Source organism: Streptomyces sp. NPDC002785, from assembly GCF_040295565.1.
In the GTDB taxonomy this organism is placed as follows: Bacteria; Actinomycetota; Actinomycetes; order Streptomycetales; family Streptomycetaceae; genus Streptomyces.
This window is the reverse complement of record NZ_JBEOVN010000048.1, coordinates 1-40877: the sequence shown is the minus strand read 5'-3', so window position 1 is coordinate 40877 and position 40877 is coordinate 1. Positions and strand designations below refer to the sequence as shown.

Annotated in this window: 39 protein-coding genes, 2 pseudogenes and 1 riboswitch; of the genes and pseudogenes, 19 read left to right on the top strand and 22 right to left on the bottom strand. The window is 69.1% G+C overall.

Annotated features, from left to right (window positions below; genetic code table 11):
- Nucleotides 1-113: 113 nt before the first annotated feature.
- From ABTZ94_RS14670 to ABTZ94_RS14660, 3 genes and pseudogenes are all read right to left on the bottom strand, one after another.
- Entirely contained in the window at nucleotides 114-251 is a 138-nt protein-coding gene (locus ABTZ94_RS14670; protein ID WP_351201019.1) for a hypothetical protein, read from the bottom strand.
- 23 nt (nucleotides 252-274) lie between these two features.
- Nucleotides 275-454 (bottom strand): annotated as a pseudogene (locus ABTZ94_RS14665) (ABC transporter permease); the annotation flags it as partial.
- 106 nt (nucleotides 455-560) lie between these two features.
- A complete protein-coding gene (locus tag ABTZ94_RS14660) occupies nucleotides 561-980 on the bottom strand; it encodes a Fur family transcriptional regulator (protein WP_351201017.1) in 420 nt (139 codons plus the stop codon).
- Between the two features lie 165 nt (nucleotides 981-1145).
- On the opposite strand from ABTZ94_RS14660, the gene ABTZ94_RS14655 reads away from it, so the two are divergent.
- Complete coding sequence (locus ABTZ94_RS14655; protein ID WP_351201027.1) at nucleotides 1146-2594, top strand: catalase; 1449 nt, start codon at nucleotides 1146-1148, stop codon at nucleotides 2592-2594.
- A gap of 73 nt (nucleotides 2595-2667) precedes the next feature.
- Here the strand turns inward: ABTZ94_RS14655 and ABTZ94_RS14650 are convergent, their stop codons facing one another.
- Entirely contained in the window at nucleotides 2668-3072 is a 405-nt protein-coding gene (locus tag ABTZ94_RS14650) for a CBS domain-containing protein (RefSeq protein ID WP_351201015.1), read from the bottom strand.
- A gap of 166 nt (nucleotides 3073-3238) precedes the next feature.
- Nucleotides 3239-4039 (bottom strand): histidinol-phosphatase, encoded by an 801-nt coding sequence (hisN, locus tag ABTZ94_RS14645; protein ID WP_351201013.1) that lies wholly within the window; start codon nucleotides 4037-4039, stop codon nucleotides 3239-3241.
- 121 nt (nucleotides 4040-4160) lie between these two features.
- On the opposite strand from hisN, the gene ABTZ94_RS14640 reads away from it, so the two are divergent.
- Nucleotides 4161-4772 (top strand): TetR/AcrR family transcriptional regulator, encoded by a 612-nt coding sequence (locus tag ABTZ94_RS14640; RefSeq protein WP_351201011.1) that lies wholly within the window; start codon nucleotides 4161-4163, stop codon nucleotides 4770-4772.
- Nucleotides 4773-4983: 211 nt separating this feature from the next.
- On the opposite strand, the gene ABTZ94_RS14635 is transcribed toward ABTZ94_RS14640, so the two are convergent.
- The 4 genes from ABTZ94_RS14635 to ABTZ94_RS14620 form a co-directional block, all read right to left on the bottom strand.
- On the bottom strand, nucleotides 4984-5307 hold the full coding sequence (locus tag ABTZ94_RS14635) for a DMT family transporter (protein ID WP_351201009.1): 324 nt from the start codon (nucleotides 5305-5307) through the stop codon (nucleotides 4984-4986).
- A 90-nt stretch (nucleotides 5308-5397) separates the two neighbouring features.
- Nucleotides 5398-6414, bottom strand: a complete 1017-nt coding sequence (gene rsgA, locus ABTZ94_RS14630) for a ribosome small subunit-dependent GTPase A (RefSeq protein ID WP_351201007.1) — start codon at nucleotides 6412-6414, stop codon at nucleotides 5398-5400.
- A 3-nt stretch (nucleotides 6415-6417) separates the two neighbouring features.
- Nucleotides 6418-7734: a 3-phosphoshikimate 1-carboxyvinyltransferase gene (gene aroA, locus ABTZ94_RS14625; protein ID WP_351201005.1), complete on the bottom strand. Its 1317-nt coding sequence runs from the start codon at nucleotides 7732-7734 to the stop codon at nucleotides 6418-6420.
- A 341-nt stretch (nucleotides 7735-8075) separates the two neighbouring features.
- Nucleotides 8076-8789 (bottom strand): M50 family metallopeptidase, encoded by a 714-nt coding sequence (locus ABTZ94_RS14620; protein WP_351201003.1) that lies wholly within the window; start codon nucleotides 8787-8789, stop codon nucleotides 8076-8078.
- 65 nt (nucleotides 8790-8854) lie between these two features.
- Between ABTZ94_RS14620 and ABTZ94_RS14615 the strand changes: the two genes are divergently transcribed.
- From ABTZ94_RS14615 to ABTZ94_RS14575, 9 genes are all read left to right on the top strand, one after another.
- Nucleotides 8855-9670 (top strand): SOS response-associated peptidase, encoded by an 816-nt coding sequence (locus ABTZ94_RS14615; protein ID WP_351201001.1) that lies wholly within the window; start codon nucleotides 8855-8857, stop codon nucleotides 9668-9670.
- A gap of 20 nt (nucleotides 9671-9690) precedes the next feature.
- Nucleotides 9691-10389: an alpha/beta hydrolase family protein gene (locus ABTZ94_RS14610; protein ID WP_351200999.1), complete on the top strand. Its 699-nt coding sequence runs from the start codon at nucleotides 9691-9693 to the stop codon at nucleotides 10387-10389.
- A 331-nt stretch (nucleotides 10390-10720) separates the two neighbouring features.
- On the top strand, nucleotides 10721-11377 hold the full coding sequence (locus ABTZ94_RS14605) for a sigma-70 family RNA polymerase sigma factor (protein ID WP_189273941.1): 657 nt from the start codon (nucleotides 10721-10723) through the stop codon (nucleotides 11375-11377).
- On the top strand, nucleotides 11374-11694 hold the full coding sequence (gene rsrA, locus ABTZ94_RS14600) for a mycothiol system anti-sigma-R factor (protein ID WP_351200997.1): 321 nt from the start codon (nucleotides 11374-11376) through the stop codon (nucleotides 11692-11694). Before ABTZ94_RS14605 ends, rsrA begins: the two co-directional genes overlap by 4 nt.
- 162 nt (nucleotides 11695-11856) lie before the next feature.
- The gene (locus tag ABTZ94_RS14595; protein ID WP_351200995.1) at nucleotides 11857-13305 is read left to right on the top strand and encodes an HD-GYP domain-containing protein; all 1449 of its coding nucleotides are present in this window, start codon (nucleotides 11857-11859) and stop codon (nucleotides 13303-13305) included.
- On the top strand, nucleotides 13302-14594 hold the full coding sequence (locus tag ABTZ94_RS14590) for an HD-GYP domain-containing protein (RefSeq protein ID WP_351200993.1): 1293 nt from the start codon (nucleotides 13302-13304) through the stop codon (nucleotides 14592-14594). Before ABTZ94_RS14595 ends, ABTZ94_RS14590 begins: the two co-directional genes overlap by 4 nt.
- A 91-nt stretch (nucleotides 14595-14685) precedes the next feature.
- On the top strand, nucleotides 14686-15678 hold the full coding sequence (locus ABTZ94_RS14585) for a tetratricopeptide repeat protein (protein WP_351200991.1): 993 nt from the start codon (nucleotides 14686-14688) through the stop codon (nucleotides 15676-15678).
- Between the two features lie 104 nt (nucleotides 15679-15782).
- On the top strand, nucleotides 15783-16421 hold the full coding sequence (gene def / locus ABTZ94_RS14580) for a peptide deformylase (RefSeq protein WP_351200989.1): 639 nt from the start codon (nucleotides 15783-15785) through the stop codon (nucleotides 16419-16421).
- A 169-nt stretch (nucleotides 16422-16590) separates the two neighbouring features.
- Nucleotides 16591-17328 (top strand): D-Ala-D-Ala carboxypeptidase family metallohydrolase, encoded by a 738-nt coding sequence (locus tag ABTZ94_RS14575; RefSeq protein ID WP_351200987.1) that lies wholly within the window; start codon nucleotides 16591-16593, stop codon nucleotides 17326-17328.
- Between the two features lie 142 nt (nucleotides 17329-17470).
- On the opposite strand, the gene ABTZ94_RS14570 is transcribed toward ABTZ94_RS14575, so the two are convergent.
- The 5 genes from ABTZ94_RS14570 to ABTZ94_RS14550 all read right to left on the bottom strand — a co-directional run bounded on the left by ABTZ94_RS14570 (nucleotide 17471) and on the right by ABTZ94_RS14550 (nucleotide 24271).
- Nucleotides 17471-18508: a ribonucleotide-diphosphate reductase subunit beta gene (locus ABTZ94_RS14570; RefSeq protein WP_351200985.1), complete on the bottom strand. Its 1038-nt coding sequence runs from the start codon at nucleotides 18506-18508 to the stop codon at nucleotides 17471-17473.
- Complete coding sequence (locus ABTZ94_RS14565; RefSeq protein WP_351200983.1) at nucleotides 18508-20919, bottom strand: ribonucleoside-diphosphate reductase subunit alpha; 2412 nt, start codon at nucleotides 20917-20919, stop codon at nucleotides 18508-18510. The genes ABTZ94_RS14570 and ABTZ94_RS14565 overlap by 1 nt, the downstream gene beginning before the upstream one ends.
- 138 nt (nucleotides 20920-21057) lie before the next feature.
- A riboswitch (cobalamin riboswitch) is annotated at nucleotides 21058-21185 on the bottom strand.
- Between the two features lie 165 nt (nucleotides 21186-21350).
- Complete coding sequence (gene mctP, locus ABTZ94_RS14560) at nucleotides 21351-22988, bottom strand: monocarboxylate uptake permease MctP (protein WP_351200981.1); 1638 nt, start codon at nucleotides 22986-22988, stop codon at nucleotides 21351-21353.
- The gene (locus tag ABTZ94_RS14555; protein WP_351200979.1) at nucleotides 22985-23239 is read right to left on the bottom strand and encodes a DUF3311 domain-containing protein; all 255 of its coding nucleotides are present in this window, start codon (nucleotides 23237-23239) and stop codon (nucleotides 22985-22987) included. The genes mctP and ABTZ94_RS14555 overlap by 4 nt, the downstream gene beginning before the upstream one ends.
- A gap of 267 nt (nucleotides 23240-23506) precedes the next feature.
- The gene (locus ABTZ94_RS14550; protein WP_351201025.1) at nucleotides 23507-24271 is read right to left on the bottom strand and encodes a GntR family transcriptional regulator; all 765 of its coding nucleotides are present in this window, start codon (nucleotides 24269-24271) and stop codon (nucleotides 23507-23509) included.
- A 279-nt stretch (nucleotides 24272-24550) separates the two neighbouring features.
- On the opposite strand from ABTZ94_RS14550, the gene ABTZ94_RS14545 reads away from it, so the two are divergent.
- The 4 genes from ABTZ94_RS14545 (at nucleotide 24551) to ABTZ94_RS14530 (ending at nucleotide 29365) form a co-directional block, all read left to right on the top strand.
- Nucleotides 24551-25852 carry a sugar ABC transporter substrate-binding protein gene (locus ABTZ94_RS14545; protein WP_351200977.1) on the top strand — a complete coding sequence of 434 codons (1302 nt, stop codon included), beginning with the start codon at nucleotides 24551-24553 and terminating at the stop codon, nucleotides 25850-25852.
- A 133-nt stretch (nucleotides 25853-25985) separates the two neighbouring features.
- The gene (locus ABTZ94_RS14540; RefSeq protein WP_351200975.1) at nucleotides 25986-26981 is read left to right on the top strand and encodes a carbohydrate ABC transporter permease; all 996 of its coding nucleotides are present in this window, start codon (nucleotides 25986-25988) and stop codon (nucleotides 26979-26981) included.
- Nucleotides 26978-27835, top strand: a complete 858-nt coding sequence (locus ABTZ94_RS14535) for a carbohydrate ABC transporter permease (protein ID WP_351200973.1) — start codon at nucleotides 26978-26980, stop codon at nucleotides 27833-27835. Before ABTZ94_RS14540 ends, ABTZ94_RS14535 begins: the two co-directional genes overlap by 4 nt.
- 9 nt (nucleotides 27836-27844) lie before the next feature.
- Entirely contained in the window at nucleotides 27845-29365 is a 1521-nt protein-coding gene (locus ABTZ94_RS14530) for a glycoside hydrolase family 3 protein (protein ID WP_351200971.1), read from the top strand.
- A 301-nt stretch (nucleotides 29366-29666) separates the two neighbouring features.
- Here the strand turns inward: ABTZ94_RS14530 and nagB are convergent, their stop codons facing one another.
- Nucleotides 29667-30452, bottom strand: a complete 786-nt coding sequence (gene nagB / locus ABTZ94_RS14525) for a glucosamine-6-phosphate deaminase (RefSeq protein WP_351200969.1) — start codon at nucleotides 30450-30452, stop codon at nucleotides 29667-29669.
- 196 nt (nucleotides 30453-30648) lie between these two features.
- On the opposite strand from nagB, the gene ABTZ94_RS14520 reads away from it, so the two are divergent.
- Together ABTZ94_RS14520 and ABTZ94_RS14515 are read left to right on the top strand one after the other, a co-directional pair.
- Nucleotides 30649-31719 carry an SIS domain-containing protein gene (locus ABTZ94_RS14520; protein ID WP_351200967.1) on the top strand — a complete coding sequence of 357 codons (1071 nt, stop codon included), beginning with the start codon at nucleotides 30649-30651 and terminating at the stop codon, nucleotides 31717-31719.
- Nucleotides 31720-32095: 376 nt separating this feature from the next.
- Nucleotides 32096-33562 (top strand): histidine kinase N-terminal domain-containing protein, encoded by a 1467-nt coding sequence (locus ABTZ94_RS14515; RefSeq protein WP_351201023.1) that lies wholly within the window; start codon nucleotides 32096-32098, stop codon nucleotides 33560-33562.
- A gap of 174 nt (nucleotides 33563-33736) precedes the next feature.
- On the opposite strand, the gene ABTZ94_RS14510 is transcribed toward ABTZ94_RS14515, so the two are convergent.
- Together ABTZ94_RS14510 and ABTZ94_RS14505 are read right to left on the bottom strand one after the other, a co-directional pair.
- Nucleotides 33737-33994 (bottom strand): WhiB family transcriptional regulator, encoded by a 258-nt coding sequence (locus ABTZ94_RS14510; protein ID WP_003953983.1) that lies wholly within the window; start codon nucleotides 33992-33994, stop codon nucleotides 33737-33739.
- Nucleotides 33995-34312: 318 nt separating this feature from the next.
- Entirely contained in the window at nucleotides 34313-35281 is a 969-nt protein-coding gene (locus tag ABTZ94_RS14505) for a diacylglycerol/lipid kinase family protein (protein ID WP_351200964.1), read from the bottom strand.
- A gap of 240 nt (nucleotides 35282-35521) precedes the next feature.
- Between ABTZ94_RS14505 and ABTZ94_RS14500 the strand changes: the two genes are divergently transcribed.
- A complete protein-coding gene (locus tag ABTZ94_RS14500; RefSeq protein ID WP_351201021.1) occupies nucleotides 35522-35899 on the top strand; it encodes a hypothetical protein in 378 nt (125 codons plus the stop codon).
- Nucleotides 35900-36057: 158 nt separating this feature from the next.
- Here ABTZ94_RS14500 and ABTZ94_RS14495 read toward each other — a convergent pair whose 3' ends face one another.
- The 3 genes from ABTZ94_RS14495 to ABTZ94_RS14485 form a co-directional block, all read right to left on the bottom strand.
- Nucleotides 36058-37011, bottom strand: a complete 954-nt coding sequence (locus tag ABTZ94_RS14495) for an RNA polymerase sigma factor SigF (RefSeq protein WP_502967244.1) — start codon at nucleotides 37009-37011, stop codon at nucleotides 36058-36060.
- The gene (locus ABTZ94_RS14490) at nucleotides 37008-37421 is read right to left on the bottom strand and encodes an ATP-binding protein (protein WP_351200961.1); all 414 of its coding nucleotides are present in this window, start codon (nucleotides 37419-37421) and stop codon (nucleotides 37008-37010) included. Before ABTZ94_RS14490 ends, ABTZ94_RS14495 begins: the two co-directional genes overlap by 4 nt.
- A 286-nt stretch (nucleotides 37422-37707) precedes the next feature.
- Nucleotides 37708-37968, bottom strand: coding sequence for a UBP-type zinc finger domain-containing protein (locus tag ABTZ94_RS14485; RefSeq protein ID WP_351200959.1), 261 nt, complete (start codon nucleotides 37966-37968; stop codon nucleotides 37708-37710).
- Between the two features lie 35 nt (nucleotides 37969-38003).
- Between ABTZ94_RS14485 and ABTZ94_RS14480 the strand changes: the two genes are divergently transcribed.
- The gene (locus ABTZ94_RS14480; protein ID WP_351200957.1) at nucleotides 38004-39608 is read left to right on the top strand and encodes a Na+/H+ antiporter; all 1605 of its coding nucleotides are present in this window, start codon (nucleotides 38004-38006) and stop codon (nucleotides 39606-39608) included.
- Nucleotides 39609-39616: 8 nt separating this feature from the next.
- Here the strand turns inward: ABTZ94_RS14480 and ABTZ94_RS14475 are convergent, their stop codons facing one another.
- Nucleotides 39617-40510, bottom strand: a complete 894-nt coding sequence (locus tag ABTZ94_RS14475; RefSeq protein ID WP_351200955.1) for a 1-aminocyclopropane-1-carboxylate deaminase/D-cysteine desulfhydrase — start codon at nucleotides 40508-40510, stop codon at nucleotides 39617-39619.
- Nucleotides 40511-40562: 52 nt separating this feature from the next.
- Nucleotides 40563-40757 (bottom strand): annotated as a pseudogene (locus tag ABTZ94_RS14470) (N-acetylmuramoyl-L-alanine amidase); the annotation flags it as partial.
- Between the last annotated feature and the right edge of the window lie 120 nt (nucleotides 40758-40877).

Below are 40877 nucleotides of genomic sequence, written 5' to 3'. Positions count from 1 at the left end.
TCGCTGGGCTCATAACCCAGAGGTCGCAGGTTCAAATCCTGTCCCCGCTACTGAACGCAGAAGGCCGGATCCTTTGGAGGATCCGGCCTTCTGCGCATGCCCGTGCGCGCGAGTCAGAGCTTGTGGCCCACCGCCTCCGGGTACATCGCCCGGTCGACGGCCTTCGCTTCCGGCACCGGGGTGCCCTTCGAGACGCCCGAATCGGCGTATGCCTTCTGCAGCCGGTTCATCGGCCGTATCTCCCAGCCCATCCGCATCGAACGTAGGGAGCTGTTCAGGACTGGCTGCGGCCGCGGTCGCGCGGGGCCCATGGTGTGAGCAACCGCCCGGCGATCCGCACCAATTCGGAGAAGACGACACCGAGGACCGCCACACACGCGATTCCGACGAGCACCACGTCGTACTGGGACAGCGCCCGGGAGTCGAAGATCGGATGGCCGAGACAGTCGGCCGCCTACGGGGCGGACGTGATCGCCGCCGACGGTATGGCTACCCGTCGGATGCGATGGACTTCGAGATCCGTGGGGACCGTGAACCGCAGGGGCCTTCCGCGGCAGGACTCAGGCCGTCGCGGCGCAGTTCGGGCAGATGCCGCGGTAGGTCACCTCGACATTGGAGACCGTGAAACCGAACCGCTCGTCGCTCGGCAGATCCGCCAGCGGGTCGCCCGCGGGGTGTACGTCGCGGATGGTGCCGCAGTTCGCGCAGACGAGGTGGTGGTGGGGGCGGTGTGCGTTCGGGTCGTACCGCTTGGCCCGGCGATCCGTGGAGACCTCGATGACCTCGCCGAGCGTCACCATCTCGCCCAGGGTGTTGTAGACGGTGGCGCGGGAGATCTCGGGCAGCTTGGCGACGGCCAGGGCATGGACCTCGTCAGCCGTCAGGTGCACATGGTCCCCGTCGAGGACCTCGGCCACGACGCGCCGCTGCGCAGTCATGCGCCAGCCGCGTCCGCGAAGTCGTTCCAACAGGTCACTCATGAGAACAAGCCTAACAGTGGAGGGACCGGGTCCCGAACGAGTGTGACTTTGGATGTTCACTTGACTTGGACTAAGTCCATTGTAGGATCGGGACCGGCATACGCCAAGGGGGCAGGCTGTGCAGGACATGACGAATGTGCAGGAACGACGCAGGAGGCGCACGTGATGCAGGGACCGCTCACCACAGAGGCCGGCGCGCCGGTCGCCGACAACCAGAACAGTCAGACCGCAGGCGTCGGTGGTCCGGTCCTGGTGCAGGACCAGTCGCTGCTGGAGAAGCTCGCGCACTTCAACCGCGAGCGCATCCCGGAGCGCATCGTGCACGCCCGCGGCGCCGGTGCGTACGGCACGTTCACGCTGACCCGCGACGTCTCGCAGTGGACCCGGGCGAAGTTCCTCTCCGAGGTCGGCAAGCAGACCGAGACGTTCCTCCGCTTCTCGACCGTCGCGGGCAACCTGGGCTCGGCCGACGCGGTGCGCGACCCCCGCGGCTTCGCGCTGAAGTTCTACACCGAAGAGGGCAACTACGACCTCGTCGGCAACAACACCCCGGTGTTCTTCATCAAGGACGCCATCAAGTTCCCGGACTTCATCCACACCCAGAAGCGCGACCCGTACACCGGCTCGCAGGAGGCGGACAACGTCTGGGACTTCTGGGGTCTGTCGCCCGAGTCCACCCACCAGGTGACCTGGCTCTTCGGCGACCGCGGCATCCCTGCCACGCTGCGTCACATGAACGGGTACGGCTCGCACACGTACCAGTGGAACAACGAGGCCGGCGAGGTCTTCTGGGTCAAGTACCACTTCAAGACCGACCAGGGCATCAAGAACCTCACCCAGGCCGAGGCCAACAAGCTCGCCGGTGAGGACCCGGACAGCCATCAGCGCGATCTGCGCGAGGCGATCGAGCGCGGCGATTTCCCATCCTGGACGGTGCAGGTCCAGATCATGCCGGCGGCCGAGGCGGCCACATACCGCTTCAACCCGTTCGACCTCACCAAGGTATGGCCGCACGCGGACTACCCGCCGATCGAGATCGGGAGGCTGGAGCTCAACCGCAACCCGGAAAACATCTTCGCGGAGACCGAGCAGTCGATCTTCAGCCCCGCGCACTTCGTGCCGGGCATCGGTCCGTCCCCCGACAAGATGCTCCAGGGCCGTCTCTTCGCGTACGGCGACGCCCACCGCTACCGCGTCGGCATCAACGCCGACCACCTGCCGGTGAACCGCCCGCACGCCACCGAGGCGCGTACCAACAGCCGCGACGGCTACCTGTACGACGGCCGCCACAAGGGTGCGAAGAACTACGAGCCGAACAGCTTCGGCGGTCCGGTGCAGACGGACCGGCCGCTGTGGGGGCCGACCTCGGTCACGGGCGAGATCGGTACGCACGAGGCCCCCAGCCACGCCGAGGACAACGACTTCGTACAGGCCGGGAACCTCTACCGGCTCTTCTCCGAGGACGAGAAGGCCCGGCTGATCGACAACCTCGCCGGGTTCATCGCCAAGGTGTCGCGCGATGACATCGCCGAGCGCGCGATCAACAACTTCCGCCAGGCGGACGGCGACTTCGGCAAGCGTCTGGAGGCCGCGGTCCAGGTACTGCGCGGCTGACAAGGACGCCTGCCGTCGGCGGTGGGCCGGGCCCCGCTTCGGAGGGGACCGGCCCACCGGTCGTTCATGGGGCTCAGCCGACGAGTTCCGCGCGGTGGCGGCGCCTGGTGGGCGCCCAGCAGCGCAAGATGTCGCGGACCGAGACGATGCCGACGGGCCCATGGTCGTCCAGCACGATCAGATGGCGGAAGCCGCCGTGCGTCATGGCCTCCGCGGCCTCTTCCAGGGTCCAGGTGGGCGCGGCGAAGACCACATCGGTGGTGGTGTGGGCGGAGGCGGTCTCGACATCGGGATTCCGTCCCGAGCCGACCGCGTTGAGGATGTCGCGCTCGGTGAGAATGCCGAGCCCGCTGGTGTCCCGGTCGAGGACGACTGCGGCTCCCACATGCCGGACCGACATCAGCCGGGCGGCATCGCGGAGCGTATGGGCGGGTCCGATGGTGAGGACCAGCGTGCTCATGGCGTCACGGACGAGCATGAAAGGAGCCACCTCCTTCGTGAAGCGACCGTGTGAGTCGATTCACAAGTTCACAAGCTGGGGGGACTCTCAGAGTTGCATCGATGCGGCACCGGGACAAGGGGGAACGAGATCGTCCGAGGGGCGCGCGGTGGTGCGCGCCGTCCCTCGGGGGGCGTGATCCGGATCAGTAGCGCTGGTTCAGATAGCCCAGCAGTTCGTGGTGGAGCAGCCCGTTCGAGGCCGCCGCGTTGCCGCCGCCGGGGCCGGACACCCCGTCCAGGCTGGTGAACTTCCCGCCCGCCTCCTGGACGATGATCGCGTTCGCGGCCATGTCCCAGAGCGAGAGCTCCGGCTCCGCGCAGATGTCGACCGATCCCTCGGCGACCATCATGTACGGCCAGAAATCCCCGTACCCGCGAGTGCGCCAGCAGGCCCGGGTCAGATCCATGAACCCGTCGAGCCGCCCCTGCTCCTCCCAGCCGCTCAGCGACGCGTACGCGAACGAGGCGTCCGAGATCCGCTCCACCTTCGACACCTGCAGCCGGGTGGCGGAGGTCAGGCTGCGGCCGGAGAAAGCACCCGCACCCTTCGCCGCCCACCAGCGCCGGTTCAGCGCGGGGGCCGAGACCACACCGACCACCGGCTGGAACCCCTCCTCACCGGCTTCCATCAGGGAGATCAGCGTCGCCCAGACCGGCACACCGCGTACGTAGTTCTTGGTGCCGTCGATCGGGTCGACGACCCAGCGCCGAGGGCCGGTGCCCTCGATCCCGTACTCCTCGCCCAGAATCGCATCGCGCGGGCGCGCCCGATGGAGGTGCCCGCGGATCAGTTCCTCGGCGGCCTTGTCGGCCTCGCTCACCGGCGTCATGTCCGGCTTGGTCTCGACCTTGAGGTCCAGAGCCTTGAACCGGTCCATCGTCGCCGCGTCGGCGGCGTCCGCCAGCACATGGGCGAGGCGCAGATCATCGTGGTAATCGGGCATGTCGTCACAGTATCGACCGCAGGTGAACAGGGCTACAGGACCCCGCGGCCGCTCGAACCATTGACAGTCCCCGGGAGCGCGTCAACTCTGGGACGCAGAGCCCTTGGCGCGGGAGGCGACGATGCCCACAGCGCGAGACGCATTGCTGGACGCCGCCCTCTCGGCGCAGGCCACCCTGCCCTGGTCGGCGGTGCGCATGGTCGATGTGGCGTCCGCCGCCGGGGTCTCCCGGCAGACCCTCTACAACGAGTTCGGCAGCAAGGACGGCCTGGCCCGCGCCCTGGTCCGGAACGCCGCCGACACCTATCTGGCCGGCGTCGAACGGGCGCTGGGATCACCAGGCGGTACGGGGGACAGGCTGGCGGCCGTCGCTGCCTGGACCGTCCGCGCAGTCCGAGCGAACGCCCTGGTCAGGGGGTTGCTCACGGGCTGCTGGGGCGAGCGCTTACCGCGTCCCGTACGCCCCGCGGCGACTGCGTCGCTCGTGCCCGCCCAGCGGCGCGCCGATGCCGGGACGCCGACGCCCGCCGAGCTGCTCGGCCAGGTCGGAGCGCGAGCGGTGGCTGCCCTCGACGAGGGACGGCCACCGCACGACCCGGAGGTACTTGCCGCGACCTGCGAGATCGCGCTGCGGCTCGCACTGAGCTACGCGCTGGTGCCGGCTCCTTCGGGGGCGGAGGGGGAGACGGCACCGCTGGTGCGCGAGGTGGTGGAGTGGCGGCCGACCGGGTGAACGCCGGTCCAGCCTTGAGTCGGCGCACCGCCCGCGCCGGGCCGGCTGCCGAACGGATGCGTCTTCGCTTCGCGCTGCCCGCCGGCCGAGGAGCGCTGCACGGCGGCTGAACCCGGACTCACCGGATCCGCCGCGTCCGACGCGGGCGCCGGTCACGCCGCCGTGTGCTACTTCCCGCGAACGGTTGCCGAGATGTGAGTGCGACGCGCGATCAGTGGGACGAGCCCGAGAGCTGCAGCCCGATCACTCCGACGATCACCAGGGAGATCGAGACCAGCTTGAGGGTGGAGACCACGTCGTCGAGGAAGACCATGCCGTAGATCGCGGTACCCACCGCGCCGATGCCCGTCCACACGGCGTAGGCGGGCCCCACGTCGAGTTTCCTCAGCGACAGTGTCAGCAGACCGAAGCTGCCGAGGGCAAAGATGCAGAACGCGATCGTCGGCCAGAGCCGGGTGAAACCGTGCGAGAGCTTCAGACAGACCGCGAAGCCGGTCTCCAGAAGTCCTGCGACCACGACCAGCAGCCACGCCATCGTCAGTGCCCTCCCACATCGGTGACCGCCATGCCTCGCTGGGCGTGATTATGCATTTACCGGCGTCAGCAGATCGCAAACGTGCGCGGGTCAGTCGCCTTCACGTCGCTCCCGGGTGGACATCAGCCGCCGCAGCGATTCCAGCCGCGCCGGATCTGCGTGGCCGTCCGCCACCCAGGCGTCCAGGGCGCATTCCGGTTCATGGCTGTCGTGGGTGCAGCCGCGCGGGCAGTTCTCGGCGGCGGGCTCCAGGTCCGGGAACGCGTGGATCACCCGGGACGGGTCGATGTGGTTGAGCCCGAAGGAGCGCACACCGGGGGTGTCGATCACCCAGCCGCGATAGTCGGGCAGGGGGAGCGCCAGCGCCGATGTGGTGGTGTGCCGGCCACGGCCGGTGACCGCGTTGACGACCCCGGTGGTACGCCGCCGGTCCTTCGGCACGAGTGCGTTGACCAGCGTCGTCTTCCCGACACCGGAGTGCCCGACGAAGGCGGTGACCCGGTCGTTCAGCTGCTCGCGGACCCGCTCCGCCGCGTCGCCGCTCTCCAGCTCCTCGCGACTGGTGACGACGAACGGGACGCCCAGTGGGGTGTACGCCTCCAGCAGCTTGTCCGGGGAGGCCAGATCGGACTTGGTCAGCACCAGGAGCGGGGAGAGCCCGCCGTCGTACGCGGCGACAAGACAGCGGTCGATCATCCGCGGGCGGGGCTCCGGGTCGGCCAGTGCGGTGACGATCGCCAGCTGGTCCGCGTTGGCGACGACCACCCGCTCGTACGGATCGTCGTCGTCCGCGGTCCGGCGCAGCACCGAGCGGCGCTCACCGATGCGGACGATGCGGGCGAGAGTGTCCTTGTCGCCGGACAGATCACCGACGATGGAGACGGTGTCACCCACCACGGCGGCCTTCCGGCCCAGCTCACGGGCCTTCATCGCCACGACCGTACGGCCGTCGACGAGACAGGTGAGGCGGCCGCGGTCGACGGTGAGGACCATGCCCTCCTCGGCGTCCTCGTGCTTCGGGCGGGTATGCGTACGAGGCCGGTTGCCCTTCGGGTTGGGGCGGAACCGGATGTCGTCCTCGTCGGGGTTCTTGCCGTAGCGGCGCATGTCTCAGGCCCCGAGCATTCCGGTCCACATCTGCGGGAAGTCGGGCAAGGTCTTGGCGGTTGTCGCCACGTTCTCGATCTCCACTCCGGGGACGGCAAGGCCGATGATCGACCCCGCGGTTGCCATCCGGTGGTCGTCGTACGTATGGAAGGTACCGCCGTGCAGCGGTCGGGGCCGGATGCGCAGCCCGTCGGCGGTCTCGGTGACATCGCCGCCGAGATCGTTGATCTCCTTGGTGAGTGCGGCCAGCCGGTCCGTCTCGTGCAGCCGCAGATGGGCGACACCGCTCAGAGTGGACGGGCCGTCGGCGAGGGCCGCGACCGCCGCGATGCCCGGGGTGAGCTCGCCGACCTCGCCGAGGTCGACGTCGATGCCGTGGATACGGCCCGAACCGGTGAAGGTGAGGCCGCGCTCGGTCAGCTCGCAGCTGCCGCCCATCGCGGTGAAGATCTCCCGCAGGGCGTCACCGGGCTGGGTGGTGCGCTCGGGCCAGTCGGGGATGGTGACCCGGCCGCCGGTGACCAGCGCGGCGGCGAGGAACGGCTGGGCGTTGGACAGGTCGGGCTCGACGGTCAGATCGCGGCCGAGCAGAGCGGAGGGGGAGACCCGCCAGACGTTCGGCTCGCCGCCCGTCTCCGGCTCGTCGACCTGGGCGCCGACGGCCCGCAGCATGTCGACGGTCATCCGGATGTGCGGCATGGAGGGGAGCCTCGCGCCGGTGTGGCGTACCTCCACCCCCTGGTTGTAGCGCGGCGCCGACAGCAGCAGCGCCGAGACGAACTGGGAGGACGAGGAGGCGTCGATCGACACCGGTCCGCCGTCCAGCGCACCGCCGCCGTGCACAGTCATCGGCAGCGAGCTGCGCCCGTCGTCGTCGATCCGGGCGCCCAGCACCCGCAACGCGTCGATCAAGCCGTTCAGCGGGCGTTCATACGAACGGGGGTCGCCGTCGAAGCGGATCGGGCCGTCGGCGAGGGCCGCGACCGGCGGCAGGAAGCGCATGACCGTGCCGGCATTGCCGACATCGATCGTGGTGGGGCCGTGCAGCCCGGCCGGGATGACCCGCCAGGCCTCGCCGGAGCCGTTCGGGCCGACGCCTTCCTCGATGCCGACACCCATCGCGCGCAGTGCCTCGGCCATCAGCAGGGTGTCGCGGGAGCGCAGCGGGCGGCGCAGCCAGCCGGGCTCGGCGGCGAGAGCGGCGAGGACGAGGGCGCGATTGGTGACCGATTTCGATCCGGGCACGGTGACGGTCGCGTCGACCGCTCCGGTCGCATGGGGGGCAGGCCAGAGGGCGGGGTGCACGGAACTTTCGGTCATGGATCTCACTTTAGACCGGCCGGCACATGAGGGGCGGCGTCGTGGGGCCGGTCACGCACATCTGCGGCGTTGTCGTCAATCACCAACTCCCCCATAGCCCGAAAGGTATGGGAGGGGCCCCTTCACGTCGACTCAATCCTCCACCTTGCGGCTGCATGCACCCGGCGCCGCTCCTTCTCCCACCCCCATATGCGGGTCGGCCTCAGTGGCTCACCGCAAACCCGAATCTCGATCATATGGGCCGAAACCGGGGCGTAATGCAAGCGTGGAGGCGTCTCCGGGCGGTACCGGCTCTCACCCGTACCGGCTCTCACCCGTACCGGCCCTCCCCGTACCGGCCCTCACATGCCGAGCAGCCAGCGCCCGCCGCCGATCAGTGAGCAGAGCGACACCGCGTGGAAGAGGAACAGCCAGAGCGCGGCCGGCACATCCGTCAGCCGCGACAGCTGGTCCGCGTCCGAGTCCGGCGCACCGCCGTGCCGCCGCTTCGACTGGAGCTCGAAGGCCGGGCGTACGCCGCCGAGCAGCAGGAACCAGACCACGGTGTACGCGAACAGCGACTGCACGGCGGCCGAAGCGAGCCAGGACACCAGCAGGAAGGCCGACCCGGTGAAGATCACGGCCAGTGCCCCGTACACATTGCGGATCATCACCAGCATCACCGCGAGCAGGGCGGTGGCCAGCCACAGCAGCAACGTGATCCTGCCGTCGACCAGCAGCCATGCCCCGCCCAGGCCCAGCAGCGGCGGAGCGGTGTAGCCCGCAGCCGCGGTCAGGATCATTCCGATACCGGTCGGCTTGCCGCGGCTGACCGTCAGCCCGCTGGTGTCCGAGTGCAGCCGGATGCCGGCCAGCTGCCGTCCGGTGAGCAGTGCGATCAGCCCGTGCCCACCCTCGTGCGCGATGGTGATCGCGTTGCGGCTCAGCCGCCATATCAGGTTCGGTACGACGGCGATCAGTGCGAGCGTTCCCGTCACCACCACCAGCCACTGCTCGGGCGCGGGCTGGGTGCCGAAGACGCGGTCCCACAGATTGCCCAGATCGGTGCTGTCCATGGCGTGGGCGGCTCCTTGCGGTATCGGCGTCTTGTCGTCGTGACGGTCGTGGCAGTCTGGCACTTATGTGCGGACGGTATGCAGCGAGTCGGCGGCCCGAGGATCTGACCGGACTCTTCCAGGTCGAGAAGTGGGAACCGGCAAAGACCTTGGCGCCCGATTGGAACGTGGCGCCGACCAAGGAGGTCTACGCCGTACTGGAACGTCCTGTGAAAGACGCAGACGATCAGCGTCCGGTTCGCCAGTTGCGCGCTCTGAAATGGGGACTCGTACCGTCCTGGGCGAAATCCCCCGAGGGTGCCGCACGCATGATCAACGCCCGTGCGGAGACCGTCCACGAGAAGCCGTCCTTCCGTCGCCCCTTCGTCTCCCGGCGCTGCATCCTGCCCGCCGACGGCTACTACGAGTGGGTCACCGGTGCGGATGAGCGGCAGCTGGAGGAAGAAGGGAAGAAGAAGCGGCCGCGCAAGCAGCCCTACTTTGTGACACCCGCCGACGGATCGGTCTTCGCGATGGCCGGACTGTACGAGTTCTGGCGCGACCGGACCCTGCCGGACGACCACCCGATGGCCTGGTGGGTGACCTGCTCGGTGATCACGACCGAGGCGGAGACCACCCCGCTCGCCGTCGCCCCCGCCGAGGGCCCGGCCGCGCTCGCCGACATCCACCCCCGGATGCCGCTGATGCTGACCCCGGACCGGTGGGACGCCTGGCTCGACCCGTCGCGCACCGACGTCGAGGAGCTGAAGGGGCTGCTCGCGCCGCCGCCGGGCGGGCTGATGCGGGCCTATCCGGTGGCCACGGCCGTCAGCAACGTCCGCAACAACGGTCCCGAGCTGCTGGAGGAGCTGACCGCGCCGGAAGCGAGCACGCTGTTCTGACCCCGTTCCGACCGGGCAGGATGGGGTGCGTGAGTACCGCAGAGACAGGCCGCAGGACCGAGACGGTCGACACGGACGCCGGCCCGGCCAGGATCACCTGGCTGCCCGCGAAGAACGCCCGTCTGGTGCTCGCCGTCAGCCATGGCGCGGGCGGCGGCATCGAGACCCGTGACCTCCGCGCCCTGGCCGCCGCGCTGCCCGCCCACGGGGTGACCCTCGCCCTGGTCGAGCAGCCGTGGCGGGTCGCCGGAAAGAAGCTCGCGCCCGCCCCGAAGACCCTGGACACCGGATGGCGGGGCCTGTGGCCCGCGCTCACCGCCGCGGGGCTGCCCGTCGTCGCGGGAGGGCGCAGCGCCGGGGCACGGGTGGCCTGCCGTACGGCGACGGAGCTCGGTGCGCACGCCGTCCTCGCGCTCAGCTTTCCGCTGCACCCATCCCCAAGCTCTCAACTCCGTTCGAGCAGGGGAGACCCCATCGGAAAGCCGGAGAAGTCCCGCAAGGACGAGCTCCTCGGGTCCGGCGTACCCACGCTCGTCGTACAGGGCGGCAATGACCCGTTCGGGCGGCCCGCCGAATTCCCTCCGGGGGAGTACAAGATCGCCGAGGTGCCGTACGCCGACCACGGGTTCGCCGTGCCGAAGAAGTCCGGCCTGACCGAGGACGAGGCGATGGGGGTCCTCACCGCCGCCGTGATCGCGTGGCTGTCCACCCTCGTATGACGTACGCCCCGCTGCGGGTGGAGCCGGTCACACTCACGGCAGCAGTTGGGAGGCACCCGGCGGGAATGTTGAGCGAGGGGTCACTGTTGTCGGTGACATCGGTACATCAACGTCGTATGTCGTATGTGGAGAGGGAGTCCGTCGCATGGGTTCGACCATCTGCCCGCGCCGCTCGAACGCCGCTGACCTGGAGTGGACGGTTCTGCATGCGGCCAAGACCACTCCCGAGCGGGCACTGAGCGGATCGGATCGACAGCCCGTCTCGAAGCAAGGTCGACTATTCTCCGATTCGAGCGGGTCCGGCTTCGGCTCCGCCACAGCGTTGGAGGAGGTGGGTCCGGTCACTGGGACCGACACAGGGACCGACGACGGCCGCGCACAGGAGACGACCGCCGAGCGCAATGCGCGCTTCGAGCGGGACGCTCTCGGTTTCCTCGACCAGATGTACTCGGCCGCGCTGCGCATGACGCGCAACCCCGCAGACGCCGAGGACCTGGTCCAGGAGACGTATGCCAAGGCGTACGGCTCCTTCCACCAGTTCCGTGAGGGCACCAACCTCAAGGCGTGGATGTACCGCATCCTCACCAACACGTTCATCAACTCGTACCGCAAGAAGCAGCGCGAGCCCCAGCGCAGCGCCGCCGAGGAGATCGAGGACTGGCAGCTGGCGCGCGCCGAGTCGCACATGTCGACCGGTCTGCGCTCCGCGGAGTCGCAGGCTCTCGACCACCTGCCCGACTCGGATGTGAAGTCCGCTCTGCAGGCGATTCCCGAAGAGTTCCGCATCGCGGTGTACCTCGCCGATGTGGAGGGCTTTGCCTACAAGGAGATCGCGGACATCATGGGGACTCCCATCGGTACGGTGATGTCCCGACTGCACCGGGGCCGCCGCCAACTGCGCGGCATGCTGGAGGACTACGCCCGTGAGCGCGGGCTCGTCCCGGCCGGTGCCGGAGAGTCGGACGATCGGAAAGGCTCGGGCTCATGAGCTGCGGAGAGCCGCACGAGACGGACTGCTCAGAGGTCCTCGATCATCTCTACGAGTTTCTCGACCACGAGATGCCCGACAGCGACTGCACCAAGTTCGAGGTGCACTTCGAGGAGTGCTCCCCGTGCCTGGAGAAATACGGCCTGGAACAGGCCGTGAAGAAGCTGGTGAAGCGCTGCTGCGGCCAGGACGACGTGCCGACCGATCTGCGCTCCAAGGTGTTGGGCCGGATCGATCTGATCCGCTCGGGGCAGGCGGTGCCCGAGCAGGACGTGACGGCGCCGGAGACCGGTCAGCCGACCGCCGCCAAGGAGTGAAGCCCGGCGGCCGTCACTCGTAGCCGCGCCCCCGTGTCGCCCGCGTCCCGCGTCCCGCGCACATCACCCGAATGTGCTAATCGGGCTCATGGACGCTCGACAGGACACTCAACTCGCTAGCCTGGCGCCTTCATTGACCATGTTGGGGGGCGGGCGGGGCGGGTGAGAGCCACACGCGGGGCGGCGCGCGCGTACATTCTGACGGCTGCGGTCGGCGCCCTGTTGTGTGTGCTCCCCGCGCTGGGAGCGGGCGCCGGGACCCCGTGGGCGACCGTCGGACTGCTCACCGGGCTCTATCTGGCCTGTGAACTCCCCGGGCGCTGCCCCTTCTTCGGCAGCTCGTTGCCGATCAGCGCCGGATCGTTCTTTCCGCTGCTGCTTGCCGCCGCCTTTCTGCTGCCGCCCGCCGCGGCCGCCCTGGTCGCGATCCCCGGGTCGCTCGTCGGCAGGGTGGAGACCCCGCCCGCCACCGCACGGCGTGTCTGGCGGGCCGCGCAGCTCGCCGTCACCGTCTGGGCGGCCTCGTCCGTACACGGTCTGCTCGGCGGCGCCGCCACGCTCGGCGGCACCGGTACCAGCCCCGACCGGCTCCCCGACCTCCCGTACGCCCTGTTGCCCGCCTGTGCCGCCGCCCTGGCCTTCAGCCTCGTCCTGACAGCTCTGGACGGCTCCATCCTGGTCGCGGCCGAACGGCTGCCCGTCCGGCGTGCCTGGAGCGGACTGCTGCCCCGCTCGCTGGGACCGCATCTGGTGCACGGACTCGCCGGGCTGATGATGGCCGTCCTGTGGCGCGGTCCGTACGGGCCGCTGTCCGCGCTCATCGTCCTGCTGCCGATGTACATCTCCTGCTGGGTCTTCGCCCAGTACCACCGCGAGCACGCCGCCCACCGCGCCACCATCAGGGCACTGGTGCAGGCCGTCGACATCAAGGACACGTACACCCGCGGTCACAGCGAACGGGTCGGGCAGGCCTGCGTCCTCATCGCCCGCGAACTGGGCATGGACCAGGGCCGGTTGGAGGTCCTCCGGTTCGCCGGCATCCTGCACGACGTCGGCAAGCTCGGCGTCCCCACCCGGGTGCTCCGCAAGGACGGACCGCTCACCCCTCAGGAGCGGCGGGTGATCGAACTGCATCCGGAGTACGGGCACGAGATCGTGCGCGGCATCGGCTTCCTCGGCGAGGCACGGGCCGCGATCCTGCATCACCACGAACGTCTCGACGGCAGCGGCTACCCGTACGGGCTCAGCGGACGGGAGATCCCCGAGTTCGCACGGGTCGTCGCGGTGGCGGACGCCTTCGACGCGATGACGTCGACCCGGTCGTACCGGCGGGGGAGACCGGTGCCCGCGGCGCTGGAGGAGCTGAAGCGGTGTGCGGGTACGCAGTTCGATCCGCAGATGGTGCGGGCGCTGCTGCGGGCGGTGGACCGGCACGGGTGGTCGGCGGCCACGACGGTGGTGACGGCGGACGAGGTGATTCCGCGGCCGCGGAGGGAGGGGGAGGCGGGCGGGGGTGCCGGGGCCGTCAGGGGGCTGGTTCGTCCTCTGTCGCCGGACGGGCTTGATCATGTCACCCCCGGTCCGCAGTCATCCGCGGACCGTCGCCGATGACCCGGGTCAGGACGCGGTTGCCTCCCGCGGTCCTCGCCGTCCGCGGCGCAGCTGCGGTGCTCGCCGTCGCCGGACTCGGCCACACCCTCTGGGACGGCGTCCACGAACCCGGACACGCCCTCGCCTTCGGGGTGCTCATCACCGTCGGCGAACTGGCCCGCTGGGGCGCGCTGCCCGGCGAGCGCGAGCCCGCGCCGCTCGGCGCCGCAGGAGCACTCGCGTACGCCCTCCTCGGCCGCAGCGGCGGCGCGCCGACCACCCACGGCGTCCTCCAGGTGATCGCCGTACTCGTCGCGGCACAGCTCGTCGCCTGTGTGCCCCATGTGGCGCGCGGCAGCGGACCCGCGCCCGACCGGGTGGCCCGCCGCATCCTGACCGTCACCTTCGCCGCCGTGTGCCTCCAGCCGCTGTACAACTCCGGCCGCGCCGCGCACTGGTTCGGCGAAGGCCCCTACTACGTGCTCTTCATGCTCCTGTTCCTTGCCCTGACCGCCCTGTGCGACGCCGTGCTCGCCGCCCTGCTGCTCCGCTCGCACACCGTCCCCCATGACTTCAAGAGCAGGGGAGGTACCCCCATGCGGTACGGGCCGCTGCTCCGCGACGAGCTGCGCGCCCTGGTCGGCATCGGGTCGGCGGTCTGCGCGACCGGGGTCGTGATGGCCCTCGGGGTCGCCGTCGCCGGGCTGTGGGCGCTGCCCGTCCTGTGCGTACCGCTGCTGCTGACCCAGGTCTCGTTCCGCCGGTTCGTCGCCGTGCGCACCACCTACCGGCAGACGATCACCTCGCTCGCCCGGTCCACCGAGATCGCCGGATACACACCGCACGGGCACGCCCGCAGGGTCGCGGTGCTCTGCACGGCCGTCGGACGTGAGCTGGGGCTCTCCGGGAGCGAGCTGACCGTGCTGGAGTACGCGGCCCTGATGCACGACATCGGCCAGCTCTCCCTCGTCGACCCGGTCCCCGACGGGGCGACGGCCACCCTGTCCGCCGCCGAGCAGCGGCGCATCGCGCTGCTCGGCGGGGCCGTGGTCCGGCAGACCGGGGTGGACACCGAAGTCGCCGTCGTCGTGGAACGGCAGGCCGACCCCTATCGCGAGCAGCCGTTGTCCGCCAGGATCGTCAGGGCCGTCAATGCATACGACGACCTCTGCGGGGAAAGTCTCATCGGGCCGCTGGGTGCGCTGGAACAACTCAGGCTCGGTACCGGTCACGACTATCAGCCCGAGGTCGTGGAATCACTGGCCCGGGTCCTGGCCCGGGGCGGTCCGACCCCCGTCCTGCCCGGGTAACCCATGGGTAATGAGCGGGCGTCCGGCCCGGCATGGTTGGATGCGAAGAAGAGCGGAAAACGAGGGTGTCCAGTCGGGACAGGCGGGAATCGTGAGGATCTTCGGGAAGGTACGGCATCGGCCCTCGGCCTCTTGGCGGCAGGCCACGGACCGCGCGTTCACGCTGATCGGCGACGGCCGGTATGAGGACGCGGGCGCACTGCTGACACGTGCGGCGGACCTGGAACCCTGGCTCTCCGAGTCGTGGTTCAACCTGGCGCTGCTGCACAAATTCCGGCATGACTGGGAACAGGCGAGAGCAGCCGGCCTGAGGGCCGTCGCGCTGCTCGACAAGGAATCCGGCGCTCCCGACTGGTGGAACGTCGGGATCGCCGCCACCGCACTGCAGGACTGGCCCCTGGCGCGCCGCGCCTGGCAGGCGTACGGCCTCAAGGTGCCGGGCGCGGGCCAGCACACCTCGGCGGCCAACAGCGAGCCGGTCGGGATGGAGCTGGGCAGTGCCGCGGTACGGCTGTCGCCGGAGGGCGAGGCCGAGGTCGTCTGGGGCCGCAGGCTCGATCCGGCCAGGATGGAAGTGCTCTCCATCCCGCTGCCGTCGTCCGGCCGCCGCTGGGGCGAAGTCGTCCTGCACGACGGCGTGCCGCACGGAGAGCGGGTCACCGCGGCCGGACCCTCGTACCCCGTCTTCGACGAGATCGAGCTGTGGGCGCCGTCCCCCGTACCCACCTGGGTCGTGCTGCTCGAAGCGGCGACCGAGGCGGACCGGGACGACCTGGAGCAGCTGGCGTCCGACGCCGGGTTCGCCGCCGAGGACTGGTCGTCCTCCGTGCGACTGCTCTGCCGGGCCTGCTCGGAGAGCCGGATGGAGAGCGACGAGGGCGACGGCGAGCACCTGGACCCGCACGACCACAGCGAGCCGGGGCATCCGGGCCCGCTGGGGCACCGCACCGCCGGTGAGCTGTGGGTGCCCGAGCGCGAGTGCGGGATAGCGGCACCGGCCGGGCTGGTGCGCGGCCTGCTGGACGGCTGGGTGGCGGACAGCCCGGACAGCCGTGAGTGGCGGGATCTCGAAGAAGTCTGCTGACCCGTACCCGTAGGCTGTACGCGCACCGGTCGCGGTGCTCGGGTGCCCGGGCCCCGGTCCATCGGATGTCCGGGGTTCAGTTTTGAGGAAGGCGTACGGCGGACATGGCGCAGCAGGAGACGGACGAGCAGATCAGCGTCGACGACGAAGGTTTCGTCGTGGACACCGAGGAGTGCGAGGCGCGCGAGGCGGCACATCGTGAGCGCGGCACCTCCCGTCCGATCACGGTCGTGGGCAACCCGGTGCTGCACAAGGAGTGCAAGGACGTCACCGAGTTCGACGACGAGCTGGGCCGGCTGATCGACGACATGTTCGCGAGCCAGCGGACGGCGGAGGGTGTGGGCCTGGCCGCCAACCAGATCGGCGTCGACCTGAAGGTCTTCGTTTACGACTGCCCGGACGACGACGGCGTGCGGCACGTGGGCGCCGTCTGCAACCCGGTGCTGGAGGAGCTGGCGCCCGAGGACCGGGTCCTGGACGACTCCAACGAGGGCTGCCTCTCCGTCCCGACGGCGTACGCCTCGCTGGCTCGCCCGGACTACGCGGTGGTCCGCGGACAGGACGCCAAGGGCAACCCGGTCAAGATCCGCGGCAACGGCTACTTCGCCCGCTGCCTCCAGCACGAGACGGACCACCTGTACGGATACCTGTACATCGACCGGCTCTCGAAGCGGGACCGCAAGGACGCGCTGCGGCAGATGGCGGAGAACGCGCCGCGCTACGAGATCGTGCCGAACGACTGAGCATCCGGTTGCCACCGGGCGGGCCCGCTCTCCCTTGCGAGGGCGACCGGGCCCGCCGGTTTCCATCCCTCGGCGGATCGTCAACTGTCTTTGTCCATGTGTAGTTGACGCGCGTCGACTCGTCCGACAAGCTCTCTCACCATGTCTCCGTCGTGGTTGGGAGCCCCTCATGTTCAGACGTACCGCACGAGTCCTGCTAGGTCTTGTCATGACCATGGCTTTCGCCTTGGGTGGGGCCGTGGTCACCGCCGGCACCGCACAGGCCGACGGCTGCTACACCTGGACCCGCCCCCTGTCCCCGGGCGCCACCGGCAATGACGTCGTCCAGCTCCAGATACGGGTGGCCGGCTACCCCGGCTACAACTCCGTGCTCGCCGTCGACGGCTCCTACGGACCGGCCACCACCGCCGCCGTCAAGCGCTTCCAGGCCGCCTATGGCCTCGCCGCCGACGGCATCGCGGGCCCGGCCACCCAGGCCAAGATCTATGAACTCCAGGACGACGACTGCACCCCGATCCACTTCACGTACGCCGAGCACAACCAGTGCAATACGACCTGGGCGGGTGGTGCCGTCGCGGCGGGCACGGCGAAGGCCAACGCCCTGAGCACCATGTGGAAGCTGGAGGCGCTGCGGCACGCGCTCGGTGACCAGTCGATCCGGATCACCAGCGGCTTCCGCTCCACCTCCTGCAACAGTGCGGTCGGCGGCGCGTCCAACAGCCGTCATCTGTACGGGGACGCGGCCGACCTCGGCGCCGGACCGCACACCCTGTGCACCCTCGCCAAGGAGGCCCGCAACCACGGCTTCAACGGGATCCTCGGCCCGGGCTACCCGGACCACGGCGACCACGTCCACGTCAACCAGGGCCCCAGCCGCTTCTGGTCGGCGCCGAACTGCGGCATCTGACACACGAGGGCCCCGTGCGCCGGTTCGTCCGAACCGGCGCACGGGGCCCTTCCGTGCGCCGCGTCAGGCTGTCTTCGCCGTCGGGTGCGTCGCGCCCGTCGTCCGGACCACGGCGCCCCTGCCTCAGAAGCCGGGCCAGGATCTAGAAGTCGTCGTCGAAGGCGACCGAGCCCTCCACCGCCACCTGGTAGGCGGACGGCCGGCGCTCGAAGAAGTTCGTCAGCTCCTGCACGCCCTGCAGCTCCATGAACGAGAACGGGTTCTCGGAGCCGTAGACCGTCGGGAAGCCCAGCCGGGTGAGCCGCTGGTCGGCCACGCACTCCAGGTACTGCCGCATCGACTCCGTGTTCATGCCCGGCAGACCATCGCCGCACAGATCGCGGCCGAACTGCAGCTCCGCGTCGACGGCCTCCTTCAGCATGTCGATGACCTGCTGCTGCAGCTCGTCGTCGAAGAGGTCCGGCTCCTCCTCGCGGACGGTGTCCACAACCTCGAACGCGAAGTTCATGTGCATCGTCTCGTCGCGGAACACCCAGTTGGTGCCCGTGGCGAGACCGTGCAGCAGACCCCGCGAGCGGAACCAGTAGACGTACGCGAACGCGCCGTAGAAGAACAGCCCCTCGATGCACGCCGCGAAGCAGATCAGGTTCAGCAGAAAGCGGCGGCGGTCGGCCTTCGACTCAAGCCGCTCGATCTTCTCGACCCCTCCCTCCCCATCCAGGGCGGCCATCCACTTGAAGCAGAACTGTGCCTTCTCACGGATGGACGGAATCTCCTCGACCGCGTCGAACGCGGCGGCACGGTCGTCCGGATCGGGCAGATAGGTGTCCAGCAGCGTCAGATAGAACTGGACATGCACGGCCTCCTCGAAGAGCTGCCGCGACAGATACAGCCGCGCCTCGGGGGAGTTGATGTGCTTGTACAGCGTCAGCACGAGGTTGTTGGAGACGATCGAGTCGCCCGTCGCGAAGAACGCTACGAGCCGGCCGATCATGTGCTGCTCGCCGGGGGAGAGCTTGGCGAGGTCGGCGACGTCGGAGTGGAGGTCGACCTCCTCCACCGTCCAGGTGTTCTTGATCGCGTCGCGGTAGCGCTCGTAGAAGTCCGGGTAGCGCATGGGCCGCAGGGTCAGCTCGAAGCCCGGGTCGAGCAGGTTCTTCTCTGAGTCGGTGGAGCTCATCACTGGCAGGCCTCGCAGGACTCGGGGTTTTCCAGGGAGCAGGCGATCGCGTCGGCGTCGGGCGTCGAAGCCTGCTGTGCGGGGATGGGGGCGGTGGCCGCGGCCCGGCCGGAGGCCGCACGGGCGATCCGGGTCGCCGGGCGCGAGCGCAGGTAGTACGTCGTCTTCAGCCCCTGCTTCCAGGCGTACGCGTACATCGAGGAGAGCTTGCCGATCGTCGGCGTCTCCAGGAACAGGTTCAGCGACTGGCTCTGGTCGAGGAACGGCGTACGGGCCGCCGCCATGTCGATCAGACCGCGCTGCGGGATCTCCCACGCCGTGCGGTACAGCGCTCGCACATCCTCCGGGATCCAGGCGAAGCCCTGCACGGAACCGCTCGCCTCGCGCAGCGCCTCACGGGTCCGCGCGTCCCACACGCCGAGTTGCTTCAGCTCCTCCACCAGATACGCGTTGACCTGGAGGAACTCACCGCTGAGCGTCTCGCGCTTGAAGAGATTGGAGACCTGCGGCTCGATGCACTCGTACACACCCGCGATCGAGGCGATCGTCGCCGTCGGTGCGATGGCGAGCAGCAGCGAGTTGCGCATCCCGGTCTTCGCGACCCGGGCGCGCAGCGCGTCCCAGCGCTCCGGCCAGTTCAGCTCGGTGTCGTAGTGGTCGGGGTGCAGCACACCGCGTGCGGCACGCGTCTCGGACCACGCGGGCAGCGGGCCGGACCGTTCGGCGAGCGTGCAGGACGCCTCGTACGCCGCGAGCATGATCCGCTCGGAGATCTTCGTGGAGAGCGCGCGGGCCTCGGGGGAGTCGAACGGCAGGCGCAGCTGGAAGAAGACGTCCTGCAGACCCATGGCGCCCAGGCCGACGGGGCGCCACTTCGCATTGGACCGGCCGGCCTGCTCGGTCGGGTAGAAGTTGATGTCGACGACCCGGTCGAGGAAGGTCACGGCGGTACGGACGGTGGAGTCCAGCCGCTCCCAGTCGATCTCGCCATCGGCCACGAACGCCCCGAGGTTGACCGAACCGAGGTTGCAGACGGCCGTCTCGCCGTCGTCGGTGACTTCGAGGATCTCGGTGCACAGGTTCGACGAGTGGACGACGCGGCCCGGCTCGGCGGTCTGGTTCGCGGTGCGGTTGGAGGCGTCCTTGAACGTCATCCAGCCCTGGCCGGTCTGCGCGAGGGTACGCATCATCCGGCCGTACAGCTCACGGGCCGGAATCGACTTGCGGGCCAGCCCCTTGGCCTCGGCGGCCCGGTACGCGGCGTCGAACTCGTCGCCCCACAGGTCGACCAGTTCGGGCACGTCGGCGGGCGAGAACAGCGACCAGTCGCCGTCCGCGTCGACCCGGCGCATGAACTCGTCCGGGATCCAGTGCGCCAGGTTGAGGTTGTGCGTACGACGCTGGTCCTCACCCGTGTTGTCGCGCAGCTCCAGGAATTCCTCGATGTCCGCGTGCCAGGTCTCCAGGTAGACGGCGGCGGCGCCCTTGCGACGGCCACCCTGGTTCACGGCGGCGACCGAGGCGTCGAGCGTCTTCAGGAACGGCACGATGCCGTTGGAGTGCCCGTTGGTGCCACGGATCAGCGAACCGCGGGCGCGGACACGGGAGTACGAGAGACCGATGCCGCCCGCGTGCTTCGACAGCCGCGCCACCTGGTGGTAGCGGTCGTAGATCGAGTCGAGCTCGTCGAGCGGGGAGTCCAGCAGATAGCAGGAGGACATCTGCGGGTGCCGGGTGCCGGAGTTGAACAGCGTCGGCGAGGACGGCAGGTAGTCGAGGCGGCTCATCAGCCCGTACAGCGCCGCGACTTCGTCCAGGGCGCGCTTCGAATCGTCCTCGGCGAGCCCGGCCGCGACGCGCAGCATGAAGTGCTGCGGCGTCTCGATGACCTGGCGGGTGTGCGGGTGGCGCAGCAGATACCGGCTGTGCAGGGTCCGCAGCCCGAAGTAACCGAAGCGGTCGTCGGCGCCGTCGGCGAGCGAACGCTCCACCAGCGCGTCGAGTGCGGCCGCGTGCAGCGCGACGAACTCGGCGGTACGGTCCGCGATCAGGCCCTCGCGGTGTCCGACGGCGACCGAGGCGGAGAAGGACACCGCGCCCTGACCGGCCGCCTCGTCCGCGATGGTGCGGGTCAGCAGCCTGGCCGCGAGCCGGGAGTAGGCGGGGTCCTCGGAGATCAGTCCTGCGGCGGACTCCGTGGCCAGCGAGCGCAACTCCGCCTCGTCCGCCCGGGCGCTGCGGCCGCGCAGCGCGGCGGCGGCGACGCGACCGGGGTCGGTGTCGGGCAGATCGACGGTGAGGTCGGTCAGGGTCCGCAGAAGTGCGGTCCCCGGTCCGTCGTGTGCGGTTCCCTCGGACTCGGCCGCTTCGGACACGGCGACTGAAGCCGGATCGGCTGGCGCGATGGTCACGAGCTGCTCTCCCTCGCTCGGCTCGGGGCCGGCGGAGAACGGGGCAGCCGGGCAGAGGCGGGCCCGCGTCGGGCAGCACTCATTACGGCGTCCACCGGCCCATCCGCGAGGCCCGGACGTCTGGCATCCGGTTCGGTCGAGCCGGATGCGCTGTCGGCAGGTCCTCGGACTTACTTGAAGGTGCGCAAAAGCACACCGAACACACCGTTGCGGGACAGTTCCGGATTCGCACCGGATTCCCCTGCGGCGACAGCGAGCATGAGCATACATGTGGGGGCCGCCCGGTGAGGCAGCCCCCACATGTTGTGTCACGCAATATGCGCCCGGGTGACGGGACAAGCCGTGCGATCTCCTCTTGGAGCAGACGAACGGCCCGCCGTGCCCCAGTGAGAAGGGCTCGACGGGCCGCCATCCGGCCGTGGGAGCGGTCGTCAGTGGCCGCCGCCCGGTGCCCCCGCCGTGGCCGGCGGGAGCTCCGCCCGGACGCCCGGGTCGCCCGCGTCGGCCGTGTAGTCGGCCGGGGAGGTCTCGTCGATTCCTGCGGGTGCCTTCGCCGCGTTCAGGACGAAGGTGAGCGCCACCGTCACCACCACGTTCAGCACGAACGCGGTCAGACCGATGTAACCGATCTCACCGATGCCCGGGATCTCCTTGGACGACCCGCCGAAGTGCGCCTGGGTCGGGCTGGCGACCCCGTACGCGGCCACCGTCCCGTACACCATGCCGACCGCCCAGCCCGCGAGCAGCGCCCAGCGGTGGAACCACCGGGTGAACAGGCCGCCGACCAGGGCCGGCATCGTCTGGAGGATCCAGATTCCGCCGAGCAGCTGGAAGTTGATCGCGACCGTCTTGTCCATGGTGAGGACGAAGACGAGCGCACCGACCTTCACCAGCAGCGACACCAGCTTGGAGACCTTCGTCTCCTGGGCCGGGGTCGCGTCGGGCTTCAGGAAGTCCTTGTAGATGTTCCGGGTGAAGAGGTTCGCCGCAGCGATCGACATGATTGCGGCAGGCACCAGCGCGCCGATGCCGATCGCGGCGAACGCCACCCCGGCGAACCAGTCGGGGAACATGTTCTCGAACAGCTGCGGGATCGCCAGCTGTCCGTTGTCCACCTTGACTCCGGCGGCGATCGCCATGAAGCCGAGCAGCGCCAGCAGGCCCAGCATCAGCGAGTACAGCGGCAGGATCGTGGTGTTGCGCCGGATCACATTGCGGCTGCGACTGGAGAGCGTCGCCGTGATCGAGTGCGGGTACATGAAGAGTGCCAGCGCGGAACCCAACGCGAGTGTGGCGTAACCCCATTGGCCCGCCTCACCCGGCGCGAGCGCGCCGCGCGGCTTGCCGGTTGCCGGGTTGGTCTGCGAGAACGCCTCGCTCGCCTTGGCGAAGATGTCGTCGAAGCCGCCGAGCTTGATCGGGATGTAGATGATCGCCACCACGATGACCAGGTAGATCAGTCCGTCCTTGACGAACGCGATCAGCGCGGGCGCCCGCAGACCGGACGAGTAGGTGTACGCGGCGAGCACCGCGAACGCGATCAGCAGCGGCAGATCCTTGACGAACCAGTGGGTGTTCTCGCCACCGCCGACACCCATCACGTCCAGCACCGCCTGGATGCCGACGAGTTGGAGCGCGATGTACGGCATCGTGGCGAGGACGCCCGTGACGGCGACCGCCAGCGAGAGCCCCTTCGAGCCGAAGCGCCCGCGGACGAAGTCCGAGGTGGTCACGTACCCGTGCTTGTGCGAGACCGACCACAGCCGCGGCAGGAAGGTGAAGATCAGTGGGTACACGAGGATGGTGTACGGCACCGCGAAGAATCCTGCCGCGCCCGCCGCGTAGATCGCCGCGGGAACGGCGACGAAGGTGTACGCGGTGTACAGGTCGCCGCCGAGCAGGAACCAGGTGACCCAGGTGCCGAACGACCGCCCGCCCAGGCCCCATTCGTCGAGGCTGGCATCGTTCTCGGCCTTCCGCCAGCGTGCCGCCAGGAAGCCCATGACCGTGACGGCCAGGAAGAAGAAGATGAAGACACCGAGCGCGACGCCGTTCACGCCGTCCTTCATGCCGACGCACCCCCCTTGCGGGCGCGCTGGTCACGCTGCCACAGCTTGTACGCGATCATCGTGAGTGTGGTGGAGACCAGCACCCAGAGCATCTGGTACCAGTAGAAGAACGGAATACCGATGAAGGTGGGGTCCACCTTCGCATACGAACTCACCCAGAGCATCGCCACGAACGGCGCGATGAGGCAGAGGGCGATGACCACCCGCACGGGTGTGACGGTGGGTGGTTTTCCTTCTGGGCCTGCTGGCATGCGGCGACTCCGTCCCCTCGCTGATCACCTGGTGTAGTGCGCAGGAAATCTAGGGGAGGTTTCCGGTCACCGTCACCCCCTGTCCGCATTGCGGTCCGGCAACGGTCCCGCGAGCGGGTGCCCATGTTCGGAGTGCTGCCAAACGTACGACACTTGGTCCGTACCAAGGCATGCGAACGGCCCCCGTGGAGTGGTGGATTCCACGGGGGCCGCGACGGTTGTGCGTAGGGTGCGGTGGCCGGAATCGGTCGGCCGGTGCACCCGGACTCAGTCCGTCGGCCGCTTCAGCCGCGCCACGAACTTATACCGGTCGCCCCGGTAGACCGAGCGCACCCACTCCACCGGCTCGCCCCGCCCGTCGAGCGAGTGCCGGGACAGCATCAGCATCGGCAGGCCCACATCCGTACCGAGCAGTCCGGCCTCGCGCGGGGTGGCGAGCGAGGTCTCGATGGTCTCCTCGGCCTCGGCCAGCCGGACGTCGTACACCTCGGCAAGGGCGGTGTAGAGCGAGGCGTACTTCACCAGTGAACGACGCAGCGCCGGAAAGCGTTTGGCCGAGAGGTGCGTGGTCTCGATCGCCATCGGTTCCCCGCTGGCCAGCCGCAGCCGCTCGATCCGCAGTACTCGCCCACCGGTCGTGATGTCGAGCAGCCCGGCGAGCGTGTCGTCCGCCGTGACATAGCCGATGTCCAGCAACTGGGACGTCGGTTCAAGTCCTTGGGCGCGCATGTCCTCGGTGTACGAGGTGAGTTGCAGGGCCTGTGAGACCTTCGGCTTGGCGACGAAGGTGCCCTTGCCCTGGATGCGCTCCAGCCGGCCCTCGACGACCAGCTCCTGGAGCGCCTGACGCACCGTCGTGCGCGAGGTGTCGAACTCGGCGGCCAGGGTCCGCTCCGGTGGCACGGGGGTGCCCGGCGGCATGGTGTCCGTCATGTCGAGGAGATGTCGCTTCAGCCGGTAGTACTTCGGGACGCGCGCCGTCCGCGTGGCCGCGCCCGTCTCGTTCTCCGTACTGCCCCCGTCGGTGCCCATGGCCCGCCTTCCCGACTGCTGCGTTGCTGCCGTCACCGGCTCCTCCGTCTGTCGCGGCTCACATGGTGGCACGGTCCGGTCACGGCTCGTCGCCCTCCCTCAGGTGTCGGTCCTATAACGGACGCGAGTGCACTTCTTATACACCCTTGACACCCCAAAAGGTCTAGGCCAAGCTCCCGGTGCTGGTCTAAACCATTAAAGACCAGGTTCCAGCCCCAGCAGTACTCGTCGACGGTCTTCGCGGTGGGCAGGGGTTGCAGCATCCCTGAGGAGGGTGGCGTGAAGCGCAAGCTCATCGCGGCGATCGGCGTCGCGGGCATGTTGGTTTCGATCGCGGCGTGCGGTTCGGATGACGACAAGACTTCGTCCAAGGACCCGAAGGACCGTAAGGAGACGCTCACCGTCTGGCTGATGTCGGACGCGCAGAGCACCTGGCCCGAGCTGGTCAAGGATGTCAACAGCCAGTTCAAGGCGAAGTACCCGAACGTCAAGGTCAATGTCCAGTACCAGACGTGGGCGGACAAGGCCAAGAAGCTCGACGCCGCTCTGGCCGGTGACAAGTTCCCGGACGTCGTCGAGCTCGGCAACACCGAGACCATGACGTACATCCTCAACGGGGCTCTTGGCGAGATCGACCCGAAGAAGTACGAGAACTCGGACACCTGGATCAAGGGTCTGAAGGACACCTGCGCCTTCGAGGGCAAGCAGTACTGCGTGCCCTACTACGCCGGCGCCCGCGTAGCGATCTACAACAAGGACATGTTCAAGGCCGGTACCGGCAAGGACACCCTCCCCGCCACGCAGGACGAGCTGACCGCCGCGCTCGGCAAGGTCGGCGAGAAGTACGGCAAGGACAAGGCGTTCTCGCCGCTGTACCTGCCGGGTCGGTACTGGTACGCCGCGATGTCCTACGTCGCTGCCGAGGGCGGCCGGATAGCCAAGTACGACGAGGGCAAGAAGGAGTGGAAGTCCACCCTCTCCACCCCCGAGGCCCAGAAGGGCATCACCGACTTCGTCGACCTGGTCAAGAAGTACAACCACGGGGACAAGACCAAGGACGAGGCGGACCACGCCAACGTCATGGCCAATGAGAAGACCGCGCTTCTCTACGGCAACGGCTGGGAAGCCGGCAGCGTCGTCGACTCCAAGGCGAACGGCAACCCGAAGCTGGAAGGCAAGATCGCCACCACTGGTATGCCCGGCCCGAACGGCAAGGCCCTCCCCTCCTTCATCGGCGGCTCCGACCTGGCCACCATCTCCAAGTCCAAGATCCAGGACCTTGGCGAGGAGTGGATCTCGATGTTCACCAGCGAGAAGTCCGAAGAGGTGCTCGCCTCCAAGAACATCCTCCCGAACAACACCAAGCAGCTTGAGCCGCTGAAGGCCAAGCCGGAGACCGCGGCCATCGCCAACGCCGTGCCGGATGCCTGGTTCACGCCGATCGCCCCGGGCTGGACGGCGATCGAGAAGAAGGAAACGCTCGAAGTCATGCTGCTCGACATCATCAAGGGCAAGTCGGTCGCGGACGCCACCAAGGCGGCCGACGCGGAGATCGACTCGATGATCAACAAGGACTCCTGAGTCTCCGGCTCAGGGAATCCGAGCCGGTGAACTCCTGAACCACCGGCTCCAGTGATCATTCGTGGGGGTGGCAGTCCGAAAGGAGCTGCCACCCCCGCCTCCCGGTACCAGGTCCGAACGGAAGGCCAGCACAGTGAGTGCCGCCGATATGAAAGCAGCCGACCCGCCGGTGTCCGTCCCGCGGGCCCCTGAGGGGACGCATCCTCAGCCTGCGAAGAACGCGAACCGTCCACCGCGGAAGGCCGGCGCTCTGCTGCCGTACCTCCTGATAGCTCCGGCGTTCATCGCGATCGCCGCTGTGTTCGTCTGGCCCTTCATCAAGACGGTCATCATGTCGTTCCAGGACGTGGGCCGCCGGGAGCTGTGGTCGGGACAGGCCGCTCCGTGGGTGGGTTTCGACCAGTTCACCAACATCCTCGGAGACGGTGAGTTCTGGGACGTCGTCTGGCGGACCATCATCTTCATGGTCGTCTGCGTCGCCGCGACCATGGCCGGCGGCCTGGGCCTCTCCATGCTCATGCAGCGGATGTCCACGTGGGTACGGCTCCTGCTGACCGCCGCGCTGGTCGCCGCCTGGTCCATGCCCCTCCTCGTGGCCACCTCCATCTTCCGGTGGTTCGCGGACTCCGACTACGGCGTCCTGAACATGGTGCTGAGCAAGTACCTCGGGATCGACGCGCAGGGACACAACTGGTTCCTCGACCCGAAGCAGGGCTTCGTCATCATCGGTGCGGTCGTGGTCTGGGGGGCCATTCCCTTCGTCTCCGTGACCCTGTACGCCGCGCTGACTCAGGTTCCCAAGGAGCTTGAAGAAGCTGCCTCGCTCGACGGAGCCGGCACCTTCGGCGTCTTCCGCTACGTCACCTGGCCCGTCATCAAGCCGGTCTTCCAGATGGTCGCCACCCTGTCCGTGCTCTGGGACTTCAATGTCTTCGGCCAGATCTTCCTGATGCGCGGCAACAAGCCGGAACCCGAGTACTCCGTTCTCGGTATCTACTCGTTCGAGAAGGCATTCGAGTCCAACTCGTTCAGCCAGGGCGCCGCCATCTCACTCATCACGGTCCTGCTGCTGTCCGGCGTCGCCGTGTACTACCTGCGCCAGCTGCTCAAGATCGGAGAGGTTGAGTGAGTACCTCCACGCCTCAGGTCCTCCGCCCGGACCGCAAGAAGAGCCGCATCGGCTACAACATCGCGGGTCTCGTCGCCTTCGTGCTCATGGCGTTCCCGGTCTACTGGCTGGTTGTCAGCTCCCTGCGGCCCAACGCCGAGATCCGCAGCTACGACCAGACGCTGTGGCCGACGTCGATCACCTTCGACAACTTCTCCCGGGCCATCAAGCAGCCGAACTTCGGCACGGCCATCGAATCCAGCCTCATCGTGTGCGGTGTCGCCGTCCTCGGCGGCATGCTGCTCGCCACGATCGCGGCCTTCGCCATCGGCCGGTTCCGGTTCCGCGGGCGCAAGTTCTTCATGATCGTGCTGCTCGTCGTCCAGCTGCTGCCCCCGACGGCCATGCTGATCCCCATCTACATCCAGCTCAACGACCTCGGCGGACTCAACGAGTACTGGGGCGTCATCGTCATCTACCTCGTCTCCACCCTGCCGTTCGCGACGTGGATGATCCGTGGCTTCGTGATCAACATTCCGCAGGAACTCGAAGAGTCGGCCATGGTCGACGGCTGCAGCCGGATGGGAGCGTTCTGGCGCGTCACCTTCCCCCTGCTGGCCCCCGGCCTCGCCGCCGCCTCGATCTTCTCGCTGATCACGGCGTGGAACGAATACCTGCTCGCCTACGTCGTCCTGCAGGACAACGACAAGTACACCCTCAACGTCTGGCTGATGAACTTCACCACCTCGCGAGGCATCGACTACGGCGCGCTGATGGCGGCCTCGACACTGATCGCCATCCCGGTCGTGGCCTTCTTCCTGCTGGTGCAGAAGTACATGGCAACCGGCCTCACCTCCGGCGCCGTGAAGGGATAACGCACCTCCATGACCACTCTGATATCCACCACGGACACCATCACCCGCGACGCACTCGCCGTCCTGCAGCCCGGATTCACCGGCACCACCGCCCCGGACTGGGTGCTGCGCCGAGTCGACGAAGGCCTCGCCTCCGTCGCCCTGTTCGGCCGCAACATCCGGACGGCCGAGCAAGTCGCCGCACTCACCGCCCAGCTCAGGGCCGAGCGCGACGACATCCTCGTCGCGATCGACGAGGAGGGCGGTGACGTCACCCGCCTCGAGGTGCGTACCGGCTCCTCCTTCCCGGGCAACCTCGCGCTCGGCCACGTCGACGACGTGGCGCTGACCCGTGAGGTCGCCCGGGAACTGGGTCGCCGGCTCGCCGAGTGCGGCGTCAACCTCAACTGGGCGCCGTCCGCGGACGTCAACTCCAACCCGGACAACCCGATCATCGGCGTACGGTCCTTCGGCGCCGACACCGAGCTCGCGGCCCGGCACACCGCCGCGTACATCGAGGGCCTCCAGGCCGCCGGAGTCGCCGCCTGCACCAAGCACTTCCCCGGGCACGGCGACACCGCGATCGACTCGCACCACGCGATGCCGCGCATCGACGTGGACCTGGAAACGCTGCACGCCCGTGAACTGGTGCCCTTCAGGGCCGCCATCGCAGCGGGTTCCAAGTGCGTGATGAGCGCGCACATCCTGCTGCCCGCCCTCGACCCGGACCACCCCGCGACCGTGAGCCCGCAGATCCTCACCGGTCTGCTGCGCGAGGAGCTGGGGTACGACGGCCTGATCGTCACCGACGCCGTGGAGATGCAGGCCATCGCCGGGACGTACGGCATCGAGCGCGGCTCCGTCCTCGCGATCGCCGCGGGGGCCGACGCCCTGTGTGTCGGAGGCGGTCTGGAGGACGACGGCACGGTGCAGCGGCTGCGCGACGCGCTGGTCGCGGCGGTGCGCAGCGGTGAACTCGCCGAGGAGCGGCTCGCGGACGCGGCCGCACGGGTACGTGCCCTCGCGTTCTGGACGCAGGGGGCCGGTGCGGCGGCGCGGGAGGGGACCGCGCCCGGCACCGGAATCGGTTCCGACATCGGCCTGGTCGCCGCCCGCCGCGCGGCGAAGGTGACCGGCTCCGCCGAGCCGCTGACCGACCCCGCCTACGTTGCCGCGTTCACCTCCGCGTCGAACATCGCGGTCGGCGACGAGACTCCGTGGGGCGTCGCCGCGGAGCTGGGCCGGCTGGTGCCGGGCACGGAGACCGACACGTACAGCAGCGAGACCGAGGCACCCGTCGCCGCGGTGCTGCGGGATGCGGGTGAGCGGCGCATCGTCGTGGTCGTCCGCGACGTGCACCGCCATGCCTGGATGGCCGAGGCCCTCGACGCCCTGGTGGCGGAGCGCCCCGACACGGTCGTGGTCGAAATGGGCGTCCCGCAGGCAGCCCTCAGGGGCGCCCTGCACATCGCCACCCACGGCGCGGCCCGCGTCTGCGGCCTGGCGGCCGCGGAGATCATCGCCAGGGGTACGGACCGCCCCCAGGCCTGAAAGCAGGCGTGATGCGGCACGAGGCCCGCATCACGCCTGCCCGGGCCCCGGCCGGCAACGCCCGTCCGGATGAACGGGCGTTGCCTGCGGTACGGACCGATTCAGGCCTGTACGGACCAAGTCAAGCCCGCCCGGCGTTTGAGGACACCCCGTCCACGCGGCCGCTCCTGCCCACGGTGCGAGGGCCGAACCAAGCTTGTCCGGCGTTTGAGGGCAAGCTCGGCCGCAGGACGCGTAACGGCACACGAGAGGGCCGGGGCGCCCACCACGGGTGCCCCGGCCCTCTCGTGTGCCGTTACGTCTAAAGCCCCTGCCACAGCGGCTTCGCCGCATACGTGGCGCGGAAGTAGTCCGCCAGCTTCAACTTCGACGCGGCGGCCTCGTCCACCACCACCGTCGCATGCGGATGCAACTGCAGCGCCGACGCGGGCACGATCGAGGCCACCGGCCCCTCCACCGTCTGCGCCACGGCATCCGCCTTGCCCTCGCCGGTGGCGAGCAGGATCGGGTGGCGGGACTCCAGGATGGTGCCGATGCCCTGGGTGATCACATGGTGCGGCACCTGCGTGATGTCGTTGTCGAAGAAGCGCGCGTTGTCGACCCGGGTCTGCTCGGTGAGCGTTTTGATCCGGGTACGGGAGGCGAGCGAGGAGCACGGCTCGTTGAAGCCGATGTGTCCGTCGGTGCCGATGCCGAGGAGCTGCAGGTCCACTCCGCCGGCCTCGGCGAGCGCCCTGTCGTACGCCTGGCACGCGGCCAGGACGTCCTCGGCGGAGCCGTCGGGGCCCATGAAGGACGCCTCGGACAGGCCGAGCGGTTCGACGACCTCGCGCAGCACCACGGAGCGGTAGGACTCGGGGTGGCCCGCCGGCAGGCCGACGTACTCGTCGAGCTGGCAGATGCGGGCGCGGGACGCGTCCACGGCACCGGAGCGGACCTTGGCCGCCAGCGCCTGGTAGATGGGCAGCGGGGTAGAGCCGGTGGCAACGCCGAGAAGGGCGTCGGGCTTGCGGCTCAGCAGGGCGCCGATGGCCTCCGCGATGAGTTCGCCGCCTGCCTTGGCGTCCGGGACGATGACAACTTCCACGCGTGGCCTGCCGATCTGAAGAGTTGAATTATGTGGTATAGACCAATCGAGGTCCAATCTAGCAGAATCCGGTAACGCGGACACGACGTTCGTACCCGTCCCGCCCGCGGTCCGCTGGCGGGTGTCCGGTTCGCCGTGGTCGACTGGGTCCAACGGCGTTCCTGACGCACCGGGACACCCCTGGGAGGCACTCGACATGTCCGCCACGTTTTCGGCCGGGGAGGGCGAGCAGCCTGGCCGGATCATGTCCGGCGAGGTGGCCGAACAGCCCGGAGTCCTGCGGCGCATCCTCGGCCAGGGAGCCCCCGGGATCCGTGAGGTGGCCGCCGGGATCGCGGCGAAGAACCCGCGCTTCGTCCTTCTCGCCGCCCGCGGTACGTCGGACAACGCGGCGCTCTACGCCAAGTACCTGCTGGAGATCCAGCTCGGGCTGCCCTGCGGTCTGGCGTCGATGTCGACCACCACGGCGTACGGCGCCAAGCCGGACCTGAGGGACGTCCTCGTCATCACCGTCAGCCAGTCCGGCGGCTCACCCGATCTGGTGGCCTCCACCAGGGCGGCCCGAGAGGCCGGCGCGATCACTCTGGCCGTCACCAACAATCCGGACTCGCCGCTCGCCGCCGTCTCCGAGTACCACATCGACATCCTGGCGGGCCCGGAGAAAGCCCTCCCGGCCACCAAGACGTACACCGCCTCCCTGCTGTCCCTCTACCTCTTCGTGGAGGGCCTGCGCGGTGGGGACGCCACCGCCGCCGCGATCCTGCCGGAGCTGGCCGAGGTGATCCTGGCCCGCAGGGACGAGGTCAAGACCCTGGCTTCGCGCTACCGCTTTGCCGAGCGCATGGTCATCACCTCGCGCGGCTACGGCTACCCCACGGCCAAGGAAGCCGCCCTGAAGCTGATGGAGACCAGCTACATCCCGGCTCTCTCCTACTCCGGCGCCGATCTGCTGCACGGCCCGCTCGCCATGGTCGACAACATCTCCCCGGTGATCGCCGTCGTCACCGACGGCCGGGGCGGCCAGGCCCTCCAGCCGGTTCTGGACCGGCTGCGAGGCCGCGGCGCGGACTTGTTCGTGGTCGGTCCCAAGGCCCAGGTGGAGGCGGCGTCCGCGGGCTTCGTACTCCCGACGGCCGGGGTCGCCGAAGAGGTCCAGCCGATCCTGGAGATCCTGCCGCTGCAGATGCTGGCCTACGAGGTGACGATCGCCCGCGGTCAGGACCCGGACGCGCCGCGCGCGCTGGCCAAGGTCACCGAGACCCGTTGATCACGGGGTGGGGCACGGGCGGGGTCCGCAGAAGCACCCGCGGGCCGCGGCGCCGGGACGGGACCCTCGGCCCATCCGGCACCGCAGCCCGGAGTAAGACCGACCACCGTGGACGGTCTGCTCGGCCGGCGGTGTGCGGTGCCCCCGGCCGGGGAGAGGTGCCTGCGCGGTCAGGGCAGAGAGCGCGGGTACCTCGCTCCGCTCTCCTGTGCGGGGAGAGCGGAAGCTCTGTCTTGAGCATTGTGGACTAGACCATTCGCTGTGTCCATCCGTCGGAGCACCGCAATTTTCCGGGCCCTTCCCCTTGCACGTACGGCCGCGTCGTTCGGTTCGGAACCATGGCCCGTCCGCGGGTACGCTCGCACACGTGCCCTCCATGAACGACCTCGTCCGCCAGCACACAGCCCTCAGTGACACCGACCTGGAGTGGCTGCATCTGCTGGTCTCGGAGTGGCAGCTGCTCTCCGATCTCTCCTTCGCCGACCTCGTGCTGTGGGTTCCCACCCGCGACGGCACCCGCTATGTGTCCGTGGCCCAGATGCGGCCCAACACCGGCCCCACCTCCTACCAGGACGACATGGTCGGCCACTTGGTGCCGCGCGGCCGCCGCCCGCTGCTCGACGCGGCGCTGGACGAGGGCCGGATCGTGCGCGAGGGCGACCCGGAGTGGCGTGAGGAGGTGCCGGTACGGGTCGAGTCGATCCCCGTACGCCGTGAGGGCCGGGTCCTCGGAGTCATCGCCCGGAACACCAACCTCCTGACCGTCCGTACGCCGTCCCGGCTGGAGCTCACCTACCTCCAGTCGGCCTCCGACCTGGCCCAGATGATCGCCGCCGGGGCCTTCCCGTTCCCTGGCCAGCAGGTCGACATGGACGCGTCGCCGCGCGTCGGCGACGGGCTGATCAGGCTCGACGCCGACGGAGTCGTCCAGTACGCCAGCCCCAACGGCCTCTCCGCGTACCACCGCCTCGGCCTCGCCTCCGACCTGGTCGGCCAGCACCTGGGCGGGATCACCGCCGAACTCGCCCCTTCCCGCGGCCCGGTTGACGAGGCCCTGGTCAAACTCGCCAGCGGTTACGCACCCCGTGAGTTCGAGGTCGAGTGCGCGGGCGGGGTGATCCAGCTCCGGGCTATCCCGCTCAAGCCCAAGGGGGTCAGGATCGGCTCCCTGGTCCTCCTCCGGGACGTCACCGAACTGCGTCGTCGTGAGCGGGAGTTGATCACCAAGGATGCCACCATCCGGGAGATCCACCACCGGGTGAAGAACAACCTCCAGACCGTCGCGGCGCTGTTGCGGCTCCAGGCCCGGCGGATGGACTCCGCGCAGGGCCGCGAAGCGCTCAACGAGGCGGTACGGCGCGTCGGCTCGATTGCCATCGTTCATGAGACGCTGTCCCAGAATCTGGACGAGCGGGTGGAGTTCGACGAGATCGCCGACCGGGTCATCGCGATGGTTGCCGAGATCTCCCCGGGCAAGGTGACCTGTCGCCGTACGGGACGCTTCGGCATTCTCGACGCCGAAGTGGCCACACCGCTGGCGATGGTGCTCACCGAAGTCCTGCAGAACGCCCTGGAGCACGCCTTCACCCTCGCCGAGTCCGGCACGGTGGAGGTATCGGCGGTACGCGGCGGTTCCTCCGCCGGGACGCGGCTGCTGATCACGGTCCGGGACGACGGCTGCGGACTGCCCGAGGGTTTCGACCCGCAGCGCGCCGGCAATCTGGGGCTGCAGATCGTGAGGACGCTGGTGGAAGGCGAGTTGAGCGGCAGCTTCGCCATGGTTCCTGCCCCCGAGCGCGGCACCCAGGTCGTCCTCGACATCCCGGTCCGCGCCGGGAAGTAGCCCCGGCGGCCGGCAAGGCGCGAACACAGCAGTGAGCCCGGACCGTTGATCACGGTCCGGGCTCACTGTTCATGCATGCGCTTCGGGGGTACTGCGCGCTGCGACTCGGGGGGCGGGGTTGTGCGTACGCTCTGTACGCGCCGCCTGGCTGAGGCTCGTAGCGGTGGCGTCGGATCAGGCGCTGGCGTTACGCGCCCGGTTGCGAGCTGCACGGCGCTTCATCGCGCGGCGCTCGTCCTCGCTGAGGCCACCCCAGACGCCGGAGTCCTGGCCGGACTCGAGCGCCCACTGCAGGCACTGCTCCATGACGGGGCAGCGACGGCAGACGGCCTTGGCTTCCTCGATCTGCAGCAGCGCAGGACCGGTGTTGCCGATGGGGAAGAACAGCTCGGGGTCTTCCTCACGACAAACGGCGTTGTGACGCCAGTCCATGGCTGCTACCTCTCCTTGGTATTACATACGGTGCTTGTGAATGTGAACGCTTTCACGAATCCCCCCACAGGTGATGGGCCGACGCCCAGATGAACTGGTTGTGGTCCTGTGAATTGAGGAGGGGTTCTGGCTCTCAGTGGAGGCCGTTGTTGCGGGCCGTCCCGATCGCCATGTAGAGATTCGCAAACCTCAGCGGCGGATACAACCCCTTCTGGAAAGTTTTTTTTGATTCCTCGGTGTCGACTAGGTCACAGCCGTACTTCTATGGGGTGGAGCCCAGCCCAAACGTTCGAGTTAAAGGACTTTGGTCCCTTCCACTCACACAATCACACGCAGTGCACGGCGTACGCCTGTGAACGTCACACTGGTACGCACTCCCAGATGGTCGCCATCCATCTGGAAGGGCAGTGGCGCCTTTGAATGCAAGGTGAAGTCCGTGAGGTCATGAAGTGAAACGGCGTGCTTGCCGGACGGGCCCTTCTCCGGGCTCGAAGTGAGCAGCTGGGTGCCGTAGCGGGCGACCGCCGGGGTGGAGAGCCGCTTCAGCCCGAGCACGTCCAGGCCGGTGTCGAAGGTGGCCTTCGGGGACGCGTACAGGGGGCGATTCCCCAGGTAGCTCCAAGGTGCGGTGTTGGAGATTATGGACAGCGCGAGGTCGGTGACCGGTTCCTGTCCCGGTGTCTCCAGTGTCATCGTCCCGTGCCGCCGGTGCGGCTCCTCCAGGAATTGCCGGACCACCTGGCGTACGTACAGCGCATGCGTCGAGCGCCTGCCGCGTTCGCGTTGCTGTTCGACCCGGCCGACCACGCCCGCGTCGAATCCGAGCCCGGCGCAGAAGGTGAACCAGCGCTCCGGGACCGACTCGTCCGCGGTACCGGGAGTGCCGGCCGCCAGTCCGAGACCGACCGTGCGTTCGGTGCGGTGGGCGAGCGCGTCCAGGATCGCGCCGGTCGCCTCCACCGCGTCGTTGGGAAGGCCCAGGGCGCGCGCGAAGACATTGGTGGAGCCGCCGGGAACCACTGCGAGCCTCGGCAGGTTGTCCAGGTCGGGGCCGTTGTGGAGCAATCCGTTGACGACCTCGTTGACCGTGCCGTCGCCGCCCAGGGCGACCACCAGGTCGATCTCCGAGGAGTCCGCGGCCTGCCGCCCCAGGTCCCGGGCATGGCCCCGGTACTCCGTGGTCACGGCCTCCAGCTTCATCTCGCTGGCCAGTGCGTGGATGAGTACATCGCGCGTCCGCGCACTGGTGGTGGTAGCAGCTGGATTGACCACAAGAAGTGCGCGCATGACGGCCAGACTACCTACCGAGTGGTATCCCTCTGAAGTCCTGCCCCATGACCTTCACGCTCGGTGACGACCCGGGCGCGGTCGGACGGGGCGGCCGTCCGCTCCCGTACCGTTCTCGACCCCGACTTCGCTTTCGCAGGGCCGGGATGTCAACCTGCAAGGGTGAGTACTCAGCAGAACACGCCCTCCTCGTCGCCTTCGCCGTCGGTCGAACCGGCGAAGCCGAGCAGGATCACTCTCGTGGCCGGACTCACCGCCCTGGAAGGGGTGGCGCTCGTCGGCGGCGGGATCTACATGCTGGTGATGGGGCTGCTCGGGCGCCCCGAGAGCCCGCAGCAGGCGGAGATGGGCGGCCTCACGCTGATCGCGCTCGGCCTGATCCCGCTGTTCGCCGCGCGTGGTCTGCTGCGGCGGCGCAGCTGGAGCAGGGGCCCCGCGCTCATCACGCAGATCATCGCGCTTCCGGTGGTCTGGACGCTGCTGAGGTCCCACGGCGCACTGATCCCGGCCGGGATCGTCCTCGCCGCGGTGGTTCTGACAGCGCTCTACCAGCTGGTCAGGCCGACGACGGTCGAGGCACTCGGCATTCGCCGACCCGGCACCACGCCGGACGCCTGAACCTAACGCCCGGAGTCCCGGTTTCCGGGTGAGGCGGCCTTCGGATGCCGTCAACCCTCCGGCGCAGGTGCTGCACGTACGAGCCGACTGCCGGGCGCAGCTGCCCCGCTCGTGGGCACGGCCGTTTTCCGCCGCCCCACGCCCATCGGCCCTTTGCGCTACTCCTCGACGAGCAGCCGCTCGCGCAGCTGCGCCAGCGTGCGGGCCAGCAGCCGCGAGACGTGCATCTGTGAGATGCCGACCTCCTGCGCGATCTGCGACTGGGTCATGTTGCCGAAGAAGCGCAGCAGCAGAATCCGCTTCTCGCGCGGTGGCAGGTCCTCCAGCAGCGGCTTGAGCGACTCCCGGTACTCGACGCCCTCCAGCGCCTCGTCCTCCGAGCCCAGCGTGTCCGCGACCGCAGGGGACTCGTCGTCCGTGTCCGGCACGTCCAGCGAGAGTGTGCTGTACGCGTTGGCCGATTCCAGGCCCTCCAGGACCTCTTCCTCGGAGATGCCCAGCCGCTCCGCCAGCTCGTGCACCGTCGGCGAGCGGCCGTGCTGCTGAGACAGTTCGGCGGTGGCCGTGGTGAGCGAGAGCCGCAGCTCCTGGAGCCGACGCGGTACCCGGACCGCCCAGCCCTTGTCGCGGAAGTGGCGCTTGATCTCGCCGACGACCGTGGGGGTCGCGTACGTCGAGAACTCGACACCGCGGTCCGGGTCGAACCGGTCCACCGACTTGATCAGGCCGATCGTGGCGACCTGGGTCAGATCGTCCAGCGGCTCGCCGCGGTTGCGGAACCGGCGGGCCAGATGCTCCACGAGCGGCAGATGCATCCGCACCAGCTGATTGCGCAGCTCCGCCTTCTCGGCCGATCCGTCGGGAAGCCGGCGCAGTTCGATGAACAGCGCCCGCGCTGCGCTGCGGTCGTGTGGATCGTGGTGCCCGTGCTCGCTCATCTGGCCTGCCCGCTCCGCCTGCGACTGCTCCACCGCGACCGTACGGCCCGCAGGCCCGTCCGCCCCGTCCACCGGATGGGGCAGGGCCTGTTGTTCCGGGATGCCTGCTGCGCGCACCACCCCTGGTCGGATCGTCTCGTCTCGCACAGGACCGTCCCCGTTCCCGTTGCTCACGCCGGCCCGGGTCCCGCGCCGCGCTGTTTGTAGAGGCTGATGCTGACAGTACGGTCGTCGGCGACCGAGGAGTCGACCTTTCCGGCCAGTGCGGAGAGCACTGTCCAGGCGAAGGTGTCTCGCTCCGGCGCCCGGCCGTCCGTCGTCGGGGCCGACACCGTCACCTCGAGAGAATCCTCGATGAGCCGGAATACGCAGCTGAGGACGGAGCCCGGCACGGCCTGCTGAAGCAGGATCGCGCAGGCCTCGTCGACCGCGATGCGAAGATCCTCGATCTCGTCGAGAGTGAAGTCCAAGCGCGCTGCGAGACCGGCCGTTGCCGTACGCAGCACCGACAGGTAGGCACCCTCAGCGGGCAGCCGGACCTCTACGAAGTCCTGATTCCCGGGCTCGCCTGCGATGTGGGACACCCTCACCTCCAAGGTGGCACAAACTCTTCCGAGGATCCGGGAAGGGTGCCCCGGAGCCATGCGGTACGTCGTCGGTTCTGGTCCGGTGACGCTATCGCGATCCATGATGCCGTGTCGCCGGACCCCCGGAGCCTGCCCGGCGGATCATGGCCGAGGTCGCACCTGATCCGCCGGGCAGGCCCCACCCATGACTGTCACTCATGGTAAGCCCATGAGTGCACACGGTGGGTAGAGGTCTGCGGTGGTCAATTACGAACAACCGGCGCCGGTTTGACGTACCCAGGCGTCAGACGATCGAACCGTCCTCGAAGCACCAGCGCCAGCTTTCGCCCGATTCGAAGCTCCGCATCACCGGATGACCTGTCTCCTTGAAGTGCGCGGTGGCGTGCTGCAGCGGCGACGAATCGCAGCAGCCGACATGGCCGCAGAGCAGACAGAGCCGTAGCTGCACCGGGTGGGTGCCGGCTTCGAGGCATCCGAGGCAGGTCCCGCTGAGCGGCGCCGGCTCGGGGCGCGGCAGTTCGGACACGTGCGGGCAATCACTCATGATTGTCAGGTTACGACGGATGCGAGGACCGTGAAATGGACGCATTGCCGCTGGTGGCATTGGTCGCGGCCAGTGCGGCCGTGGCGGGGGCCGCCCGTCGCACCCCTGTGCCGGCCCCCCTGCTGCTGGTCACGGCGGGGCTGATCGCCTCGTATCTGCCCGGGGTGCCGACGTACACCCTGGACGCGCACATCGTGCTGCCGCTGCTGCTGCCGCCATTGCTCTATACGGCGGCCGTCGACAGCTCGTATCTCGATCTGCGGGCCAATCTCCGGCCGGTCGCGCTGCTCTCCGTCGGTTACGTCCTGTTCGCGACCGTCGCGGTCGGCTGGCTGGCGTACCGCCTCGTGCCCGGCCTGCCACTCACTGCCGCGCTGGTGCTCGGCGCGGTCGTCGCTCCGCCGGACGCCGTCACGGCCGCCGCGATCGCCCGCCGGGTCGGGCTGCCCGGCCGGATCACGACGATCCTGCAGGGCGAGTCCCTGGTGAACGACGCCACGGCGATCACTGCCTACAAGGTGGCGCTCGCCGCCGCCGTCGGCGAGGGCATGAGCTGGGGCGCCGGGATCGGCGAATTCTTCCTTGCCGCGGTCGGCGGCGTCGTGGTCGGCCTGGCGCTGATGGTGCCGCTGCACTGGCTCCGTACGCACCTCAAGGAAGCCCTGCTGCAGAACACGCTGTCGCTGCTGATCCCCTTCGTGGCGTACGCGGCGGCAGAACGCGTGCACGCCTCCGGAGTGCTCGCCGTGGTCGTCGTCGCGCTCTATCTGGGCCACCGGTCCTGGCAGGTCGACTTCGCTACCCGGCTCCAGGAGGCGGCCGTCTGGAAGATGGTCGCGTTCATCCTGGAGTCCGCGGTCTTCGCGCTGATCGGGCTCCAGCTGCCCTTCGTGCTGAAGGGGCTCGGTACGTACGCAGTGACAGATGCCCTCTGGTACGCGGTGGCCGTGTTCCTCGCAGTCGTCGTGGTCCGCTTCATCTGGGTCTACCCGGCGACGTATCTTCCCAGGGGGCTGTCGAAACGGATCAGGGAGCGCGAGCCCGAGACCAACTGGACGGCGCCGCTGATCGTCGGCTGGGCCGGGATGCGCGGGGTCGTCTCGCTCGCCATCGCCTTCTCCATCCCGATGGTCACGACCGGCGGGCAGGCCTTCCCGGCCCGCAATCTGGTGCTGTTCCTGACTTTCACCACCGTCATCGGCACCCTCGTCATCCAGGGGCTCAGCCTGCCGCTGCTCGTACGCGTCCTGAAGCTTCCGGGGCGCGATGTGACGGCGGAGACCCTGGCCGAGGCGCAGGCGCAGAGCGAGGCGTCCACGGCCGCCGAGGCGCGCCTGGAGGAGCTGCTCACCGACCGGCGCAACTGTCTGCCCGGACCGCTCACCGACCGGCTGCGAACCGTCCTGGAGCGCCGCCGCAACGCCGTGTGGGAGCGGCTGGGTGCGGCCAATCCGGTGACCGGGGAATCGGCGGACGACACATACCGCCGCCTGGCCAGGGAAATGATCGACGCCGAGCGCGAGGTCTTCGTACGGCTGCGCGACGAGCGGCAGATCGACGACGAGATGCTCCGAGCGCTGCTCAGACGGCTCGACCTGGAGGAGGCGGCGGCCTACCGGGAGGAGTCCCGGGCGCCCTGAGGGGGTGCCTACGGCCGGCCTGTGACGACGGCCGCGACCGTGGTTCCCGCGGGGAACGCCCCCTCCTCGGCCAGCGCGGTGAGCGCGTACAGCAGCTTGGCGACATAGAGCCGCTCCACGGGCATCCCGTGCCGCTGCTCGAAGTCGTCCGCGAACGCGTGCAGCTGTGGGGTCGTACGGGCGTAGCCGCCGAAGTGGAAGCGCTCGTCCAGGGACCACGACCCGGCAGGCCCGCCGAACGCCTCCTGTTGCAGTTCCCGTACCGCGTCGCCGAGGAAGCCGCCGCGCAGCACCGGGATGCCGAGGGCGCGCTGCCCCGGGGCGAGGCCGGCGGCCAGTCCGGCGAGGGTGCCGCCGGTGCCGCAGGCAACCGCGACCACATCCACCCTGCCGCGCAGCTCGCGCCCCAGCTCCGTACAGCCCTGTGCGGCCAGGGCGTTGCTACCGCCCTCCGGGATGACACAGCACTCCCCGAAGGCGCTCAGCAGCCCCGCCAGGACCTCTGGATCGGCCTTCGCGCGGTACGTCGCACGGTCCACGAAATGCAGGGTCATCCCGTCGGCGGCGCACCGGGCGAGCGAGGGGTTGAGGGGACGGTCGGCCAGTTCGTCACCGCGTACGACCCCGATGGTGGGGAAGCCGAACAGCCGCCCGGCGGCGGCGGTGGCCCGCAGATGGTTGGAGTACGCGCCGCCGAAGGTCAGCACGGTGCGCCCGGCGGCAGCCCGCAGGTTGAGGGAGAGCTTGCGCCATTTGTTGCCGGGCAGATCGGGGTGGATCAGATCGTCGCGCTTGAGCAGCAGCCGTACGCCGTGGCGCGCGAAGCGTTCGTCCTCGGCTGGTTGCAGGGGTGAGGGAAGCCGCGGCTGCAGCCGTGAGAGGTCGAGTGCTTCGGAGGGCATGCCGCAATTGTCGCCGTGCTGCGCCGTGCCGGGCCGGGCCGGGTACGGGTCGCTTCAGGCGGTCGTGGTTCCGGTCCCACGTGGAGTCCATCGAGAAGCCGTGGGGATCGATCTTGCCGGGCTGCCACTCCTTGTGGCCGTTCACCGAGCGGGACGTCCAGCCGTGGTGACGGCAGACCGCGACGGCCTTCTCGATCGCTTCGAGCCGGGCGGCGGGTAAGGGGTTCTCGCCGTTGCCGAGGCTCTCGTCTCTCGCACTCGAAGCCTTGGACCGACCGGCACAGGGGGCGCCCCCTGTGCGGGGGGGGGTGGTGCCGGGGGGACGGCAATTGGGGGGGCGGTGGGGCCCCCACAGAGGGAGCGCACA

Coding starts and splice junctions, on each gene's coding strand:
- ABTZ94_RS14670 (WP_351201019.1), bottom strand. CDS start 251: ATGGGCTGGGAGATACGGCCGATGAACCGGCTGCAGAAGGCATACGCC.
- ABTZ94_RS14660 (WP_351201017.1), bottom strand. CDS start 980: ATGAGTGACCTGTTGGAACGACTTCGCGGACGCGGCTGGCGCATGACT.
- ABTZ94_RS14655 (WP_351201027.1), top strand. CDS start 1,146: ATGCAGGGACCGCTCACCACAGAGGCCGGCGCGCCGGTCGCCGACAAC.
- ABTZ94_RS14650 (WP_351201015.1), bottom strand. CDS start 3,072: ATGCTCGTCCGTGACGCCATGAGCACGCTGGTCCTCACCATCGGACCC.
- hisN (WP_351201013.1), bottom strand. CDS start 4,039: ATGCCCGATTACCACGATGATCTGCGCCTCGCCCATGTGCTGGCGGAC.
- ABTZ94_RS14640 (WP_351201011.1), top strand. CDS start 4,161: ATGCCCACAGCGCGAGACGCATTGCTGGACGCCGCCCTCTCGGCGCAG.
- ABTZ94_RS14635 (WP_351201009.1), bottom strand. CDS start 5,307: ATGGCGTGGCTGCTGGTCGTGGTCGCAGGACTTCTGGAGACCGGCTTC.
- rsgA (WP_351201007.1), bottom strand. CDS start 6,414: ATGCGCCGCTACGGCAAGAACCCCGACGAGGACGACATCCGGTTCCGC.
- aroA (WP_351201005.1), bottom strand. CDS start 7,734: ATGACCGAAAGTTCCGTGCACCCCGCCCTCTGGCCTGCCCCCCATGCG.
- ABTZ94_RS14620 (WP_351201003.1), bottom strand. CDS start 8,789: ATGGACAGCACCGATCTGGGCAATCTGTGGGACCGCGTCTTCGGCACC.
- ABTZ94_RS14615 (WP_351201001.1), top strand. CDS start 8,855: ATGTGCGGACGGTATGCAGCGAGTCGGCGGCCCGAGGATCTGACCGGA.
- ABTZ94_RS14610 (WP_351200999.1), top strand. CDS start 9,691: ATGGGGTGCGTGAGTACCGCAGAGACAGGCCGCAGGACCGAGACGGTC.
- rsrA (WP_351200997.1), top strand. CDS start 11,374: ATGAGCTGCGGAGAGCCGCACGAGACGGACTGCTCAGAGGTCCTCGAT.
- ABTZ94_RS14590 (WP_351200993.1), top strand. CDS start 13,302: ATGACCCGGGTCAGGACGCGGTTGCCTCCCGCGGTCCTCGCCGTCCGC.
- def (WP_351200989.1), top strand. CDS start 15,783: ATGGCGCAGCAGGAGACGGACGAGCAGATCAGCGTCGACGACGAAGGT.
- ABTZ94_RS14575 (WP_351200987.1), top strand. CDS start 16,591: ATGTTCAGACGTACCGCACGAGTCCTGCTAGGTCTTGTCATGACCATG.
- ABTZ94_RS14570 (WP_351200985.1), bottom strand. CDS start 18,508: ATGAGCTCCACCGACTCAGAGAAGAACCTGCTCGACCCGGGCTTCGAG.
- mctP (WP_351200981.1), bottom strand. CDS start 22,988: ATGAAGGACGGCGTGAACGGCGTCGCGCTCGGTGTCTTCATCTTCTTC.
- ABTZ94_RS14555 (WP_351200979.1), bottom strand. CDS start 23,239: ATGCCAGCAGGCCCAGAAGGAAAACCACCCACCGTCACACCCGTGCGG.
- ABTZ94_RS14550 (WP_351201025.1), bottom strand. CDS start 24,271: ATGGGCACCGACGGGGGCAGTACGGAGAACGAGACGGGCGCGGCCACG.
- ABTZ94_RS14530 (WP_351200971.1), top strand. CDS start 27,845: ATGACCACTCTGATATCCACCACGGACACCATCACCCGCGACGCACTC.
- ABTZ94_RS14520 (WP_351200967.1), top strand. CDS start 30,649: ATGTCCGCCACGTTTTCGGCCGGGGAGGGCGAGCAGCCTGGCCGGATC.
- ABTZ94_RS14515 (WP_351201023.1), top strand. CDS start 32,096: ATGAACGACCTCGTCCGCCAGCACACAGCCCTCAGTGACACCGACCTG.
- ABTZ94_RS14510 (WP_003953983.1), bottom strand. CDS start 33,994: ATGGACTGGCGTCACAACGCCGTTTGTCGTGAGGAAGACCCCGAGCTG.
- ABTZ94_RS14505 (WP_351200964.1), bottom strand. CDS start 35,281: ATGCGCGCACTTCTTGTGGTCAATCCAGCTGCTACCACCACCAGTGCG.
- ABTZ94_RS14485 (WP_351200959.1), bottom strand. CDS start 37,968: ATGAGTGATTGCCCGCACGTGTCCGAACTGCCGCGCCCCGAGCCGGCG.
- ABTZ94_RS14480 (WP_351200957.1), top strand. CDS start 38,004: ATGGACGCATTGCCGCTGGTGGCATTGGTCGCGGCCAGTGCGGCCGTG.
- ABTZ94_RS14475 (WP_351200955.1), bottom strand. CDS start 40,510: ATGCCCTCCGAAGCACTCGACCTCTCACGGCTGCAGCCGCGGCTTCCC.